We start from the raw sequence: 57,671 nt of genomic DNA, 5'->3' as shown, positions 1-57,671 counted from the left end.
TATCGTTATTTACCTGCAAGTATCGCGGTTTTTCAAATTCACCGATGTAGTCGGGAAGCTGGCTTATGACATCACTAAAATTGTCGGCGTCAGGTGCCAGGTGGAAATAACCGGCAGGTGCCAGTTCTGTGCTAAACAGTGAGTTTTCACCCAGGTTCAGAATTAAATCAAATGAGGCGCGCTTCTGAGTGAGTTTTGCCAACTCGATCGATTGCTCTTCGTGTTGAACGGTGACTTGAAACTGCCCTAAAAAGCCCTTGATAGCCTCTATTTTTGTCTGATAAACCGGAAGTTCAGCTGCCGCTTGCAGTGCTTGTTCAATATGAGCGCTGTCGGTATTACGAATAGCTTCGGTGCAAAGTAGGGTGATGCTGGCCATTTCTTTGAGCTGCCCGGCAGCCAGACGAATCATATCTTCAGAGCCGGTAATCAGCAGATGCCCCTGGGTGCTAAAGCTCACCGTGGCAGGTGCCAAATTGTGCGGCGGCGTGATCTTAGCTTGTGCCGCTTGTCGTGCCAGATTGTTCAGGGATTGCTCGTTTGTCATTTAATACCTCACCTGACCACTCACAACATGTGCAACCTTTAGTGATTACGGACAGTCTGTCTTTGGTATCGACAGCTGTTTATTATTCATGTTGTTAGCGGTACAACCTGTTCTCACCCGGACAGGTTGTTGTCACTGTTATATATAAAGCAAAAGCGAAACCAGAAAAATCTGAAAAAAGCGACTTGAAGTGGGTATAGATCAGGGCGCTTTGTTTCGAATTGCTTAAGAGCGGGACATATTGTCTGCCTGTCCCATGGCCTGTGTATCAATTCGGCGCGCTAGCCTTGTAAGTCAGCGTCACCCAGGTCGTCATCGATCTCAGTAAAGTCTTGGTTTTTGATCTCAGCGAGTCGGTTTGCTTTTTGATTATTGTCCGGTTTGCCGGCGTTTTCCTGGCTGGTATCTGTTTGTGTATCACTCTGTAGCTGTTCAGTTGCATCGGATGCGTCAGTTGAATCTATGGAGGGTTTTTGTGTTAGCTCTTCGTTTAGTTCTTCGTTTAGTTCTGATGTCAGTTGTTCTTGCTTTTCATGCAGCCAGCCACGCATTTTGGCGGCTACTTCTTGGGCCAACACAGGGATTTTGCTCAAATCATCGTCATAGTCATTGAGTCCATCCCTGACATTGAATTGCGGCATATTAAACAGTTTGCGCAAGGCTAAGTTGCGAAGTTCATCGCTGACGCCGGAAGATAAAAACTGACTGAAGTCTGATTTTTCGCCCAGACTCTCGATGGGAGGCATATCTTCATCGGTGAGTAGGGGGGCTAACTCTTGTTCGTGTGCTTGGTTGTGTTGGTGGCTCTGGTCGTTGTCCTTGATGTCCTCGTTGATGCTGTGAGGCTCACAAGGTTGCTCGTCGGACAGTACCTCCGGGAAAGCTGTCGAGGGCTCAGCGAGATTCGAAGAAAATGCCCCGGAAGCAGTTGTGTCAGAGGTAGATGGGTCATAGGCAGATAGGTTAGAAACAGACAGGTCAGAGGTAGATGGGTCATAGGCAGATAGGTTAGAAACAGACAGGTCAGAGGGAGATGGATCAGAAGTGATGTTGTCTGCTGTTGATACGCGGCTATCCGTTTTGCTGGTTGAATCTTCGGGTGTTTGTGCCTCAGCGGCCCGCTCAGATTTCAGACGAGACCAGCGAGAAATAAATGATTTATCGCTCACTGCTGCGCCCCTTACCTTTTTTCTTCTTTTTCTTACCTTCGTCTATCAGTTCTCCGTGAATTCCAAGGTAGCTATCTATCCAGCACTGCACAGCAGCAGGCATCGGTGTTTCCAGTATTGTGTGTTCTCCATCCATAAAAGAGGCGGCTTTGTCCTGGCTGGCAGTAATATGTATTGCTGTTAATGTGTTGTTGGTTTCGTCTTCGTTACACAGTACGAAAAGATGCGGGAAGGCCGAGTTTAAATTGAAGCGATAGGCGCTGCGTTCATCTTTGTGAAGCTCCAGTTCAACATTGACATACCCTTCGCGCTTGGCTTCGTCAGGCATTAATTCCTTAATGCTCCAGCGCTCGGTTTCCCAGCCGCGCGTCAGTATTGATTCATGCTGTAGCGCAACTTGCATGGGCCAACGATCAGTGCTTTTGACAGCTGTCATCATTCGATTCCCGTTCTCAGTGAAAATAAACCTATCTAAAGCCTTAGCAAAGGGCGGGCCATTACTGTCTTTAGAAAGCCATAGAACTGAATGGGTGTTGTTTTAAAAGGCATCAGGGAGATATTGGGGGGCGTCAGGGGAATGGTTTTGAAGCCGCGTCCTATTTAGCCTGGGTAATATTGGCAAAAAAGGGACAGTCAGAACAGCATGTGGGACATTTTGGCCTATTGTATTAGTGCGAAGTCATCCAATCCCGTCTGATTTGATCCGGATATTCTGGTACTTGTGGTAAATCTGCTGGCTTTTGTTAGGAAGGAACAGAAATTGCTTGGTCAGTATCAGTGAATAAAAAATTAGCGAGCATTCTCATGACAAGTTCCTCTATATTGAATATTAAGAGTCCCCATCAAGAGAAAAATACGGCGTTGGTACTGAGTAAAGCGGCGACTCATTTAACGGAATCAGTGCAAGCGTTTGATGAAAAGGGAGAGCTTCGTGATATTGAGGTAGCGTGTGAACGCCCGCTGACGATTTATCTTAATAAGCGTGAAATAGTCACCCTGATGACATTGGGCGGAGACCCTGAAGCATTAGTGCTCGGCTATTTACGTAATCAGGGGTTTATTCTTGCGCTGGAAGAAGTGCTCGCTGTCCAGGTGGACTGGGATGTTGAGGCGGCGGTGGTCGTCACAGAGGGGGAACCGCCGGGGCTGGAGGAGAAGTTACAGCAGCGTACGGTAACCAGCGGCTGTGGGCAGGGCACTATGTTTGGCAGTTTGATGGATAAATTGGCGGAAGTGTCTTTGCCCAAAGCAAACATTAAACAAAGCACTGTTTATGCGTTGCTAAATAACCTTAATTTGCACAATGAAACCTACAAAAATGCGGGTGCTGTGCATGGTTGTGCTATTTGTGAAGGTGACGAGGTGGTTGCCTTTGTCGAAGATGTTGGACGGCACAACGCTGTAGATACGTTGGCAGGAAGGATGTGGCTGGATGGCATCAGTGAAGAGAATAAAATTTTCTACACTACGGGGCGTTTAACATCTGAGATGGTGATTAAAGTAGCTCAGATGGGAATTCCGGTGTTGTTATCCCGTTCGGGTGTAACACAGATGGGATTAGCATTGGCCATAGAGCTGGGTATCACCATGTTAGCCCGTGCTAAAGGAAAGCACTTTTTATTATTTAGTGGTAAAGATTCGCTGATACTGGATGCGCTGCCGTCACGTAAAACTGACGTTGCGGATGTTGTCTCGTGAGTGAATTGCCTCCTGCCTTTTTAAACGTGCGTCAGCTGACAGAATATCTCCATCTGAATGAGAAAAAAATCTATGTGATGGCGGCAGAAGGTAAAATCCCTGCAACTAAACTGACCGGCAAATGGTTGTTTCCAAAAGTACTGGTGGATCGTTGGTTGTTGGATAGTTGCCACGGTGGTTTACTGACAGACCGTCTTATATTGGCCGGCAGTGATGACCCGCTACTGCAAGCGGTGGCTATTCGCCTTACTCAGCAGCTCAGGGCGCAGGCGTTATTTAGTTATACTGTATCAGGAACAACCATGGGGCTGGAGCTGTTAGCACAAGGTCATGCGGATGCATGTGTCATCCATTGGGGAAGAGCTGAAGAAAGTGAAGTGCGTCATCCTGCATTAATACAGCAATACAACCCGTCCAAAAACTGGATTCTTGTGCATCTTTTTTGCCGTAGTCAGGGTTTGATTGTGCGTGCGCAGGATCAGTCACGTTTTGAAGATCCTGACGTAGCGATGCATCAGAGTACTCGCTGGGTCATTCGTCAGCAGGGAGCCGGTTCGCAGCGTTTCCTTAAAGAATGGCTCATGTCGTATTCCTGTCCCTTTGAGCGTTTGACAGTAAGTCATACGGCTTACTCTGAACGAGAGATGGTCTCCATGATCGCGACAGGTGAGGCTGATATCGGTCCGGGTACGCTCAGTGCTGCAAAAGAGTTTGGTTTAGGGTTTATTCCGGTATGCGAGGAAAGCTTTGATCTGGTGGTACCCAGAGGCGTTTATTTTCGGCGTTTGTTGCAGCAGTTGTTTGAGTTTCTGCGGGGCCCTGAAGGAATGATGCTGGCAAATCGACTGCAAGGGTATAACCTCAATCGTAGCGGGCGATTATTGTGGAATGCAGATGGCGAATAACAAATGACTAGAGGTGATAGCGCCTGAGTGTTTAGCTGGGCTGAGCGGCATTGGCTTGTGAGTGGGGTATGCTGCGACGATTGATACGCTGAGCCGAGGTTAAGCCGTCGAGTATTGCTTCTAACTCACTGTCTTCAGATAGGTTAGCTTGTCGGAGCAGGTACACTGAAAACACAGTACCTTCGCCTGGGATGGAGGATACTCTGATGTCTCCACCATGGCGACGAATAATGCCGTAACTGACCGAGAGTCCGAGGCCGGTACCCCCCTTTTTGGTTGTAAAGAACGGATCAAAAATATGCTGTAAGTCTTCCTTTTTTATACCCTGTCCTTTGTCTTTTATCTGTATGACGATACCTTTTACATCACCTTTTAATCCGCCTTTTGATTCATCGTGTTTATTCTCTTTATCAATCCAGTCCGTTGTGTGTATCTGGATTTTTCCGGGCTCAGTCAGCGCATGAGAAGCGTTAATGATCAGGTTAACTAACACTTGTTGTACCTGCTGATAATTGACTTGTACCGGGCAGTTGGCAGTGTAATATTTCTCTATACTTACCTGCTGTTTGTCGAGTGCGTGAGAAACTAAAAGCAGAGTGTCATCTATAACCTGATTAATCGGGTAGCTTTCATAGTTGTCGACGTAATGATCAGGGCGGCTGTATTGTAATAAGTTATTGATCAGTGAACGGATGCGGTATACCTGCCGGATCACCATGTCGACTTCTTCTTGAGCGGGTTCAACCGCATCACCCAGTTCGGCCACCAGCAAATCGATATTGCCGAGTATGACAGCAACGGGGTTATTTATTTCATGTGCAATACCTGCTGTTAGTTCGCCTAAGACAGCCAGCTTTTCATTGGCTAAAAGCTTTTTACGGGTGGTTTTGAGTAAGCGAATATGTTGTTTTAGTGCTTCGGTTCTGTTGCGCAGTGAGCGGGTGCGTTTTTCTACAGTGACTTCCAACTGGTCGTGGGCTTGTAAAATTACTTGTTCACGGTTTTCCAGCAGATCCAGCATGGCATCAAATTGCTGCGCAAGATCAACCAGTTCATCAGAGGTATTTAACTTACCGATGCGCTGATGAATCGAGCCATCATCGCGTACCGCGGTGACGACCGAGTGAATGCGCGCTAAAGGCCGCAGTAATAAGCGCGTATGGCGTAGTATGATAAACCCAGAGACCAGCATAATCAGGCCAATCAGACTGCCTGATTCGAACAGCGTTTTATAATAAATGGTATTGAACGGCGCTTCATTAAAACCGGTATAGATCATACCAATACGTTGATTATTCAAGTCAAGCAGTGGTTTGTAAGCCGAGATATACCAGTCATTGACCACAAATGCCCGATCGATCCAAGTGAGTCCTTGCGTCATCACATGCTGATGGACTTCAGCAGATACACGGGTACCAATAGCGCGCTCCTGCAAAGAGATCTGCTTGTTATCGCTGATGCCCGGGTTCTGGGGGACGTTGGTACTGATGCGCACATCATCCAGAAATAAGGTGACCGTACCGATTCCGCCTTCGGGAAGCGTACCCGGCCCATAGACCAAATCCCGAATGGTATCGACTGCCTCAGTGGTGTTGTTAAGGATTCTGCCGGCATCCAGAATCCCGATCAGTTTACCTAACTCATCGTTAACCGGTAATAAGGTTCTGATCAGCATCGCGCTTTCTTCAATCAGGCGATTACTCGGGATGGCTTTGGGCGTTTTCGTGAGTGTTATTTGCGCCTGCTGTACGAGGTCTGCATTGATGAGGTCGAGCATTTTCTTATCGAGTACGGTCAGGCCTGTTAAAGACTCTCCCTGGTATAGGCGAGGCAGTAACGGGGCTAGTGCAGGATCTTTGATATCAGCAATCAGCATTGTAGGTAGAAAACGAAAAAAATCCAGTTGCCGCCCTTGGCGTGTTTGCATGAGCTGCACCTGAATGTCGCGTTGGTTACCAAGCTGTAGGTTGGTACGAAACTCAAAGCTACTTGCCAACTGGGTGAGTGTGTTGAGCTGCGCTTGTTGCATGATGTCCAGCGTCCCCTGAGCCACTGACAAATCAGCACGAACTTTCATATACAGCTGCCGGTCAGTGTAGCTACTGGTCCAATAGGCTGAGAGCATCGCAAAACCTATGGCAGTGAGGACCAGTGGACCTAAGGTCAACAACAAAAGCTTGTTGCGCAGTGAACTATTAATTTTATGCCACAAGGCAGTGATCATGTGACTGGCTCAGCTTCAACTTCAACTTCAACTTCAGCTTTAACTTCAACTTTAACTTCAACTTCGACTTCGACTTCAGCATGAGCAAGCGAGTGCTCTGCTGCTGCCCAACTGGTCAGCTTCCGATCCAGTGTTTTTCTTGAAACGCCAAGGGTCCGGGCAGCAGAAGACTTATTGCCGTCATGTTGCGCGAGTGTTTGCAGGATATGATGTTTTTCGACGGCTTCCATCGACCAGCCAGCAAAGTTACCTATAGATTTAGCGTCGTCTGCGTTTTGCTCGCGGAAATATTCAGCGGGTAGTTTTCCTAATAAAATGCAACGCTCAATCAGGTTTTTCAGCTCTCGGATATTGCCAGGCCAATGATAATGTTGCATCTCTCTGAGGTCGTCATGACTGAAAGGAATGGCTGCCAATCCGAGTTCTCGTGACAGCGTATTAGAAAAATGATGAATCAGCTCGGGAATATCTTCGCGACGATCTCTCAGCGGAGGTAAGGTGATACTTAGTACGTTGAGACGATAATAAAGGTCTTCACGGAAGCGTCCCGCTGCGACCTCTTCCTTTAAATGACGATTAGTTGCCGCAATAATACGCACATCAATACTGATCTCCTGCTCACTGCCAACGGGGCGCACCGCTTTTTGTTCTAAGGCACGTAGTAGTTTAGCCTGCATCAAAACCGGCATTTCACCCACTTCATCGAGAAACAGCGTGCCGCCGTTGGCAAAACTGAATAAGCCATCACGTGCTTTTACCGCTCCGGTGAACGAGCCCTTCGTGTGTCCGAACAGTTCTGCTTCTAATAAATCAGGTGAGATTGCGCCGCAGTTAATAGGAACAAAAGCGCCACTGCGATTACTGAACTGGTGCAGCATACGCGCAGCGAGTTCTTTGCCGGTACCCGATTCACCTTCGATCATGACGGCAGAAGGTGTCGGAGCGACACGATGAATGACTTCCTGTACCTGGCGGATTGATAGGCTGTTTCCCATCATATCGGTAATCGGAAATGCTTTTTCGATCTCTCGTTGTAAGACGAAGTTGGCTCTGGCCATCGCGCGGCGTTGAAGGCAGCGTTCAACCGCATTCATCATCTGCTCCAGCCGAAAAGGCTTGAGGATAAAGTCGCTGGCACCAGCCCGTAACGCTTTGATGACAATTTCAAGGTCAGCAAAGGCCGTCATGAAAATAATGTCGCTATTGTGTTGTGCTTGCTGCAGCGCTTCGTGCCATTCCATACCGGAGCGGCCGGGTAAATTGATATCGACAATAAGGAGGTCAAAATGGCAGCGTTTGCGTAACTCTTCTGCTTCTTCGACACTTCCGGCCGTCTCTACTAACGCAAATTTCTTCTTGAGTGCTTTATTCAGAAAACTGCACATCCCTGGCTCGTCATCAACGACTAAGACTGAAACGGCTTTAGGCTTTGCGCTGGATTTATCTGAATCCGGATTCATTTAAGTCTCTCTGCGTGACCCTTACGGGTAAGCGGTTGATCAAACGCCTATGCATAAGGGTCAAATTGACCCGATAGACCTTAAGGTTGGTCATTATGACCCATGTGTATTTGTTTTGTAGCTAGAACTATTGTCTTGGTCAGTGTTTACAGAGAGCAGGAGTCAAGATCTCTTTTTATTAAAAAATAATAAAATCAACAAGTTGAAGTGATTGTTTACACCGGATTTTAACTACTATGAGGTTGGCACTTTAATTGCTTTTGAGGCTATAGCGACACTAATATTATTTATGGGCACAAAACGATGAAAAAATGGATCTCATGTTTGTCTTCAATTACTTTGCTATTTTGTCTGTCACTAACGGTTAGTGCTGCAGAAAATATTATTCGACTGGCAACCACTACCAGCACTTATAACTCCGGTTTGCTTGATGAATTACTGCCAGTATTCGAGCAAAAATATGGCGCTAAAATTCATGTTCTCTCTGTCGGCACAGGCAAAGCGTTGCGTATGGGTCGCGATGGTGATGTGGATTTACTGATGACGCACGCTCCGGCAGCAGAAAGAACGTTTATTGAACAGGGGCACGGTATCGAGGCACAAAGCGTTATGTATAACGACTTTGTTGTGGTCGGCCCAAGCAATGACCCTGCTGGTATACAAGGCGGCTCTGATGCTGTCAGTGCATTGCGTGCCATTGCTGAAAGCCAGTCTGTGTTTATTTCCCGCGGTGATGATTCGGGTACTCACAAAAAAGAATTAGCGTTATGGGAGTCAGCGGGTGTTGCGGCGGGATTTGACGGTTATAAAGAGATTGGCCAGGGAATGGGTAAAGTGCTCCAGGTCGCTGATGAACTTCAGGGGTATACCTTGACTGACCGTGGTACCTGGTTGGCTTATCAGCATCGTCTGCAACTCAAAATGATGGTTGCGGGTGAGGAACGCTTATTTAATCCTTATCAGGTGATTCTGGTGAATCCTGCGCGCTATGAAGGTCTTAATACCGAAGGTGCCCGGGCATTGGCGCAGTGGCTGGTTTCAGCAGAAGGGCAAACATTGATCAATAATTTTCGTATCAATGGCGAAGTGCTGTTTCATGGATCGGCTCAACAAGTGGTAACGAATCAATAACCATGCAGAGTACATCAGTTGTAACTAGTCGTATGGACTACTGATGGACATGAGTCTGTTGAGTACCTGTAAAGAAGCTCTGGCGTTGTTATTCAACCTGGATGCTGAGTTATGGAGCATTATTGGTGTTTCTTTCAGGGTATCTATTATGGCCATTTTATTATCGGCGATACCGGCCATACTTGTTGGTTTTTTGTTAGCGATAATCGATTTTCCGGGGCGCTGGGTGCTGATCGCGGTGTTTAATGCGCTAATGTCAGTGCCGACCGTTGTTATAGGGCTAACGCTGTATTTGCTGTTATCACGTAACGGGCCTTTTGGTGAGTTGCACCTGTTATTCAGTCAGCCGGCGATGGTGATCGGGCAAATCCTTCTGTGCTTTCCTATCCTGGTTTGTATGAGCCATGCCGCCTTTCAGGGTATTGACCGGCGCGCATGGGAAACGGCACGCACACTTGGCGCGCATTGCGGCAGGGCCGCGATTACCTTGGCGTGTGAAGCGCGATTCGCTTTATTGGCCGCTATGCTGGCTGGCTTTAGCCGGATTATATCTGAAGTGGGTTGTTCAATGATGGTGGGCGGAAATATTCTCGGTTATAGCCGTAATATTCCGACAGCCATCGCACTGGAAACCAGTAAAGGGGAGTTCGCTCAGGGCATTGCATTAGGCTTGGTGTTGCTGCTTTTAGCGCTGGTATTGAACTTTGCGTTGGCCTCAGTGCGTGGTAAAGGGCAGCTGGTCTGAACAACTAGGTTTGAAGGTGTCGGTCTGAAGAGAGAAGTCATCAATTACTTTATGAGGGAACTCGCGTGGGCCTTGAATTAAACATAGATAATCTTGTGAAGCGCTTCGCAACTCGTGAGTTGTTCACTATTGAGAAGCTGCGGATCACGGAAGGTGAAAGCTTGCACTTAAAGGGTGAAAATGGTGCGGGTAAAACCACCTTGATGAAAATTATGGCGGGGCTGGAAAAGCCCTGCAGCGGTAAGGTAATGGTAACGCCAAAACAGCGTCGTTGGTGGTCAAACCGGATTCATCCAGATGTGATTTATTTACACCAGACCCCGTATGTTTTTATGAGCACAGTTATTGATAACCTTGCTTATGGCCTGAAGCTTCGCGGGGGGAGCCGGCAAGAGGTTAAAACCAAAGTGCAGCAGGCTTTGGTATGGGCTCGGTTAGGGCATCTTGCAGAGCATCCCGCTTGTTCGCTTTCCGGTGGTGAAAGACAACGGCTGGCGCTAGCGCGTGCATGGATCTTAGCGCCGCGTATACTCTTACTCGACGAGCCTACCGCTAATCTGGATCGTCATTCAGTCAGCACGGTAGCAGAACTGGTCAGGCAGCTGTTGGAGCAGGGAACCACCGTTATGGTTTCAAGTCATCAGAGTAATCGGGTGACAGAACTCTGTACGCGTCACCTCCTATTGGAAAGTGGTGCTCTTCACGAAAGCTCTTCTCTCGAAAGTGTGGTTCATGAAGTTGTTACCAATGAAGTTGATACCCAGATGGAGCTGCAACGCTATGTCCAGCACTGAGCAGATAACCGCGGTGGTGCTGGCCGGAGGTAAGGCCAGCCGAATGGGAGGTGTCGATAAAGGGTGGATGGATCTAAACGGAAAACCATTGATTCATCATGTATTGGATAGAATATTGCCACAGGTTTCTCGTTGCCTGATCAATGCAAATCGTAGCTTGGATGCATACGGCACATTGAGTTTGCCGGTCATAACAGACCTTGAAGCTGGTTTTGAAGGTCCTCTGATGGGGATTGCTACCGGTTTGCATCATGCGACTACTGATTGGGTATTATTTGTTCCTTGTGACGGGCCTTTCTTACCAGAAACGTTGGCCACACGAATGCTGGACAGAGCCATGCAGCAGGGTGCAGACATAGCCGTGGCTCATGATGGCAAGCGTCTTCAGCCGGTGGTGGCTTTAATAAAAAGAAACTTGCTGGAAAGCGTACAGGCTATATTGGCAGAAGGTGAGCGCAAGATAGATCGTTGGTATGCGCAGCAACGTATGGTTGATGTTGATTTTTCAGATTACCCGGATGCTTTTGTTAATGTAAACCGTAAAAGCGATATTGACGAATTACAGCAGATGCCCAAATTACTAGGACTGGCTGCCTGGAGTGGTACCGGTAAAACGACCTTGCTCAAACAGTTATTACCTGTGCTTAAAGCACAGGGGATCAGGGTGGGTGTAATAAAACATGCTCATCATCAGTTTGATGTAGATCACCCAGGTAAGGATAGTTACGAGCTTCGTCATGCCGGGGCTGATCAGATGCTGATCTGTTCTTCTAAACGCTGGGCGCTAATGGTTGAAGAACATCAGGAGGGTAGGCCATCGCTGTCAAAAATGCTGCACCAGTTAGATCATTCCAAATTGGATCTGGTGTTAGTCGAAGGTTTCAAAAAAGTCAGTTTTCCGAAGATTGAGCTTTATCGTCAAGAGGTTAATAAACCGCAACTTCATGTGAACGATGAAAATATTATCGCGGTTGCCTGCGATGAGGTTATTTCATTGGACAGTGATATTCCGTTATTAGATCTGAATAATATTCAGCAAATTGCCGCGTTTATTCAGCACTATTTAAAAGGAGAGAGATCATGAGCGACGCCATTAATTGCTTTGATCCGGTAGCGAATCCTGGCGGGATGTTAACGGTTGCAGAGAGTGTTGCACGTATTCTGTCTCAAATAGCCACGCCGGAACAGGTTGAAACGATACCCCTTTCGCAGGCCATCAATCGGGTTCTGGCTGAAGATCAGGTGTCTGTTTTTGATGTTCCACAACAGACTAATTCAGCGATGGATGGCTATGCTATTGGCGCGGCAGAACTTTCCTCTGAAAAAAACGCCTCTCAGAAGCAGCACAGGTTCACAGTTGTTGGTCAGGTATTAGCAGGCGGAGCCTACGCCGGCACTTTGGCTGCAGGTGAAGCCGTTGAGATCATGACCGGTGCTGCTTTGCCTGTCGGCGCAGACTCGATCGTTATTCGTGAAGCGGTGACACGAGAGAGCGGGCAAATATTCTTCTCCGGTAGCGTGGAAACAGGGCAGCATGTACGCCTCAAAGGTGAAGATATTAAATCGGGTTCGGTAGCCTTGTCTGCCGGGAGTTTAATTCGACCTCAAGAACAAGGTCTGCTGGCCTCGTTAGGCATGCAGAACGTCGCCGTATTTAAGCCTTTGCGTGTTGCCATTTTTTCGACAGGTGACGAAGTGGTCGCCCAAGGGCAAGCCTTACCGGAAAATTGCATTTATGATACTAACCGTTTTACGCTTACAGGCTTATTGCAGCGAATGGGATGTTCTGTTGTCGATTTGGGCATAATTGAAGACTCGCAAGTCACTATGCAACGCGTATTAAGTGAAGCATCTCAGCAAGCTGATATGGTAATCTCATCGGGTGGAGTGTCGATGGGCCAGGCAGATTATATCAAACAAGCACTGGAAGCTGTCGGTGATATAGGTTTTTGGCGGGTTGCAATGCGACCAGGTCGGCCATTGGCTTTTGGTAAGGTGGGCCAGGCCCCGTTTTTTGGTTTGCCAGGAAATCCTGTTGCCGTGATGGTAACTTTTTTGCAATTTGTGCAGCCAGCCCTTAGAAAAATGATGGGGCAGAAGGGATGGCAGCCCATTAAAATGATGGCTGTAGCAGAAGAAAAGATTAAATCACGTGCAGGGCGTATCGATTACAGTCGGGGCGTCTATCGTATTAATGATCAGGGTGAGTTGGTGGTGCAAACCACCGGTGCACAAGGGTCTGGAATTTTAACCTCGATGGTGCAGGCCAATTGTCTGATCGAGATCGGGGAGCAATATAGCCAGGTTGAAGCGGGTGATCGAGTCTTGATTCAGCCTTTCAGCGATCTGCTGTGAAGTGACCGGCTATAAAACGAAGGTGGAAAATGGCTAGCGAGCAACTGGTAGACCGGTTTGGAAGACAGATCACTTATTTACGGATTTCAGTAACTGATCGTTGCGATTTTCGTTGTGTGTACTGTATGAGTGAGAAGATGACTTTCCTTCCACGCGCACAAGTGCTATCGCTGGAGGAGATTCATGCGATAGCGCGGGCATTTACTGAGCTGGGCGTTAACAAAATTCGTTTTACCGGAGGTGAGCCGCTGGTACGCAGAGATGTTGTTAAGCTGTTTAAAGGGGTCGGTGCATTGCCAGGCTTAAAGGACTTCTGCTTAACCACCAATGGATCGCAATTGCCCCGTTATGCTCAACAGCTTAAAGATGCTGGGTTAACACGAATTAATATCAGTTTAGATAGCCTGCAGGAAGATCGTTTTAAAACGCTGACACGCACCGGTAATTTAGAGCAGGTCATTGCCGGAATTGATGCGGCCTGTGATGTTGGCTTTAAAGGCATCAAGTTGAACAGCGTCGTGTTGCATGGCCGCAATGATGATGAAGTTGTTGATCTGGTAAGATTCGCGCGCGAAAAAAAGATCGATCTTAGCTTTATTGAGGAGATGCCGTTAGGTGTGATTGCTGAGCATGATCGTGCAGAAACTTATTTTAGTAGTGATCAGGTAAAAGCCTTGATCACCGAGCAGTTTCCTCTGATGCCGACAACAGAGTCGAGTGGCGGCCCGGCAAAGTACTGGCGCATGCAAGACAGTCATAGCCGTATCGGTTTTATCTCCCCGCATAGCCATAATTTTTGTGGTGACTGTAATCGGGTTCGGGTCACGGCTGAAGGGATGCTGCTCTTATGTTTGGGTAACGAACACTCAGTCGATCTTAAAGCGATACTGCGCCGCTATCCGGGTGATCTTGAGCGTTTAAAAGAGGAGATACGTAAAGCCATGCAGCATAAGCCTGAAGAGCACCGTTTTACCGCGGATGGGGATGTTCAAATAGTTCGCTTTATGAATATGACAGGAGGCTAGTCGTAAAAATCGGCGGCGTTGTCTGATTAGCGTGAAAATACCGGCAGGATTTTTGCCATCTTCATGGGGACAATGCGCCGTGTCGTTGCGTAACCGACCTGAAAAAGCGCGTTCTTTTGTTCGGCATTGAGGCGAAACTCGGTAGGCGAGATACTACCGGCATGAATAACAACTGTGGAATGCCAGAAGTGTTCACTAATGTATTCTCTGGACATCGTCGTCATAAATGTCCGGATTAATAATGACAAATAGCCAATCAGCGGAAAATACCTGATTTTCTTTGTCTCCGCTCTTTCTTGAATACTACTTAGTCGAAACACCACCACCGGTGATCCGTCTCCGGCCCAGTCTTGTTGCAAAGACTCCTCTGATAGAATGCTACCATCCACCATCAGGTGTCCTTCAAATTCTTTGAAGCTGAAAATAATCGGAATTGACATCGAAAAACGCACGGCCAACGAAACTTTAAGATGGGGTGTTCTTTTTTTATCGAAAACGACGGGTAGTCCGGAACGAACATCGGTGGCTACCACATGAAAAGGATATTCAAGATCGGCGAAAGTAGCGCCGTTGAGTTTATTGTCCATCCATTCTTCGAAACGATTTCCTGTCGACAGCCCTCCTGTGCGTAATAACCGATAGAGTGACTGGCCTAGGAATTGGCTAAAATCGGTTTCTTCAGCGATAATTCTGATCTGATTAAGAGAATAGCCTGCTGCAAATAAGGCGCCAACAATACTCCCTCCTGAAACTCCGACCAGTGATGGAAACCGGAGCCCCATCTCCTTAAGCGCCGTTAATACACCAATATGCGCAGAAAGCCTGCTCCCCCCGCCCGCTAATACTGGCACGATGAAAGCGGGTGTCATTTCATTAGGCATGGTAAAACTTGTTTTTGATTCCGCTGTTATATCCATTATTTGAATCCTGCTGTTGCAAGATGAATGTTAAGCGCATGTTACTGTTAGCGAGATGACAACAAAGGTTCATCCATAGATTTAGTATAAATGAAGTATAGTCGAAGCATTTTCAAACGCGTGCAGATATGAATTCGCCTATTTGATGGGGCCATCTGCGATAGCAGACTCACTTTATTTTAATATTCATTAAACTTGTGTATGGTGTTGCTACCAAAGTATGAGGTGTTTGGTCTTAAGGGCTAGTAGTTGATCATTGCTATTAAACGCTAGTCTGGCCATCCCGGCAGAGGTTTGATGAGGTTAATATGGTTTCATGAGCTCTTAGAGGTCTCATTAGATAGATCAGGCGAATGTTCTACTTGAGAATATTCGCCTGATACTATTTTAAGGACATAACATGCAAACTATTGTAATTGTCGGAGGCGGTGCAGGCGGCCTTGAGCTAGCAAGCCGGTTAGGTCACCAACTGGGCAAAGCTAAAAATAAACAGGCTGAAATTATTCTGGTAGATAAAAACCGCTCGCATATCTGGAAGCCGTTATTACATGAAATCGCTACCGGCTCTTTAGATATCAATACGGATGGTGTGAATTATCGCGCCCATTCCAGTTTGCACCATTATCAGTTCCAACAAGGAACGATGATCGGTATAGATCATGCTAAAAAGGTGATCAATCTACAGGCGCTGAATGATGAAGAAGGCAAAGAGGTACTACCTGAACGAGAAATTGCCTATGACATATTAGTCATGGCAGTGGGTAGCGTGAGTAATGATTTTGGCACGCCGGGGGTGGCTGAGAATTGCTATTATCTGGACTCTCACCAGCAGGCTGAGCGTTTTCACCGGTCAATGCTAAATCACTTCCTCAGGATTAATCAGCAGTCTGATCAAAGTGTGCTTCAATTAGCGATTGTCGGAGGCGGGGCGACAGGCGTAGAACTGGCAGCCGAACTTTATCATGTGGCAGACTTGCTTAAAGTGTATGGAATGCCGCAGATGTCAGCCAAGCGCTTAAAAATCTCGCTGATTGAAGCGGGCCCGCGTTTGCTTCCTGCTTTACCTGAGCGGATCGCGACCTCGGTACGCCGTGAGTTACAAAAACTCGGTGTGCAGATTCTGGAAAACACCCGGGTCATTGGTGCTGATCAGGAAGGATTTGAAACCGAAGGTGGAAGCCGTGTAACAGCAGATTTAACCGTATGGGCGGCGGGCGTTAAAGCGCCGGATTTTGTTAAATCCTTGCCACTGTTTGAGACAAACCGGATTGGTCAGATACTCGTTAAACCGACCTTACAGAGTACTACTGATGATAGGGTCTTTGTGATTGGTGACTGTTGTGCATGTCAGCAACCGGATGGCAACTGGGTCCCGCCCAGAGCACAGTCAGCTCATCAGATGGCCGACCTGGTACGCAAGAACATCAAATTACAGATGCAAAATAAAGTACTGCAGCCTTATAACTATAAAGATCATGGATCTTTGGTGAACCTGAGTAAGTACAGCACGGTAGGCAGCCTGATGGGGAATTTGAATAAAGGCACAATGTTTGTCGAAGGACGTATCGCACGCTTTGTTTATATCTCTCTGTATCGCATGCATCAGATAGCGATTCATGGCTGGCTGAGAGCCTCCGGTGTGATGTTGGCGCAGAAAATTGGCAGTAGTGTAAAACCGAAAATGAAACTGCATTAGTGGTATTATTTGTCGCCTTGAAATCTTCTTAGTCGACAACATAATAAGGACACTCCATGTTTGCATTTTTTGAGCGATTGGTCGCACCGTTCCCACCCCAGGAACCGCAGCAACCGCCCAAAGGCGTGTATGAATTTTGCCGCCACTACACCAAAGGCAGTGAGATCTATCTGTTAATGATGGCTGTGCTCACTGCCTTAATTGCTATCGCTGAAGTTACTCTGTTTGGTTTTATGGGTGAGTTGGTTGACTGGTTGGTGACCAAAACCCCCGAAACGCTCTTTCAGGATGAGGGTGGGCGACTGCTGACCATGAGCCTGATGGTGTTGGTGGTTCTTCCCTTATTAGTCTTGCTGCATGGGCTGATTGTTCACCAGACTTTATTAGGCAACTATCCAATGGCGATACGCTGGATGGCGCATCGCTACCTGCTTAAACAAAGTATCTCTTTTTACAGTAACGACTTTGCCGGGCGTATTGCCACCAAGGTGATGCAAACTTCGTTGGCGATCCGTGAAACCGTCATGAAGCTGCTCGATGTCATGATGTTTGTATTGGTGTACTTCATCTCGATCGTTGTATTGGTAGCGCAAGCTGATATTCGCCTGATTATTCCTATGCTGCTGTGGATGGGTTGTTATATTGGCATTCAAGCTTACTTTGTACCTAAACTAAAGCGTGTCTCTACCGAGCAAGCCGATGCGCGCAGCATGATGACCGGGCGTATCGTCGACAGCTATACCAATATTCAAACCGTTAAACTCTTCTCTCATACTGACAGGGAATCGGCATATGCCGAGGAGGGGATGAGTGGCTTTCTGGACACTGTTTACCGGCAGATGCGCTTAGTCACCGGTCTTAATTTTTGTGTGCAGTTTATCAATTATTTTCTGGCATTTTGTGTGGCGGCATTTTCAATCTGGCTATGGAAAGATAACGCGATTACTGTCGGTGCCATTGCGGTAGCTGTCAGTCTGGCACTGCGTATTAATGGTATGGCCCAATGGATTATGTGGGAGATCAGCGCACTGTTTGAAAATATCGGTACAGTGGCCGATGGTATGAAAACTTTATCCAGCCCTCAGGAAGTACCGGATATCCCAAATGCGAAAGCGCTCGTGGTGACACAAGGCTCAGTGATGTTTGAGCGTGTTGGATTCCATTATGGAAAAACCACGGGTGTGATTGATCACTTAAATCTGGATATTAAACCCGGTGAAAAGATTGGTATCGTCGGACGATCCGGTGCAGGAAAATCCACGCTGGTCAACTTGCTGATGCGTTTTTATGATGTCGGAACAGGCCGTATTCTGATCGATGGGCAGGATATCAGCCAGGTTTCGCAGGAATCTCTTCGCCAGCATATCGGCATGGTGACCCAGGATACCTCGCTGCTACACCGCTCTGTGCGTGATAATATTCTCTATGGTCGACCAGATGCTTCTGAAGCAGAGCTGCAGGCTGCAACAGAAAAAGCAGAAGCCAGCGACTTTATCAAAAAACTCACGGATCCGGGTGGACGAGTTGGCTTAGATGCTCAGGTCGGTGAGCGCGGAGTGAAACTATCGGGTGGCCAGCGGCAGCGCATAGCTATTGCACGCGTTTTATTAAAAAATGCACCCATCCTGATTCTGGATGAAGCAACCTCTGCATTGGATTCAGAAGTAGAAGCCGCGATTCAGCATAGTTTAAATAAACTGATGGAAGGAAAAACGGTTATCGCCATTGCTCACCGGCTGTCTACGATTGCCGCGATGGACCGCTTAATTGTCATGGATCAGGGCAAGATAGTGGAGCAGGGGACGCATCAGGAGTTGGTTGCATTGGGTGGTATCTATGCGCAATTATGGGCGCATCAGACCGGCGGTTTTCTGGGGCTGGATACTGAAGATGAGGTGTTAGTAGAGCACTCATAAAAGTGCTCTTTTGATTATACTTAGCTTATCTGGCTTCTTGCTTATCTGGCTTGTTGATAGTGCTTAGCAATTAAGCACTGTCATTACCATATCAAAAAAAATCAAGACGTACTCATTTCAATTGACAAAAATTAAATATAAGTGTAATCATTTATATATAAGTAATATTTGTTTTACAGGGATATTGAATGAACAAATCTTCGATGAATAAGGGGTCATAGAGAGAGTATAGAGAGAGATCCCGAGCCGAAGCTAATGTGTTTAGGGGGATATGATGTTTAATGTTTTTCAATTGAAAATGTTTATTAAAAGATCCAGCGTGCCTCTTATTTTTATTATGTCATTTTTTTACAGTCATCTGGCAGTAGCGGTAGAGATAATCGGTACAGATGTGCCTCTCATGTTAAGGTATAAACCTGATATACCCCCCGCTTTTCATGTCAGAGAGCGTCCCTTTGAGAGCGCTTTTCAGATAATTGATCGACGAACGTTAACGTCCAGTGATGCGTCCGGTGAAGCGTCCGGTGAAGATAGTCGAGATATGCCCGTTTGGAAAAAAGGCTATAAGCAGGAGACAGAAGAAAAAAGCGATCCTGTCGTATCTGAAATAAGTGCCGAAAAGGTTAAGTTCGCCAGTGTTCTTGAATTAATATATTTTATTAGAATGATTCAGAAAGGTAATCAGTGAAGTCTGTCCATAATTAAATTCATTACATGAAAGCCTGCTGATTTAAGCCGGCGGCTAAAAAATCATGTCTTAACCTTATCGTTGATCGTGCAATTTAAGTAATAATTTATTCAGATCTAAACTGACAGGCATCGTTTGAAAACGGGTAACTGTCAGATCAAGTCTGAGCTACTACATCTAAGCTAAGTAAGTATCTATATCAAGTTTTTCAAAAGGGTTCACATAGAGACTGCTCAGAAAAATCGTCATCTATGTGAACTAATGCAACCACTATTTTAGTGTTAATCTAGTGTCTGTAGTTAATGTACTCATTGCGGTTATTACCAGACCCTTTCATTTCTCTTTTGTGGTCCCTGTCTCTTTTGTGGTCCCTGTCTCTTTTGTGATCACGGTCTCTCTTTGATCCATCGCTGTGGTCATGCCTGGTCTGTTTTGAGTATTGGCGTTCATTCTTCTGTTGATGCCTGGCATGATTATCTTTTCTTGGATGATCTATAAATACCGGATGGTGTTTATGAGGCTGCTGTATAACGACATAGTGTTTAGGCTCTTTTTTGTAATAGCTTTTATTTTGCTGGTAATGGTTATGCTGGTAATTGTGATGACCTTTTCTGTACTCAGGCGCGTAGCGACGCTTTTCATAGAGGTAGTCGGTGTTGACATAGTGTCGATGCCGCGGCTCTCCGATGGCGAGCGACACAGAGCCATGAGGAAGGAAAAAGTTCAGTGTCCCATGAGCTCGGATATCAGTATCAGCCCTGGCCGTTGCCGAAAGGGTCAGCAGTACCAGTAATGCTGAAGCCAGTCCATATTGTATTCTTATTAATGCACGCATGATGTGTACTCCTCAACGAGTCAGTTAAGTTTTATGCTATTCTGCTTAGCTTTGAATAAATAGATGAGAAAGTGCTAAGAAATGTAAAGTTATGTGAAGCTGGAATTATTGACATTCTGTCTTAAAGATAATTTTCATAGAGGTAGGACGTGTTTTATCTGTTTCGATTATAAAAAAATTACTCTTTATTGCTTGGCGGAACTAATGGATGCTCATGTAATCAGACTCATGAAGCAGACTATCTGATACCTATTTTGATTCCATGAGGATGTTTTATGGAGCAATCGCTGGCGATTGTTGTTGGTTTTGTTGCAGTATTATCACTGCTGTTATCCCCTAAAGCTCAAAGTGATGCAGCCTTTTTCAAAGGGCTTTCTCCTACAGGCGAGCAGCCTGGTTTACTGATACTCGTTTTCTCGCAAGTGACTACCTGGATATTTGCCCGTTCATTACTGAATGCGGCAATACTCGGCTTCTACTATGGACTGTGGGGCACACTGGCCTATGCTGCCTATTATCTGTCGTTCCTGACGGGCGCTAAAATTATTGATTCTGTGCGGTTCAGACATGGTTTTAGCAGCATTCAGGCTTTCCTTGATCACCGCTTTGGCGCTTGGGGTACGCGCTGCTATAACTTCGTCATTGGTATCAGATTAGTGAGTGAAATTTTTGCCAATATTCTGGTTATTGGCATTCTGTTTGGTGTGGCGGGCAGTAGCGCCTATACGTTCGCTGTTATAGCGTTTGCTGTGGTTACTTTGGTTTATTCTATGCTGGGCGGTTTGCATGCTTCTTTACGTACTGACTTGATGCAGATGGTCTTGTTTTTAGTAGTGCTGGTGATTCTGACGGTATGGGTGATCATTAGCGGCAATGCCACTGTCGGGCATCTGTTGTTTAAACCCTTTAATATTTCCGATCCTGGTCCCATTCTGCTTGTAGTCGCTTTGCTGCAGGTATGGAGTTATCCGATGCATGATCCTGTGATGATGGACCGCGGTTTTATTGCCGATAGAGAAACAACACGAAAAAGCTTTGTACATGCTGCCTGGATCAGCGTTTTATGCATCATTCTGTTTGGTTCCTTTGGTGTGATTGCCGGATCACAAGCGCTCTCTGGCGAAGCGATGAACGCGGTCTTACTGCGTATTCTGGGTGACGTTCCCATGTTGCTGTTTAATATTACTCTGGTGGTTTCAGCAATGTCGACACTGGATAGTACCTTGTCCAGCTCTGCTAAATTAGTTGTCGTGGATATGAAGTGGGCTAATCCCAGCGTTAACAATGGTCGTATCAGCATGGCGCTGTTTATGCTCATGGGCTTGCTGTGTGTCTTCTTAGGTAACAAAGATCTGTTTAGCGCGGTTGCCGTGAGTGGTACCGCGTCACTGTATCTTGCACCTGTTATTTTTTTCTCGCTATGGGGTGGAAAAACTAATATTCCTGTGTGGAGTTATCTGGCTACTTTTATGCTGGCTTTAGCCGGTGCGCTACTCTATTTTGTCGAATCAGCCGGGCACACACAGCTATTGGGCGAATACCACAAATATACAAAACTGTTGGCGATATCAGTAGTTATCCTCATGCTGGGTTGTTTGTTTTTTTGGATAGGTCTGATGAAGGATATGTCAAAAGAGCCTGAAAAAAATCTTATGGAGGCGACCTTGTCATGACATTGTTTAATCCAGTTCAGAGCCATCCTCTATTGGTTTTTGGTGGTCCCTATAGTAACGCTGAAGCCACCAAAGCTATGCTTGCTGAAGCAACTCGATTAGCCATTCCTGCCACTAATGTTCTGTGTAGCGGAGACTTGGTTGCCTACTGCGCTTCGCCGCAAGAAACGATTAATCTCATTCGTCAATGGGATATTGCCGTGGTGATGGGGAACTGTGAAGAGTCTTTCGGTAATGACGCAGATGATTGTGGCTGTGGTTTTGAAGAAGGTACCTCTTGCGATCTGTTATCAGCCGGTTGGTTTAATTTTTCTAAACCGCGAATCAGCCGGGACAATAAGCAGTGGATGAAACAGTTGCCACGCAGTATCAGTTTTCATTATGCGGGTTTTGAGTTTGAAGCGGTTCACGGCGGAACAGAACAGATAAATCAGTTTATCTACGCGTCAGATGTTGAACAGATCAGCGCACAATTGGCTGACACACACGCCCGAATTATCATTGGTGGGCATGGTGGCATTCCCTTTGGTAAGGAAGTCTTTGGCAAGAGCGTTTTTGCTAAAACAGCCGTAAACAAAGCGTGGCTTAATGCGGGCGTTATCGGCATGCCCGCTAACGATGGGACACAGGATGGTTGGTATATGCTGATATCAACTCTGGCCGATGCTATAGAAATCAGCTGGCATCGCTTAACATATGATGCTCAAAACACGGCGGATACGATGAGTCAATCAGGCTTGGATACAGCCTATAAAACGGCGTTATTAACTGGTATCTGGCCAAGTGCAGATGTCTTACCTGACACAGAAAAGGCACGCTCAGGTATCCCGCTGGCGCTGGCACCTTTGGTCATCCCTTTAACATCACTTTGATCTGGCACCGGGGTTGGCGATTTTTACTTTTCTCTTCTCATTAAGTAAAGCGGCTTACAGGGTCATAAAGCCGCTTAATTCTTCTATTGTCTCGATTGTTCCGCTCAGTTCGCTTCTATAGCCCGCCAGGGTTTGTACTTTCTGCTTGAATGCTTCGCTTTTTATTATATCGATAAATTGGTTGACGGCTGCTTTCTTAAGATTTTTCTGATGACATACAAAAACATAGTCTTCGCTGCAGATGGGTATAAACCCCAGGCCAAACTGATGAGCGGCTTGCTCTACGCCAAAGCCTGCGTCCGCCATGTCAGAAGCGACATAAGCGGCGACAGCCGAGTGTGTGAATTCCCGGTTACTGTATCCGTCGATGTTTGCAGCAGCAATCCCCTCGTTGCAAATGAGTTGATCGAAGAGGGCGCGGGTGCCTGAGTCTTCCTGTCGATTGATAAAGCGCACACCGCTGCGGGTTAAGTCGCTTAATGTTTCAATCTGCAGCGGGTTGTTTTTAGCAACCATCAGTCCTTGCTGGCGAGAGATAAAACGAATGACTTTGTGGGAGCGGGGTTTTAGCAGTTGTTGATAGCGCTCAAGAAGCTGAGGAATAACAATGCCGGTTGGCATATGGAATCCTGCGATGTCACATGCATCACGATTAAGCGCAGCGAGTGCTTCCAAGGGACTGCTGTATTGCAGATCCAGCTGCAGGTTAATGCATACCTGCGGCAGTAGCGCGACGGCATAACCATGACTTGCCTGGATACGTAACAGTGGCGTTAAATTAACCAGTGCTTTTTGAATTTCGACATTCAATTCAGATGCAAGGTTAGCCATCTGCGGTTGAAAACGGGCCATCACACGTTGTTCTGCCCAGAGCAGTTTTTCACCTAAGGGCGTCAATGTGGCACCACGTCCTTTCTCCAGTCTGACTAACTCAGTACCAAAAAAATCGGCCCATTTGTTGAGCAGGTTCCAGCCATGACGATAAGAGATTCCTGCTGCCTTGGCTGCGGAGGTTAATTTTTTGAACTGATGTATTTCTGCTAATAGCCGGAATAACTGAGGATCAAGTGTATTTCCCGCTTCATCGCGGAAGACCCAGGCAGGGTCAATCTGGATTCGTTTAGTGGTCATGATATTGATTTCTCTGTGCCCGGAAGCTATTCAAAAATCATAATTTAAATAGGCATGCAATTACATATATGTGCTTGTTATTGAAAAAATATAGCCTATTTTATCTATTTTTACTCTGTTTAATATAATAGGCATAAAAATGCATATTTGTACAATCGCCTGATAATGGTAACTTTAGGCATGAAGATAATAAAACTATCCTTGCTGATGCGAATTTATGCAAAGCGACTGCCGAGTAGTAGAGATTGACTCGTTAGTAGTTGATGATTTTTAGCCGGAAGACTTTTCAGTAAGCAGCCTCTACACAGAGCCAGTAAAAACAGGTGCAACAACAATGAATGATTTAGTGCAATGGGACCTTCAAGACGTGCAAGAGGTGATTACATCACTAAAGCACAAGCCCGGAGCTTTGTTTCCGATTTTGCATGGTATTCAGAATTTAGCCGGTTATATTCCCGCAGAATCGTTACCGCTGATTGCCGATGCGTTGCATCAGACCCGCGCAGAAATTCATGGCGTTGTTACCTTCTACCATCTTTTTCGAATGACGCCACCGGGCCGGCATTCATTGGAGGTGTGTCGGGCTGAAGCATGCCAGGCGCGTGGGTCTCGTGCATTAGAAGCACATGTTAAGGCAAAGCTGGGTATCGATTATCACCAAACAACGACGGACAGGGAGTTTAGTCTGGAAGATGTTTATTGTTTAGGTAACTGCGCCTGTGGTCCATCCATACGTATAGGTGACGATATTATTGGTCGTGTAACCCCCGAAAAATTCGATCAGCTTGTTGATGAGTTAACAACGGTAGCGCTGGAGATCAGATCATGAGCATCAAGATTTATGTTCCGCGTGATACCACCACGCTGGCCTTGGGCGGCGAGAAAGTCGTTAGTATGATTTTGGCCCAAGCTGAGGCTCGTGGGATTGATATTGAGTTAGTGCGAAATGGTTCACGTGGTTTGTTCTGGCTTGAGCCCATGATAGAAGTACAAACTGGTAATGGCCGTGTGGCTTATGGCCCAGTCGAAGCAAGGGATGTTGCCGCCCTGTTTGATGCGGGTTTGCCTGAAGGCAAGAGTACACATCGCCTGGCACTGGGTGATCCTGAAGAGATCCCCTATCTGAAAAAACAGCAGCGTCTGACGTTTGCCCGTGCGGGTATTACAGACCCTGTTTCTATAGCTGACTATAAACTACATGATGGCTTTAAAGGCCTGGAAAACAGTCTGGCGCTTAGCGGTCAGATGATTGTTGATGAAGTGAAAGCGTCGGGTTTACGTGGCCGTGGTGGCGCAGCGTTTCCAACAGGTATCAAATGGCAAACTGTGCATGACTGTGCTGCTGATCAAAAATATATTGTGTGTAATGCGGACGAGGGTGATTCGGGTACATTTGCCGACAGATTAGTTATGGAGGCAGATCCTTTGATGCTGGTCGAAGGAATGATCATTGCCGGTTTAGCGGTCGGGTCAACTCAGGGCTATATCTACCTGCGTTCAGAGTATCCGGTCGCTCATCAGATTATGAAAGAGGCAATTGCTAACGCTTACCAAGCGGGTTATCTCGGTAAAAACATCCAGGGCAGCGGTAAGAAATTCGACCTTGAGGTGCGCTTAGGTGCGGCGGCGTATATCTGTGGCGAAGAAACATCATTACTTGAAAGTCTGGAAGGTAAGCGAGGCGTGGTGCGTTTTAAACCGCCATTGCCTGCTATAAAAGGATTGTTTGGTCAGCCTACTGTCGTTAACAATGTACTATCGCTGGCTGCCGTGCCTTTCATTATGGCGCACGGTAGTAAGGCGTATGCTGATTGCGGTATGGGGCGCTCACGCGGAACTCTGCCATTCCAGTTAGCCGGTAACATCAAGCAGGGTGGCTTAGTCGAACTTGCATTTGGTCCGACTCTGCGCGAATTACTTGATGATTTTGCCGGTGGTACTGAAACAGGTTTGCCAATGCGGGCTATCCAGGTCGGTGGGCCATTAGGTGCTTACCTACCGCAAAGCCACTGGGATACACCACTGGACTATGAGGCCTTTGCTGCGATCGGTGCGGTTTTGGGGCATGGCGGCGTGGTTGTGTTTGACGAATCGGTTGATATGACAGAGCAGGCGCGCTTTTCTATGGAGTTCTGTGTCGAGGAGTCATGCGGAAAATGTACGCCATGTCGCATTGGCTCCACCCGGGGTGTTGAGGTGATCGATAAGATCAGAGCGGGTGACAAAGTTGAAGCTAACCTGGCGCTGCTGGATGATCTTTGCGAAACCATGATCGACGGGTCTTTATGTGCCATGGGTAGCATGACGCCGATTCCGGTAAAGAGTGCGTTCAAGTATTTCCCTGAAGATATTGCGCTGGCCCATTCCAGAATGTCTACCCAGACGGAGGCTAAATAAGATGTTGCAGCATTATGATCCAAAACAAAAAGGCGCTACGCAGCAGAATCCTGAGCACATGGATTTCAATAAAGATTATGGTACGCCGCAGCGCCTGTCAGAAAACCTGATTACGTTACAGGTAGATGGTGTTGAGATCACCGTTACAGAAGGGACCTCAGTACTGCGAGCGGCAGCACTGGCCGATATTAATATTCCAAAGCTATGCGCCAGCGATAATCTAGAAGCATTTGGCTCCTGTAGGCTTTGTGCCGTACAAATTGAAGGTCGTCGCGGCTTTCCGGCCTCCTGCACAACACCGGTCGAGGCCGGTATGAAAGTAACAACGCAGAATGAAAAAATTGGCAAACTGCGTCGCAACATTATGGAATTATACATCTCTGATCATCCGCTGGACTGCTTAACTTGCCCTTCAAATGGCGATTGCGAATTACAGGATGTGGCGGGTGCTGTCGGCTTGCGTGAAGTGCGCTATGGCTTTGATGGCCATAACCATCTGGATGCTGAAAAGGATAAATCCAACCCTTATTTTACCTTTGATCCGAGTAAATGCATTGTCTGTTCGCGTTGTGTGCGTGCCTGTGAAGAGGTGCAGGGTACATTTGCGCTAACCGTTGACGGGCGTGGCTTTGAATCAAAAATTGTAGCAGGGCAGGATGACTCCTTTCTCGATTCGGACTGTGTATCCTGTGGTGCTTGTGTGCAGGCATGTCCAACATCGACGTTAATGGAGAATAACGTCATTGAGATGGGGCAGCCAGAACACAGTATCGTAACAACATGTGCATACTGCGGCGTTGGCTGTTCGTTTAAAGCGGAGATGAAAGGTGACCAGGTCGTGCGCATGGTGCCTTATAAAGGCGGCGAAGCAAATCAGGGGCATTCATGTGTTAAAGGGCGTTTTGCTTTTGGCTATGCAACCCATAAAGATCGAATAAAAACCCCGATGATCCGCGACAATATCGATGAGCAATGGCGTGAAGTAAGCTGGGAAGATGCGATTGGTTTTGCTGCAAAACGTTTGAAAGAAGTACAGGCGAAGTATGGGCGGGAAAGTGTTGGTGGTATCACTTCTTCCCGTTGTACGAATGAAGAAACCTATCTCGTGCAGAAATTGATTCGTGCGGCTTTTGGTAATAACAACACGGACACCTGCGCCCGCGTTTGTCACAGCCCAACGGGGTATGGTTTGAAAACTACGCTGGGTGAGTCTGCCGGAACGCAGACATTTGACTCAATCAGACACACCGATACGATGCTGGTGATCGGCGCCAATCCGACCGATGCACATCCGGTGTTTGCTTCTATGATGCGTCGTCGTTTGCGAGAAGGTGCGCAGCTCATTGTGGCTGATCCACGCAAAATTGATCTACTCAAAACCCCTCATCTCAAAGATGCTATCCATCTACCGTTGCGTCCGGGTACTAACGTCGCCTTAGTGAACTCACTGGCACACACCATTATGAGCGAAGGTCTTGAAGATAAAGCGTTTATAGCCTCGCGCTGTGACGATAAAGCATTTCTCAAGTGGCAGGCATTTATCAGAGAAGAGCGTAACTCACCCGAAGCCATGCAAAGCATTACCGGTGTGGATGCCGGGGATGTACGAAGGGCGGCCCGGGTCTATGCCAATGCCGGTAACGGCGCGATCTTCTATGGACTGGGCGTGACTGAGCATAGTCAAGGTTCAACCATGGTTATGGGTATTGCCAACTTAGCATTGGCTACCGGCAATATTGGTCGCGAAGGTGTCGGAGTTAATCCACTACGCGGCCAGAATAACGTACAGGGTTCTTGTGATATGGGGTCTTTTCCTCATGAACTGCCTGGTTACCAGCATGTAGCAGACAATGAAGCGCGCGGCCGGTTTGAAGCAGCATGGGGCGTTAAACTTGATGATGAACCCGGTTTGCGTATTCCTAACATGTTTGATGCGGCACTGGCTGGAAGCTTTAAAGCCTTGTACGTGCAAGGTGAAGACATTGCGCAATCCGATCCGAATACTCAGCATGTAGAAGCTGCACTTAAAGCGCTGGAATGTGTGATTGTGCAGGATATCTTCCTAAATGAAACGGCAAAATTTGCCCATGTTTTGTTGCCTGGCTCCACATTCCTGGAGAAAAATGGCACGTTTACTAATGCGGAGCGACGCATTAACCGTGTTCGTAAGGTCATGCCGCCTTTGGCAGGAAAAGAAGATTGGGAAGTGACGGTAGCGCTTTCTAACGCGTTAGGTTATGAGATGAATTATAGCCACCCGTCGGAAATTATGGATGAAATTGCCAGTCTTACACCTAGCTTTAGCGGCGTAAGTTACGACCGCTTAGAAGAACTGGGAAGTATTCAGTGGCCATGCAACGAACAGCATCCTGACGGGATGCCCATTATGCACGTGGAAGACTTTCCTATTGGCAAAGGTAACTTGGCAATTACTGAGTATGTCGCAACAGATGAGCGTGCGACCCGACGCTTCCCGCTATTGTTAACAACGGGGCGTATTCTTTCGCAATACAATGTTGGCGCACAAACGCGTCGGACAGAAAACCAAACATGGCACGATGAAGATGTGCTGGAAATTCATCCGCATGATGCCGAAGAGCGCGGTGTTAATCAAGGCGATTGGTTGGGGATCAGTAGTCGTGCAGGGCAAACGGTACTGCGTGCTGTCATTAGTCAACGCATGCAGCCAGGTGTGGTGTATACAACATTCCACCATCCCGGCAGTGGCGCCAATGTAATTACGACGGATAGCTCAGATTGGGCGACAAACTGTCCGGAGTATAAGGTCACGGCAGTTCAGGTTGAGAAGGTAACGCAACCGTCTGAATGGCAGAAGAATTTTGAAGACTTCAATAAAAAGCAACAAGATTACCTTAAAAAGGGTCGTCGCCATCGTTCTGAAGAGGTCAGTCGGTAATGGCTGCGTGCCCGACAATGGTCATTCATAAGGACGTTGAACCTGGCGCAGAATCAGACTTGCAACAAGGCTTGCAAGAAGACTTGAAACTTGAGCTGCATGCGAGCGTTTCTGTTAATCGCTGGGAGCGGGGTGATCTGAGTCTTGCGCATGACAACGTCGCGGAAGAGGTGGCGGTCGCCTTAGTTTATAACGGCATTTCACATGTCGTGATGATGACCAGCCCAAATGACTTAAAGGATTTTGCATTAGGCTTCAGTATCACAGAAGGCATTCTCACCCGCGCAGATGAGCTTTATGGCATTGAACTGCAACAACACGATGCCGGAGTTGAGGTGCAGATGAATATTGCTTCGCAGCGTATGATGCAGCTGAAACAACAACGACGTAATCTAACGGGTCGCACCGGATGCGGCCTGTGCGGGGCTGAATCACTTGAGCAAGCCGTAAGGCCGATTAAAGTACTGACAAGCCCTGGCCATGTCAGTGATCAGGCAATTCAAAATGCAGTTCTGAAGCTAGATCAGAATCAGCCACAGCAAGCGCTTACAGGCGCTTGTCACGGCGCTGCCTGGTGCAATAAACAGGGTGATATATTAATGATTCGGGAAGATGTGGGGCGTCATAATGCGCTCGATAAGCTTATCGGAGCATTAGTGCGCGAAGGCATCGATATGCAGCAGGGGTTTGTGTTGATATCCAGCCGTGCAAGTTATGAAATGGTACAGAAGGTGACAGCCGTAGGTATTAATGCGCTTGTGGCTGTTTCTGCACCCACCGGTTTGGCTTTGCGCTTAGCCAGAGAAGCAGGGTTACAACTGATTGGCTTTGCACGCCCGCATCGGCATGTGAGTTACAGCCCTGAGCGAACATATGATTCTGAATAAGTGGCATCTAATAATTAACGACACAGCAGAATCACTTTATTTATTACATAAGTTTGGCAGTATTGGAGCAAACAGAATATGAGTCACTCGCAGTTAGATCAGCTAATTATCATGGCAAACCAAATTGCTGATAATAACCATCTGGATACCGATGCTGAGTCCGTTGAGTTTATCGCAACTCATATAAAAAAATTCTGGGCCCGCTCCATGAAAGAAGAGCTTATAGCCTATGCTCAAGAAGGTGGGGATAAGCTTAATGTATTGGCCACTCAAGCGGTTATGCTATTGTCTGAGCAATACTCGTCACCTGGCACTTAGTTCTTACAGTCATTCATACCTTATAAGAGTTATAAAAGTAATAAGAGTTATAAAAGCCGTAAGCGATATATGCACCGAGGTGAATAGCCACGGTGCATATTTCTAATGAAAGCTAAAGAATGCTGATGATCACTCTTCCGGCTCATACCCCAGATTTGGCGATAACCAGCGCTCAGCAACATGCATTTCCATGCCGGTGCGTGTTGCATAATTATTAACCTGATCTTCACCAATCTTGGCAACACCAAAATACTGGGATTGAGGATGACTGAAATACCAGCCGCTCACTGCAGCTGTAGGTAGCATAGCGTAAGACTCAGTAATGGTAATACCTGTGCGGGCCTCTACATCCAATAGCTCCCACAGCAAACCTTTTTCAGTATGATCCGGGCAGGCTGGATAGCCAGGGGCAGGACGTATACCCTGATACTTTTCCTTGATCAGATCTGAATTCTGCAGATTTTCATCTGCCACATACCCCCAGGCTTCTTTACGCACAACGGCGTGCAGGTATTCTGCAAAGGCCTCTGCTAAGCGGTCAGCCAGAGCTTTAACCATAATACTATGATAGTCATCATGGTCAGCTTCATACATCGCTGCCAATTCGTCTACGCCAAAGCCTGTTGTTACGGCAAAGGCTCCGTGATAGTCAGCTTTGCCGCTTGCTTTAGGTGCAATAAAGTCGGACAGGCACAAATGGGGTTTGCCGGCAATTTTCTCCGTTTGCTGGCGCAAGTGATGTAACGTCATCAATACTTCTGAGCGTGTCTCATCCGTATACAGTTCTATATCGTCATCATTGACGCTGTTAGCAGGAAACAGTCCGTAGACTGCGCGTGCCTGTAGTTTTTTGTTATTGATCAGGTCATCTAATACGCGCTGTGCATCGGCGAACAGCTTAGTCGCTTCTTCGCCCACCACTTCGTCGCTGAGAATGCGCGGATAACGTCCGGCCAGTTCCCATGAGTGGAAGAACGGGCTCCAGTCGATATAGTCACGCAGGATGTTCAGATCCAGATTATCGATAACCTGGATGCCAAGCTGGTTTGGTACCGGCGGTGTGTAGTTATCCCAGTCAATGTTGAACTTGTTACTCCGGGCTACATTGATAGGTACGCGGCGTTTATCCGTTTGGCGGGCTGCATGACGTTCACGTGTTGCTTGATAATCTTCTTGTATCTCTTTGATATAAGATGATTTTCTGTCTTTCGATAACAGCGCGGATGCGACACCGACAGCACGTGAAGCATTTGTGACATGCACTACCTGATCACGTTTAAACGAGGGTTCGATTTTCACTGCGGTATGTGCTTTTGACGTTGTGGCACCACCAATCATTAACGGAATACTAAAACCCTGGCGCTGCATCTCTTTAGCAACATGTACCATTTCGTCCAGCGATGGCGTGATCAGACCCGAGAGGCCGATCAGGTCGGCGTTAGATTCGCGGGCGGTCGTCAGGATTTTTTCAGCGGACACCATGACGCCCAGATCGATAATTTCAAAATTGTTACACTGCAGTACGACACCGACAATGTTTTTGCCGATATCATGCACATCGCCTTTTACCGTCGCCATCACGACCTTACCCGCTGAGCTGGATTCACTGTCAGCTTTACCGGCTTCAATAAAGGGCATCAAATACGCCACGGCTTTTTTCATCACGCGAGCAGATTTGACCACCTGCGGCAGAAACATTTTGCCGGAACCAAAAAGGTCACCGACAATACCCATGCCGTCCATTAACGGGCCTTCGATAACCTGAATAGGGCGCTCGTAGTTTTGACGGCACTCTTCTACATCGTCATCAATAAAGTCGGTAATTCCTTTAACCAAGGCATGTGATAAGCGTTGGTTAACTTCCCAGGACCGCCATTCCTGAGTTTCGGGCGCTTTTTCTTCTGATCCATCACCACGATATTTATCAGCAACGGCGAGCAGGCGCTCCGTAGAGTCTGAGCGGCGGTTCTGAATAACATCTTCGACCAGCTCTTTCAGCTCTTCGGGAAGGTCATCATAGATGGCCAGCTGTCCGGCGTTAACAATCCCCATGTCCATGCCTTGTTGAATGGCATGATAAAGAAATACGCAATGAATCGCTTCACGTACCGGATTGTTGCCGCGGAATGAGAAGGATACGTTAGAAACGCCCCCTGAAATTTTGGCGTAAGGCAGGTTCTGTTTGATCCAGCCCGTTGCTTCAATAAAATCAAGTGCATAGTTGTTGTGTTCGTCAATACCGGTGGCAACTGCAAAGATGTTAGGGTCAAAAATAATATCTTCTGGCGGGAAACCCACTTCATCCACCAGAATACGATAGGACTCAGCACAGATCTCGATTTTACGTTCGCGGGTGTCAGCCTGTCCTACTTCATCAAACGCCATGACGATAACAGCAGCACCGTAACGGCGAACTAATTTCGCCTGTTCTTTAAATTTTGCGACACCCTCTTTCATCGAAATAGAGTTAACGATCCCTTTACCCTGAATGCACTTCAGGCCGGTTTCGATCACCTCCCATTTGGAAGAGTCGATCATGATAGGGACGCGAGAGATATCAGGTTCGGAGGCAATCAGTTTTAAGAAGCGCTCCATCGCCGCTTCTGAATCCAGCATGCCTTCATCCATGTTAATATCGATAATCTGGGCACCGTTTTCAACTTGTTGGCGCGCGACCGCCAGAGCCGTCTCATAATCGCCTTCTTTAATCAGGCGTTTGAAGGCTGCTGATCCGGTAACGTTGGTTCGCTCTCCGACGTTGACGAATAAGGTGTCGGCACCCACATGCATGGGTTCTAACCCTGCTAAGCGCATTTCGATGGGCAGGTCGGGAATCTGGCGAGGAGAGTGCTTCTCTACTGATTCACGAATAACACGGATATGTTCTGGTGTTGTACCACAGCACCCCCCCACAATGTTTAAAAAGCCAGAAGCTGCCCACTCGCCAATCTCATCGGCCATCTCTTCCGGGGATTCATCATATTCGCCAAAGGCGTTGGGTAAACCGGCATTGGGATGAACAGAAACATGGCATTGAGCAATGCGCGAAAGCTCTTCAATATACTGGCGAAGTTCTTTTGGGCCGAGTGCGCAATTGAGCCCGATAGCAATAGGGTTAGCATGGCGAACTGAATTCCAGAAAGCTTCTGTTGTCTGTCCTGAAAGTGTACGGCCGGATGCATCGGTAATCGTACCAGAGATCATTACCGGTACACGTAAGTTGTGATCATCAAAGTATTGTTCAACGGCATAGATGGCGGCTTTGGCGTTGAGTGTATCAAACACGGTCTCAATCAGAATGATATCGGAACCACCTTCAAGCAAACCGTCAATCGATTCGGTGTAAGCTTCTACCAGCTCATCAAAGCTGACATTGCGGTAGCCAGGATCATTAACATCCGGCGAGATAGAGCAAGTACGGTTAGTCGGGCCAAGCACACCAGCTACATAACGTGGACGGTCTGGCGTTTCAGCGGTGGCTTCATCACAGGCGGCGCGAGCAAGCCGGGCGGCTTGCAGATTGATTTCATGGCTGAGTGATTCCATATTGTAATCAGCCATCGCAATCTGGGTTGCGTTAAAGGTATTGGTCTCGATGATATCTGCACCGGCGTCCAGATAGTCGCGGTGAATATCTTTGATGATCTTGGGTTGAGTCAGAACCAGCAGGTCATTGTTACCTTTGACATCAGAAGCCCAGTCGGCAAAACGTTCACCCCGGTAGTCAGCTTCCTCCAGTTGGTAGCCCTGAATCATGGTTCCCATGCCGCCATCAAGAATCATGATGCGTTGCTGGAGTGCTGCTTCGAGTTGTTGTGAAATCGTCTGAGCCATCGAATACTATCCAATACGAGAAATAAAGGTGCATATGATAAAGCAAATCACGAATGAATTTACTGAGTTCATTTCAATTAAACGTGAATGCTGCTCATATAAAAGCACTATTTTCTGGCATTTGATTAATGGATATCGAATAACGTCACAAAAATCTATTTTTAAACCCGCTATATTTTCAAAAAAGAGCGTCTAGCAAACCATTGTTTAGTATTCTGCATTATTGAGTTTCGCTACCCATGCTTTGTCCGCTTGTTGTTTATAGGTTTTCCAATCCCCGTTTAACCAGCGCTGACGGCCCTGTTCGGCATAAAACAGATGCAGTTTATCGCCAAAAAATTCCCAAACGGTTCCATCGGTTGTGATCAGCCCTTCGCCAAGGCTTAGAGCATTTGAGCAAAAACCATTATATTCAGGGCGATAGTGTTCGGGATCCGCAGCAAATTTATCAGCAGATGCCTGCGATGCGAAGTGCCAGGAAGCATTATTCCACTTAACGGCAAAGCGTTTATCTCCGGCGACCTCCTTATGCTGAGTTCTGACCACAGGTGAGTGGTACTCAACCGTGTCGTGTCCGCCAATGGCTTTTGACCCCCAATAACTTTTGCTGACGGGCTCATTCGCCAGGCTTAACGTGCTGGCTAAAAGCAATAAAAATGCGGGTATATACTTAATCATGCTGTCTCTCTCAGTCGCGATTGTTATCTTTAAGAATACTTAAATAGATTTATTTGTTCACTGGTTTCTTTGGTGTGCTTATTGCTATATGTTACGCAAAGGGTGTTGTATATATGGTTTTTGCCCTCTAAATGTAATTTATGAACTTCGCTGCGCTTTTTTAGTGCATTTAATAGTCCATAGGTTGCCACTGGTATTTGATATAGGACGCATCTAATATGAGCATTGATTGGAATCAGTACGATCCTAATAATTTTTTTGATGAACTGATTGGAGAGAATGGAGAAGCAAGAGTATCGGCTGAGAGGTTAGTAGAACACCTGGCTTCTTTGGACGAAGGTGAGCTTGAAGCGCGGCGGCAGATGGCTGAAGCGACCATCCATGAAATGGGTGTCAGTTTTACCGTGTATACCGAAGAGGGCAATATTGACCGAGCTTGGCCTTTTGATATTATTCCTCGCACTATTTCAAAGCAGCAGTGGGAAACAACAGCCGCCGGCCTTAAACAGCGCTTAAAAGCGTTGAATATGTTTATTGGTGATCTTTACGATAAACAGCAGATTATAAAAGATGGCATTATTCCCGAGCATATTATTCGTGATTCAAAAAACTTCAGGCCCGAATGCATCGGTATGAAACCCGCACATGGTGTATGGGCGCACATTTGTGGAACAGACCTGGTACGTGATTCTGATGGCGAATTTTATGTGCTTGAGGATAACCTGCGCGTGCCGTCGGGCGTTGCTTACATGCTGGAAAACAGGTCGATCACGAAAAGGGTATTACCCGAGCTATTCGAGAAAGAGGGTATTATGCCCATTGGCGATTACCCCTCCAGGTTATTTGACACGCTGGTGTCTATCTCTCCACGCCGTATTAAACGCCCCGAAATTGTCGTTATGACTCCTGGTATCTTTAACTCTGCTTATTTTGAGCATGCATATCTTGCTCAACAAATGGGTACTGAGTTGGTGGAAGGAAGTGATTTGGTTGTTGGTGATGATGATTGCGTGTATATGCGTACCATCGCCGGGCTGGAGCGTGTTGATGTCATTTATCGTCGTATCGATGATATGTTTCTTGACCCGGAAGTTTTTGAAAAAGAATCAGTGTTGGGTGTTCCTGGTTTGATGCGTGCATGGCGGGCTGGCAACGTAGCTTTGGCTAATGCGCCGGGTGCAGGGGTTGCTGATGATAAGGTGGTATATGCCTATGTGCCGGATATTATTCGTTATTATCTGAAAGAAGAGCCGTTGATACAAAACGTTAAAACCTATTTATGTGATGATCCTGAACATCGTCAATATGTGATTGATCATATCGCTGAACTGGTAGTCAAACCTGCCAATGAGTCTGGCGGATACGGTATGCTGATAGGCCCTCACTCTACTAAAAAAGAACAAGCCCACTTTATTAAATTAATTAAGGCTGATCCGCGTAACTATGTGGCGCAACCGACACTTGCTTTATCGACATCGCCTACACTGGTCGGTAAAGGTGTGGTTGAACCGCGGCACCTTGATTTGCGTCCATTTATACTGCAAGGCAAAAACAGCTATGTCACGACGGGTGGGTTAACTCGCGTGGCCATGAAAAAAGGATCATTGGTTGTGAATTCATCGCAAGGCGGCGGTAGTAAAGATACCTGGATTGTTAACGGAGGTACTGCTGATGCTATCTAAAGTTGCAGAGAGACTTTATTGGATCGCTCGTCATCTTGAGCGTGTAGAAAACACAGCACGACTGGTCAGCGTGTATGACAGTTTGTTGTTTGATCTTCCCGGTGAGTTCGATATCAGTTGGTATAACCTGGTGACTCTGAATAGCGCAGAAGCGTTATTTGAGAGCCGTTATAAAAATCATGATGAGCGCAATGTTGTTAAATTTTTATTAGCTGATGATACCAATCCTTCGTCAATGCTTTCTGCACTTAAAATGGTTCGTGAAAATGTGCGAACTACGCGAGATGTATTGCCGCAGGAAAGCTGGGAAATGGTTAATGAGCTGTCTATCTATGCCACCAAAAATATACAGCAGGGCATTAATCGTAGTGCCCGTCACGAGTTTCTGACTAATATTATTAAAGGCTGTCAGCAGATTAATGGCCTTTTGACGGGAACGATGTGTCGGGATGCTTCCTGGCAGTTTCTGCGCTTAGGGCGCAATCTTGAAAGAGCGGATATGACAACCCGTTTGTTGGATGCGGGTGCCGCTGCTCAGCTTGAAGGTGAAGTCGAAACGGATATGCACATCAGCCAGGTAGTGTGGGGCAATGTGTTGCGTTCGAGTTCTGCAGAATTAAGTTATCGACGGACGATGCGTAGTGCGGTTCATGAAAGAGATGTGGCTGAGTTTTTATTAGAAAATCCTGACTTTCCGCGTAGTTTTCGATTTTGCATAGACAGTATGATTAATGGCATTAAAAATCTCCCTAATAACGCGGCTGCTAAAAAAGCGCTACATACAATGCTCGAAGTTGAATTTGAGCTGGATTCAGATAAGCGGTTAGGGTTCGAGTTTCGTGAATACCTCAATCAACAGCAGGTTAATCTTGGTAATTTGCATCAGGTTTTTAATCAAAATTGGTTCGCCATGCTTAAAAGAGGCACAGAATGACTATACGCACAGCTATACATCATGTAACCGAATACAAATTTGATCGCTTGGTTTCGTTATCGCCTCATGTACTTCGATTGCGCCCTGCAGCGCATTCCCGGACGCCTATTCATGGCTACACGTTAAAAATCAGCCCTGAAGACCACTTTATTAACTGGCAGCAGGATCCGTTTGGTAACTTTCTGGCACGTATCGTGTTTCCGGAAAAGACCAGACACCTGAGTATTGAAGTCGAAGTTATTGCTGACATGACGGTCATTAATCCGTTTGATTTCTTTGTCGAAGAGTCAGCTGAAAAATTTCCATTTACCTATGACAAAACGTTAAAAGAGGAGCTGCACCCTTACCTTGAGATTACCGATGATGGTCCGCTCATCAAGGAATGGCTAAAGACGGTTCCACAAGAGCCGATGCCGATTAACGATTTTCTGGTGGCTATCAACCAGCGACTGCAGGGCGATATCGGTTATAACATCCGTATGGAGCCTGGTGTTCAGACGTGTGAAGAAACACTGACGATCATGAAAGGCTCGTGTCGCGATACTGGCTGGCTACTGGTGCAGATTTTCCGTCACTTAGGGCTGGCTGCGCGCTTTGTTTCCGGTTATCTGGTGCAGTTGACTTCAGACATTAAGTCGCTAGATGGACCGTCTGGTCCGGAGAAAGATTTCACCGATCTGCATGCATGGTGTGAGGTTTATATTCCCGGCGCTGGTTGGATTGGTATGGATCCTACCTCGGGTTTATTTGCCAGTGAAGGACATATTCCACTGGCCTGTACGCCTTCGCCGGGTTCTGCTGCACCCATTAGCGGTGGTATGGATAAATGTGAAGTAGCGTTTGATTACAGTAATGAGGTTGTTCGTATTCACGAGGACCCTCGTGTTACCAAGCCTTATAGCGATGAGCAATGGAAATGCATTGATGCCGTCGGTAAAGCGGTCGATAAACAGCTAAACGATTTAGATGTACGTCTGACACAAGGTGGCGAGCCTACCTTTGTTTCCATTGATGATATGGATTCTGATCAGTGGAATACGGGTGCATTGGGTGACGATAAACTGAGTCTCTCCAAAGATCTGCTTCTGCGTATGCGGGATAAGTTTGCTCCGGATGGCTTTCTTCATTATGGACAAGGTAAATGGTATCCCGGTGAGGAATTACCGCGCTGGGCGCTAGGGTGTTTCTGGCGGACTGACGGTCAGCCTTTATGGCGCAATAATGATCTGTTAGCGCGAATCGATAAAGACTATGGCGTGACTGTTAAAGAAGCAGAAACATTCGCACGTAGCCTGACAAAACGTGCCGGATTGCGCTCTAAATATTTAGTACCCGCCTACGAGGATACTCTCTACTATTTATGGCGGGAGCAGTCTTTGCCGACTAATGTTGATCCGCGTAAAGTGGATCTTAAAGATGATCTTGAGCGGCAGAAACTCGCTAAAGTATTAACTCAGGGTTTGGGCGATCCGATAGGATACTGCCTGCCTATTGGTTGGAATTATTCGACTAATCACTGGCTTTCCAGTCCGTGGCCATTACGCAGTGAAACGTTAGCGCTGATTCCTGGTGATTCGCCTATGGGCTTTCGCTTACCATTGGATTCTTTGCCACGTGTGGCGGCCGACGAGCGTGATGACCCGCAGCCACGTGATCCGTTCGAACCTGTCGATGCATTAGCCGATGCTGGTGAAAGCGTTAAACAGGCACGTCCGGATAAAAGTGAATCCAAGTCTACTGTTGATGTTGAGGTTGTTCGTACCACGTTATGTATTGAACCCCGGGATGGCCGGCTTTACTTGTTCATGCCGCCTACAGAATATCTGGAACACTATGTAGCGTTGATCGAGTTGATTGAAGATACCGCAGCAGAGATGAATCTGCCGGTGGTGATTGAAGGATATGAGCCGCCTAAAGACAGTCGTATGAACTGCTTTAAGGTTACACCCGATCCAGGTGTTATCGAAGTGAATATCCATCCGGCGGCAAACTGGAATGATTTGGTCGAAAATACTGAAATCATCTACGAAGAAGCCCGTCAGGCACGTTTGTGCGCTGAGAAATTCATGATCGATGGTCGCCATACCGGAACAGGCGGTGGTAATCATATTACGTTGGGTGCGGTGACTCCTACGGATAGCCCCTTCCTGCGTCGACCAGATTTGTTGCGTAGTTTCGTTACTTATTGGCAGCATCACCCCGGTCTTTCTTACCTATTCTCAGGCATGTTTATTGGCCCGACAAGCCAGTCGCCACGCGTAGATGAAGGCCGTGATGAGATGTTGTATGAATTGGAAGTGGCTTTTTCACAGATGCCAGAGGGCGAAGTGTGTGAGCCATGGCTGGTCGACCGGCTAATGCGAAATTTGTTGGTGGATATTACCGGTAATACGCATCGTTCAGAATTCTGTATCGATAAGCTGTTTGCGCCGGGCTCTGCATCGGGTCGTCAGGGTCTGCTAGAGTTCCGCGGTTTTGAAATGCCGCCGCATGCTCGCATGTCTTTGGTGCAGGCGTTGTTAATTCGCTGCTTAATTGTACGCTTCTGGAAAGATCCGTATCACAAACCACTGGTACGTTGGGGCACTGAGTTGCATGACCGTTTCATGCTGCCTCATTACGTATGGGAAGATCTGCGTGAAGTTGTGACTGACTTGCAAGAACACGGATTTCCTTTCCAGCTCGATTGGTTGGCGCCTTTCGAGGAGTTTCGCTTCCCGCATTATGGGCGTGCGCAGATTGATGATACGAGTATTGAATTACGTTGGGCAATTGAACCCTGGCATGTGCTTGGAGAAGAGGTGAGCAGCTTCGGTACGTCCCGTTATGTAGATTCATCTATGGAACGCTTGCAGGTTAAAGTGGGCGGGTTAACACCAGGGCGTTATGTGTTGGCGTGTAATGGTCGTCGTATACCATTGCGCTCTACCGGTCGGCATGGTGAGTATGTTGCCGGGGTTCGTTATCGTGCCTGGCATCCGCCAACTGCATTGCACCCTATGATTGGTGTACATTCGCCGTTAGTGTTTGATCTGTTTGATACCTGGAACGGTAAATCGATCGGTGGGTGTACCTATCATGTTGTTCATCCGGGTGGGCGTAGTTATGAAACACTTCCGGTGAATGCATTTGAAGCGGAATCGCGACGTATTAATCGATTCTGGGACTTTGGGCATACGCCAATCAGCCATGAACCACAGCCTGAATTCAATGATATCTGGGAGTTTTTTGTCAATGAGGAACCTCCTCGTGCGATGGAGCCGCCGATGGAAATACCTTCTGATGAATTCCCGCATACCTTGGATTTACGCAGGCATATTCAAAAATAATCTTAGAATAGCGTAAAAAGGAAGTAGGGCCCCATGTATAATGCAGCACTTAGTTTTAGCCTTGGGGCCCTTTGTTGATGGAAACACCCACTGTAAAAATGCTTGAAACCTTTGATTATCCGCACTCGGATGATAGATATGATGAGGTATATGGCAACCAGTCAATAATGAACGATCATTGGCAGCACTTGCTTAATGGTTTGAAAACGTTGGGTGTTCAGGGAATTCAAGAACGTCACCTTAAAGCCGAACGTATTTTAAGAGATGATGGTGCTACGTATAACAGTAGTTCTACTCAACTTTCGACTACTTGGCAGTTAGACCCCGTTCCTGTTTTATTGGGAAGTGAAGAGTGGAGTCTTATTGAAGACGGCCTGCTTGAACGTTCAGAGCTGTTTAATCTGATTTTAAAAGACCTCTATGGTGAGCGTGAACTCATTCGCCATGGCGTCATTCCGCCTGAGTTAGTGTTCAGCCATCCCGGATTTTTAAGAGCGTGTCATGGGGTTGTCCTGCCTGGTGAGCACCAGCTTATTCTGCATGCTGCGGATATGGTGCGCGATGCTGACGGGAATATGCAAGTCATCTCTGATCGCACGCAAGCACCTAGTGGCGCCGGTTACGCATTAGAAAATCGCACCGTTATGTCTCGTGTACTGCCCTCACTGTTTCGCGATAGTCATGTACACAGACTGTCACTTTTTTTTCAGACGTTGCGTCTTAAATTAAATAATCTGGCTCGACATATAACAACAGACCAGCCCCGGGTAGTGATCCTTACACCCGGTTCGTATAGCGAAACCTATTTTGAACATGCTTATCTTGCAAATTATCTGGGATATCCATTGGTACAAGGTAGTGATCTGCGGGTAAGCAATGGTTACCTTTGGATGAAATCTTTGGGTGAGATGGAGCGGGTTGATGTGGTGCTGCGCCGCATTGATGATGTCTTTGCAGATCCCGTTGAACTGAGAAGTGACTCAAGTCTGGGTGTCCCCGGGTTGCTGGAAGTGGTTCGTTCCGGGAAGGTGATTATTGCCAACCCATTGGGTTCCGGCATACTGGAAAACCCCGTACTACTGCGCTACTTGCCTGACATTGGTATGCACTTTCTGGGTCGAAAGCCACAATTAGCATCCGTTAAAACATACTGGTGCGGGGATCCCCAGGATTTGACTTACGTGCTTGATAACATAAAGAACTTGGTTATTAAGCCTCATTTTCATAAGTCGGGAACACAAAGTATTTTTGGTTCGCGGTTGGATGAAAAACAGCAATTGGCCCTTCAGCATCAATTAAAAACATCGCCGTTAAGCTTTGTCGCTCAGGAGTATATCCGACCATCAACTACACCTACATGGAGTGGTAATGAGTTGGTGCCACGGCCTACTGTGCTGCGGAGTTTCTCTGTCGCGAGTGAATCCGCGTATCGTATAATGCCCGGCGGATTGACGCGAGTCGGTAATAGCGCCAGCAGTGTCAGCCTGAGTAATCAACAAGGCGCTTTTAGTAAAGACACCTGGATTCTCGCTTCCGAAACAGAGAAACAGTCAAAACCTTTGCGTGTAGCTCAACCATGGACGCCTCCGGCAACCAAGCAACCGCGTGCAGTTTTTCCTTGTCGTGTAGTTGAGAATCTTTTCTGGATGGGGCGTTATGCTGAGCGTGCTGAGTCAGCTTTACGCCTGTTAAGAACGGTATTTGTACAGTTTAACAGTACCTATCATATGCCGGATCAAACCAGGCAGCTGTTGTTACGAACAGTGACTCAGGTAACAACCACCTATCCTGGTTTTACCGGTGTTGATCCAGAGCTATTCGCCGAGCCTGAATCAGAACTCCTGGCAGTCATTCTTGATACAGAGCGTAACGGTAGTGTCTGCAGTAATCTTAACGCCTTAATCACCTGTTCAGACCAGGCGAGAGATTTATTATCAGCTGATACTCAGCGTGTTATTAATGATCTGCGTGATGAGATGGCTGCTTTGACCGGTGAGTTGCAAGCTGGCCTGAATGCAGCGCCGGAAGAAGCTCTGGACCCGTTAGTAACGACCCTGTTGGCACTGGCAGGTTTGTGGCAAGAAAGCATGGTTCGTGGTTTGGGCTGGCGCTTTATGGATATGGGGCGTCGCGTAGAAAAGGCGATACAAGCGGTTCGTCTGTTGCGTTCGGCACTGGTACAAGTGTTGCCGGAAGATGAGCAATTAAGGGTTCTTGAAGCGGTCTTACTCAGCTCTGAAACCCTCATTACTTTCCGTCGTCGTGACAATTACGATAGCGATATGGAACGTGGCCTTGAACTCTTATTAAATGACAGTAGCAATCCTCGCTCCGTATTTTATCAGGTAGAACTGCTTCGTCAGCATTTGTCTGAATTACGCTCAACCGCTCACGGACCCGGACTTGAGAAGGAAGATCGTTATCTGCTCGAAGCGTCTTCCGTTATCCAGCTTAGCACCTTAGAGGAGCTTGTTATGCACGATGATAATCAGGCCATCCGGGGCGGGCTTGATCAATTGCTGGGGCGTCTTGAGCATCTGCTGCAGGAAACGTCCTCGCAGATAAGCAGTAAATACTTTGATCAGGTTAAGGTTCACCAACAGTTTGTGCGTGCCAATTGGGATGAAGAGTTATGATTTACACTGTTCGGCATGTCACCCATTATGAATATCAAAAGCCGGTATCGCTGTGTTATAACCTCGCACATCTGTTACTCAGAGATACAGATTATCAAAGCTGTCTCAATAGTACGGTGCAGGTTACTCCGTTCCAGACGACGGGGCATCGGCGTATTGACTACTTCGGTAATCAGGCTTATTACTTTTCACTTGAGCAACCGCATCGTGAATTGATCGTTGATGTCCAAACGGAGATCCGCATACATGAATCAAAATACGCGCATGAAATGGATTTAAATCTGGACCTTGGTACTACCTGTGGTGAAGCGTTGGTTTCGCTGCAGCAAAGCCGTGATATGGCTGTGCTGGAAGCCCGTGAATTTATTCTTGACTCACCGATGATACGTGCCTCAGCATCACTGCGTGAATATGCGCGAGCCTCCTTTAGCAGAGACAGACCTCTGTTATCTGCCGTACGAGAATTGACACACAGAATCTACGAAGAATTTACATACGACCCTGCGTCTACCAGTATTGCTACACCATTGGCTGAAGTCTTACGGCAAAAAAGAGGTGTTTGTCAGGATTTCGCGCATCTTGCCATTGGCTGTCTGCGTTCACTTGGGTTTCCTGCTCGCTACATCAGTGGATATCTGGAAACGTTACCGCCCCCTGGGGAAGTTAAACTAGTGGGTAGTGATGCATCACATGCATGGTTTGCTGTTTTTTCGCCCGGTGAAGGCTGGTTCGAATTTGATCCTACCAATGATAATATGCCTGCGGAGCATCATATCACAACGGCCTGGGGGAGGGACTATGGTGACGTGTCTCCTATTAAAGGGGTGTTTTTTGATGGAGGGAAAAGCCAGAAATTAAAAGTATCGGTTGATGTAAACCGAATAGAAACGAGTAAGTTTTCGAATCCGGTATCGAATACTCGTGGTTAATGCATACAGCTTGTCGCAGCGATGATTCGCTGTGATGCTGCTCTGGAAGGACAATAGATAGGAATGTCTATCTCCAGTTATTTTTGAAAACAATTTTATTTTAAGCAGGACGTTTATTAATGAGTACGATTCATTTTATTGGTGGCGAAAAAGGTGGTGTGGGTAAATCAGTTTTGTCCAGGCTTATGTCTCAGTATAGTCTGGAAAATGCGTTGGCATTTAACGGCTTCGATGCTGACCAGTCACATGCAACATTGTCGCGTTTCTATCCGGATTTTACCCAGCCTGTAGATTTAGATGTCTTTGAAAGTACAGATAAAATTATGGAACTGGCACTGGAGACGGATGGGCACGTAATCGTTGATCTTCCTGCCCAGAGTGAGCGTTTTCTCGATCGATGGATTGGAGAAAATGACGTGTTAGACATGTGTGAAGAGATGAAGGTTTCTATCGTTTACTGGTATGTTGTTGATGACGGATTAGATTCGGCTAACTTGCTGGATAATTTTTTACATAAATATAATAATTCACTTGATTTCGTTGTCGTAAAAAACCAAGGTCGAGGCGGTAATTTTTCTGCGATTGATTCGGTGCTTGAAAAACATACGGGCAGCACGAAAAAAATAAATCTCCAGCAAGCAGTGTTACCTGGTTTGCATCAGGAAACCATGAGAAAAATAGATAAGTTAAGCTTTAGTTTCTGGGGAGCCAGTAATATAAAAGGCAATGGTATTATGCACTTAAGTTTAATGGAAAGACAAAGAACCAAAGTCTGGCTGAAAAAATCCTACCATATGATGGATTGTATATTTAAAGCTATAAAAAAATAAATGATGAAAAAAAATGCAGTAAAAAAGTAAACGGGGTGCTTAATAAAGCCGTCACAATATTGATTATATAATATGGCGGCTTTATTGTTCTTTAGTATGCTATAATTCACCTTCATTGGACATTGTAGATATTAATATATCGCGCTTTACGCTCAGCTTCACCAACGCTAAACGTATTTCACCTGCCACGATAGGACAGTACTCCATAACTGAAACACATTTTATAGAGCTTACAAAGCTTAAAGAGAGAGTACCATGCAACAACTTACCCCCGCAGGCCAAAATCTTGTCAATGATGTCGCTTCCCGATATAACCTGAGCACTGATTCTGTTATTAATATGCTGATCGCCGTTAATAATGGTGGCGGTTCTATGGCTCAGTTTAATTGTCCGGAACTCGGTGGTTCAGGGCAATGGATGAGAGGCGGCATGACCATGGTTGGCGATATGTTTAACAATGGTTTGAAAAACACCGTCGACAATTTATGTAATGAGCTTGCGAATGCATTGGCTAATATGGAAGTCTTTCCTAAGGCTCCTGCTGGCACAAGAGGCAGCAACCAATGGTGGCCTTCAGATTTAGGCGTTCCCTTTAGCAGCGGCGCTCAGAATAATCTTCGATACGCTATTTTTCCTAACAGGCTTGCGGTTGACATTAATGGCCAGGTTACCGTTTATGACACACTCGATAATAATATCAGTGGTGTAAGTCAGCAGCAGGGCGGCAATACATCGCTTACGTTTAGTAGCCAGTACGGTACTATTTCAGTATCCAGTCTTCCTATTGTTTCAGGTCCGGGTGTTTCACCAGCACCGCAGACAAACTTCCTTGAGCCTCTGCCTCCGGTAAATACGCCTGAGCCAGTTAAACAAAATCTGAATACGCCATCAGCGCCAACAAACTCGGGGAGCATGAATCTGAATTCATCATCGAGTAATGAAATTTTACAGCTCATCGAAAAGCTGTCTCAGTTGCGTGATGCCGGGGCGTTAACAGATGACGAATATAATACAAAGAAAACTGATTTATTAAACAGGCTTTAATAATTTTTATATAACTTGTTAATAAAATCAATATATTACCCCTCTTGTTTAAATGCTGCTAAATACGTGCTTTTAAATATGAGGGGTATTTTCCTCTGATAAGAATGCCTCGTAGTGCTTTATCTGTTCAAGATTATAATTGTATTAGTGATGCGTTTTCAGAAAATCTTCATTAGTGGAAACAAAATCAATCTGTGTTGCGATTGAGTGACAACCGCTACAAAAACATTACTTTCCTCGGGTTTCTCATTATATCCAGCAACCCAGCCCCAGCCCAATGATTGTCTGTATTTCCTGAAAGTCCCTAGCTTACGCGGTCGTGCTATTTTGTGCTGATTCCTGCTCTCTCAGGTAGGTAGCCGTTGCCGGCGCGACACCATATTCATTAATGCCCCGCCAACCCAATACTTTTGCTAATGTCACCATGAGTGCTAAGTGGTGGATAGTGTGATTTGAGGCAAAAAACAGTTCGCGCCCGAATGACGTTTGAAATATCGCACTGTGCTGTTCAGAGATGGCAACCTCTGTACTAATACTCACGGAGCGGTTCATATCGTCTGGTGTTAACTGCGTTAGCCATTGGCGGATAGTGTTGAGTGTGATGATGGCGTCACGTCTATCGGTTTCAAGCGGAATACCGCGTAAACGAATATCATAATCAATAATGGTGTCCTGTTTGTTTCTAATAAGAGCCTGGTAAATATCCAGAATATGGCGCAAATGCTGACCAATATTGCTGTCAAATAAAGGGCGTGAATGTGTTTGATAGATATCATCATCGATACTGTCAATGAAACTGGTGAGCTGATCGAATACCTCAAGACTACTGTCTATTACTTTTTGCATATTTTTTGTACCGTTCAGCTTAGTTTGAAAAATTATTAAAACTTATGTTATGGATGTTTTTAGTCGACTCGCCGTTGCGTTGTTTGATACCAGTGCCGTAACGGGAGCAGGTTCTGTGGGGTTCGTATAGGCAAGGTAGATCAAAGCGACAGGGGTGAGTAGCAGATAAAGCGTGGATAATGACGCTTGCATATCTGAAAAATAAGATGCCAGTAGTGCAACACCGCTATAAAAAATGACGATCCCTATTTGTGATAAATAGCTTTTAATCAGCAAGTATTGCAGCGGATTGTGCTCTTTAGCATGATCAAAAAAACGCTTATTGAAACTTAAGCGGAAGAAAGTCGTTAAAAAAGCGATCAATAAGATAGCCGGGTAGATCAGGGCGTCGGGTAATTCCGGGTTGAGTACACTTCTCAATACCCATGACGCCGCATACAATATCACGGCACTGATATAGACCGTATTGCTATCAAGACTATCAATCCTGTTTTTTAACAGGTAAAAAATGAGCGATAAAAAGACGGTCAATAATACAATAATAATTCCTAACTCTTTGATGCTTTGCCGGGCAATCAGAAACAGTGAAATTACCCAAAAATAGCTTTCCAGGAAAAGGAATACACCGTCCAGATAAAACACCACCACAGAGTTTTTCTTATCTTTGAAGCGAAATAGAGGGGTGTTGGAGGCCGGGCTACTGTTAGCCCCCGTCAGCATGATGCTATTAGAAACGGCGAATGAACGCGTTTTTACTGGCCGACAAAACCACATAATGGCGCTAAAAGTGATCAGTGTACTGGCCATCAATAATAGCCCAAGTGCCTCTTTTTCAAGCAGGAAGGCGCCGATAATAATTCCAAGTTTTAGTAGTACCACGACTAAGATCTGGAAATTACCAAATTGCCTTCCCGTCTGAGTGGCTGTTAAATCAGGAGTTTTTTCTGGCGTTTGCGTTGTCGTTGCAAGTGTAAGTGCAGATGCAGGCGCCGTCATTGTGCTGAAGAGCACCCGCTGAGTGGCCCAGTAAAAACAGTTATAGGCACCATTCAAAAGTGCAGATAGAATCAGCAACCAGTAATTGTCTGAAAATACTAAAGCGATTACCAGCAACAACTCAGCAATAAAAGAAGTGCCGATGATTAGGCGCCAGTTTTGCTGCTTGTAAAGTTTTTCCCATATTTTTAGCGAAAAAAGAAACCCTAATCCCGTTATTCCAATAAACAGGGCTATGCCTTGCATGGACTCACCACGCTGCAATAAAAGCACCGGTATGAAAAAGGGTAGCATCCCAATAAGAAAAGAATGGACACCTGCGAACTGAAAGAAAGAGGCTGAAACAGTTTTCATTAAAAGGTATCTGCGTTGCTGATATCGAGTTGGTTCAGCTTGTCAAAATAGGGCGAAAGATCTTCTTTCTCACCGTAGCGAGGATAATCATGCATTTTCAGGTAAGGGCGGGAGTTCACTTCAAGGAAGATACATTTTTGGTCTTCGTAAGAGTGCTCGATACCTTTTTCGAAAATCACGTCAATGCCTAATATGTTGGCATCGAACATACCCAGGACATCCAGAAATAACTGTTTGTTGATCTCTGGAATCGTCTTTTTATCTATTGTCCTGACCGTTCCGCCAGGTGTCAGGGAGATGCGATAAAAGAGTATGACGTCTTCATCTTTAGCGGGAATTGTGTCCAGCGTGTAGTTACGTTTTTTCAGGAAATTGATCGTCTGTTCGTTTTTTTGTATCGGGTAGATACATGGATGCAGGTGCATCTTTTTGCGGATCTGGTTTTCTTCATCAATCAGTTCGCTGATACTCTGGGTTCCATCGCCTGTTACTGTGGGAGGGTATCTCTCAATCACCGACATCAGCTCACCTTTAATAGCGACTACGCGGTAGTTAGCGCCTTTTAGATATTGTTCTACTACCGTCGTTGGCCACCATATTTTGGCTAACAATATGGCTTTCCATAACTCAAAAAAATTATTGATCGGAAAATAGCTTCCTCTGGAATATCCGCTGACATTGGGTTTTATGACCAAAGGAAAACCGTGCTGCTTTGCAAATCGATGTGCACTAAGTGGATTTAAGAAAATAAGCCCTTTTGCATGCGGAACATTACCTTGGTTAAAAACCGCCCGGGCTTGTTCTTTAGAACGGCAGCTTTTTCTCACTTCAAGATTATTGTAGCTGCTGCAACCATTCATATAACGCTGGCTGATCCAGCTGTAAATAATTTTTTTGATATCTTTCATTGATAGTGCCTAGTCTATGCGCTTGGTGCGTTGAATAAAGCCAAGTTTTTTTAAGAATATAAGCGGCTCATTCTGTTGGTTGGGTATAGTTTTCGTTATTCTGGCAAGTAACCAAGTGCATTGGATGGCTAAATTCAACTTGCGGGTAGTTGCTGTGTTATAGCTCAATAGCACTAAAGGCATGGGGACAAATAAGTTGATTTCAATCACCTTGAATTCACCGGCCAGCAGAGACTCTATCGAGTCTGCACGCACGCCAAAACGGGAAATCCTGAAACCACCTATGGTTTTAATATACCCCCATAAGGCATCCATGTTTTCGTTGGTAAGCTGAGGGGTAATATCCAGGTATTCAGTTTGCTGGTTGTAAATGCCGTTGATAGGGAAGGGGTCAGCACTGTGATTAATCACCTGTGTCACTGATAGCATCGCATACTGATCGGGTGATGAGGCAGATGGAATGACGAATATTTCAAACTCAATCTTACCTTTCGCCGCGTCCTGAATAAGGTAGTGGACAGGAGCGCGACTGCGCTGTGCACGGATACCTTCAAGCTCTGCAAAATTATCGGCTCGCTGAATGCCTTTCGAGTTCTGCCCCCATTCTGGTTTTACAAATACAGGGTAGCTATCAGGCTGAAAATCATGACTATCAATTTGTTGATTTAAGCGCCATTTATCAGGGATAAGATCATTGATATCCTGCTTCGAATAGATGCCTTTACTTTTATTGAAATAGCCTGCGTTCAACTGAAAGTAACGCCACGGCATGACTCCCAGTCTGATACACGACACTATATATGAGCTTACCAGCAGTATTCGAATCATCATAAATATCAGGTCGTCAAAAATTACAAGGTGGTATTTACATTGGCGTGCTTTGAACGCAAATGTGTGAAGTTTACCAAAGCCATGATTATACCCAGTACTGCTATTGATAGAGCGGCATAAAATAATGATCCTTGATCACTTTGGCCGTTGTGCAGCACTACGATACCCAAGGGTGTTGCCAGGTGAAAAAAAGCAGCGCCTGTCATAATGCCAGCGGCTAGTATGCCACCAATGCTATGAATCAGCGCACGTTCTGGTGCATTGCCGATAATATTTAGTTTTTTAAGGAGGAAGAAGACAATAGGCAGCAGTAAAAAAATAGAAACCAGCAGTTCGGCACTGCCGACAGCATAGGCAGCGTATTCAGCAAACCAGATACCTAGCCCATTGGAAAGGGTACTGCTCATCCAGGCGCCAATCGTTGAAAATATATGCTGGGTATCCGGGTGTCCGGAAAACTTATAAGGGAGTGAGCTCAAAAAAACTTTACATGTCCAGGCAACCACGACCCAGCTAAATATTGATATAATTCGGGGCTTCATGCTCGATCCTTAAAATTATTATTAATTTTATGAGATAAATTAAGGGTTAACTTAAAAGTTAAATTATTGGATAACACCCGGCCAGTTTTTGTCAGCAGAATTGATAAAGCCTTCTTTATCTTTTAACCATTTTGCTTGTATGTCTGTATCGTAGTTAAGATAAAGTTTGCCATCGTGAACGGTCCACTGATGCGGGTCGCCTTTCGCCGTATCATTCATCGCGACCGCCCATGCACAGTAACCGCCGTATTGCGGCGCGTATTTTTCAGGGTCAGCTTTAAACATTGCTAAATTCTCAGCACTCTTGAAACGCCATTCAGCCCCTTTGTATTCTGTGACAAAGCGTTTATTGCCTTTTACTGGCTTGTGTTCGGTAAAATAAGCCACTGTATCGTAACCAGCCACGGCCAGATCACTAAAAAAAGTCGTGTAAATGGGTGGCTTTGCGCTGGCATGTAGAGAAACAATCATCAACATGGCTGCAATAACCGAACCCCATGCTTTTTTATAGTGAAGTAAATTATTCATTGGTCTGCCCTCTATATCTATGCGTTCGTCTTGATCGTTTGATTGCAGTGAATTGAATCGTTTAACAGCAAAAGTAGGCTAATCATATATTTTGAAAATGAAATCAAACTGAAATAATTATCCGGTCACAGAGAGAAGGCTATATTAATTGAAGAGATACCCCATTCACCACCAATGATTGTTCTTAAGGTGGTTATTTATAAGATATGTATTCCAGGCTGAAATAAAAATTACTGATAATTCATAATCATCAGATTAAAGCGCTACCAGCCCTTAAATTGTCTGTTAAATCAATATCAGAGATGCATTCGAAATCAGTCAAAGAAAGGGTAAATGTTGATCCAGTGTATTGGAAATAGCTTTATAGGTGCTTTTTCATCCGCTAAGAACACAAATTAACGAATAAAACCCCAGGATTGTCGACAATCTGGTTTTTATTGCTTTATATTATTCGAGTAAAAACAGACATATATCGCCTTATTTGGACATATTCGCCTTATGTCTTAGTTAAATTAAGGTTTATTTTCGTTAAAGTACGTAGATCTTGTAGGCCGACTGTCAACAATAATTAAAACGGCTCACATTGACGTAGTCCTGAATATTAACTTAAAAGCCACAAGGGCCCGCGCTATGTCCTACCAAGCAGAATATAATAAATCGATCGAAACTCCAGAGCTTTTCTGGGGTGAAAAAGCAGAAGACATTCACTGGTATAAAAAGCCACAAAAGATTCTGAGTGAAGATGAGAACGGTATCAGTCGTTGGTTCGCTGATGGAGAACTTAATACCGCTTACCTGGCTTTGGATTTTCACGTTGAAAATGGACGTGCTGATCAAGATGCCCTGATCTTTGATTCTCCCGTTACGGATACAAAGATTCGTTATACCTATAAAGAACTGCGTAATGAAGTTGCAAAATTTGCAGGCATTCTGAAAGCACAAGGCGTTGCAAAAGGTGACCGTGTTGTCATCTATATGCCGATGATTCCTGAAGCAGTTATCGCGATGTTGGCTGTTGCCCGTTTGGGTGCGATCCACTCTGTTGTATTTGGTGGTTTTGCTCCACACGAATTAGCAGTACGTATTGATGATGCAGAGCCTAAAGTGGTGGTTACTGCTTCTTGTGGTATCGAGATCGCCAAAGTATTGCCATATAAGCCAATGCTTGATGAAGCCATCGAGAAATCAGCACATAAACCCGGCAGCTGTATCGTATTTCAACGTCCACAAGTGACAGCTGAACTCATTGCTGGCCGTGATATTGACTGGGCTGCAGCGATGAAAACGGCAGAACCCGCTGACTGTGTTCCTGTTAAAGGAACTGACCCACTTTATATCCTTTATACATCAGGTACTACCGGTAAGCCAAAAGGTGTTGTTCGTGATAATGGTGGTCATGCTGTTGCGCTCAAATACAGCATGAAAGCTATTTATAATATGGAAGCCGGTGATGTTTTTTGGGCAGCGTCAGATGTCGGCTGGGTTGTTGGTCACTCCTATATTGTTTACGCACCGCTATTGGCTGGTTGTACTACGGTTGTTTTCGAAGGCAAGCCAATTAAAACGCCAGACGCCGGTGCATTTTGGCGTGTATGCGAAGAATACAAAGTAAAATCACTGTTTGCTGCGCCTACCGCGTTCCGCGCTATCCGTAAAGAAGATCCGGATTCAGAGCTGCTGAAGCCATACGATCTGTCACACCTGAAAGCTATTTTCATGGCCGGTGAGCGTCTTGATCCACCTACGTATACCTGGACGACAGAAACTCTCGGTAAACCAGTTATTGATCACTGGTGGCAAACAGAAACCGGTTGGGCTATCTGTGGAAACCTGACCGGCATCGAAATGAAAGAACCCAAAGCCGGTTCTTCAACACTGCCTATGCCAGGTTTCAACGTACAAATCGTTGATGCCGAAGGTAATGAGCTGCCGGCAGGTGAGCAAGGCAACATTGCTATGAAGTTGCCACTTCCGCCAAGCTGCCTGCCAACGGTATGGGGTGATCATGAGCGCTTCCGTACCGGATATCTGACAGAGTTCCCGGGTTACTATTCAACAGGCGACGGCGGTTATAAAGACGAAGAAGGCTATGTGTTTATCATGGGTCGTACCGATGATGTTATCAACGTAGCCGGGCATCGCCTGTCAACAGGTGAGATGGAGGAGATTGTCGCCAGCCACCCTGCAGTAGCAGAGTGTTGTGTTATCGGTGTAAATGATCCACTCAAAGGTCAGCAGCCGATCGGGTTAGTGCTTCTTAAGAATGGTGTTGAGTTGGACGAGAAAGAACTGGAAGCCGAATTGGTTGCCATGGTTCGTAAAGAGATAGGTGCAGTTGCCTGCTTCAGAAAAGCAATGGTCGTTCAGCGTCTGCCAAAAACCCGTTCCGGCAAAATTCTGCGTAAGTTATTGCGCCAGATTGCTGATGGTGCCGGTTATTCAGTTCCATCAACAATTGATGACCCAGCGAGCTTACCGGAAATCGAGGAGATTTTAACTAGCCACGGTCTCGTGACAGGTCAATAGGCCTCGTTTAAGACGCTTAGTAGTTTTCAGGCAGCCATTTGGCTGCCTTTTTTCAATCCCGCTAAAGAAGTTCTGTCTAAAAAGTGAATTATAAGATAGATGAAAGTTTATTAATCCCCGTTATTGATCCGTTCCAGACCATCTCATAATGTGCGGCTTGCTGTATCGATATTACATGTTGCGGAGTCATTAACCCCCAACATATCGCGCCTTGTTTTCGGACCGAGTGGTAGCGAATACCAGTATCTTTGCGTTTTTTTAAAACATGGCCAAGCGCGCGGGCTGCCGTGTAATCTTCAGGTGCGTAGATAGCATCGTCAGATCTGATCGCTAATCCATCTATTATTCCGGCTTCATCAAACACACAGACCAGACCTCGAAAAACAAAACGCTCATAACAAAGTTCAGGTACATTACTCCAATATAGCTGTTGGTGATGTTTTACTTCTGCAAGGGCGGTTTCCATATAATCAGCCAGATATAATACGCCAAATGACCCATCGCTGAATCGGGAACCGTCAGGGTTTACATGAGTGAACGGTGCGGTTGCATAGGAACAACCGCAAATACCAAACGGAATCTCTGATTGGGGAATCAATTGCAAATCACCGACCTCATTTTTCAGGCGCGGATTGGTCAAAGCCTGTAAAGCATAAAGGCTTTCAAATTCGTCAGCATTAGCCACATCATCAAACAAGCTGATAGGAGGGAATTTAGAATTGACCAGCCGGTAGCTTTTTATCTCGTTGCCGGGTAAAACCGGTAACTGATCGATATTTACCATTGGCTACCGCGCATCGCATCTATACGCCGGAAAGTCTCATAGACGGCGACAAAATCACCGCTGCCCATAATCTCCAGTGGTGTACGGCCTTCAAAGAAGGGGTTGTGATTAGCCATCTTCATAAAGCCGTAGAGGTTCTCAGGGTTATCGAAGACGATACGTAAGGCTGCATGGATATTCAGAATGAAGCTGATACGGGTGAGTTGGTCCCGATCCAGGTTGATCTCCACTAAGGCATCTTTCTTTTTAGCGCGGGCATAGGTGCTGTGAGAGACACGCAGAATAGCTTCACCTTGCTCGCCGCTGGCACCCCATTTATCCAGAATAGTGACAGCCGCTTTAAGGCCTGTTGCTGCCGCGGCTTTGTCCGGTGAAAAAGAGTGTGGGCTCAGCATAGTCTGTTCCTCTATTGGCTGCCTGAGTCTGTAAATAGGTTACAGTATATTGTATCTGGAGATACTTTGTATCATATTTTGTATCTAGAGAAATTTATTTAAACCGCGATTGAGATTGAGGGCCTCTTTTTTAACGACCAGCTTAGTGGCAATGACTGAATGACTAACAAGTGATGTTGAGCTGAGGAAGTTGAGGTCGCCTGAGTGATGAATTAAGCATGTCTTTGTTACTCTATACCTGAGCCTCCTTGCAAGGCTCAGGTATAAAGCATCAACCACTTACGCTGAACAGCCTTTCTCCGGCATCGCTATTGAGTTGCCGGCACCCTTTGGCCATTCATATCGTGCATGACGCGTTTGCAGGGTTTGTATAGCAAGACGGATCTCTTCAGGCCATGCAGCGCTATGGCGGGTTTTCATATCAACACCGACCAGCAGGCATTCAATGGCGGCCAGCGTTTCAGTACCTTCTACGTTACGTAGTTCGTGCCAGATACGTAAGCGCTTCTTATCACTGGACAGTAGGTGGGAATGCGCAACGACTTTCTGGCCCTGGCGCACCTCTTTAAAGTAGCGCAGGTTATTCTGTACGGTAAAAGCGCTGAACTGATACTTATCTCTTTCTTCGGCGTTTAGCCCGGCTGCATCCAGAACGGTATCCGTGGCCAAAGAGAGCATGACAAGATAATAGCCTTCATTAAGATGCCCGTTATAGTCGCAATAGCTTTCTGGAACGGGTGGATACTGGGTGGTCAACATGACGGAATCCTTCTTTATTTTTGTCGATGTGATTCATCAAGACTGCTGGATTAACGCTTGATACAGGCGCATATCAAGTTTCGGATGCGTATAATGCTACGAACACGTGTCTGATTCTACTACATGTTAGTAGAACATTAATGAAATCGAGTTTATGTCTAAATCACTTAACCCAGATACACCACCTATTTTATATTCTTTTCGTCGCTGCCCGTATGCGATGCGGGCTCGTTTAGCCATCTACAACTGCAAGATTGATATAGCGTTACGAGAAGTTGTTTTAAAAGATAAGCCTCCCTCATTACTGGCAATTTCTCCTAAAGGCACAGTTCCTGTTTTACAGCTAAGCGATGGATCTATCATTGAGGAAAGCCTGGATATTATGAAATGGGCATTGCAGCAGCGAGACCCCGACCAGTGGTTATCAGCAGCGCTGATTGAGCCGACTCAGGAATTAATTCAACAAAATGATAATGAATTCAAATACTGGCTGGATCGCTATAAATATGCAGACCGATATCCGCAGCATCCGCTTGAATTTTATCGATCCCGTTGTGAGCACTGGTTTGCTATATTAGAGAGCAATTTGATGGTGCATGATGGTTTTTTGCTGGCAGATCGCTATACCCTTGCGGATATGGCACTGTTTCCGTTCGTTCGTCAGTGCGCGCATGTAGACCGTGAGTGGTTTATGCAAACGCCCTATGTGCATTTACAAGCGTGGCTTGAAAAACTGATCAACTCAAACCTCTTTGCAGCAGTCATGAAAAAGCACCCACAATGGATCGCTTCCTCATAATCTACTGACTGAGCCGCCATGTCATAACAATGTCATAACACTGCGGGAATTACGGGGACAGTTTACTTAACTCAGAATTACGGGGACAGCAGAATTACGGGGACAGTTTACTTAATTCAGTCTACTTTTGGGAATTACGGGGACAATTTACTTAATTCAGTCTACTTTTCGGCCCAGGCCTTCCTTTACGTAAAATACACTTTACTTGTCGCACAAGCTTGTTCAAAAAAAATCATCTGCACTGTCAGGCCTTCCCGCACGGGTATAATTGCGTATAAATTGTTGTATATCGATAATCTATCCAGCTTCGGGTTGACGTAAAAATAAGCGTATCACCTTCACTCATCAAGTGAGCTTGTGTATATAGCTAAGTCCAAAATTCAGGATCTGACACAATTGAGCCTTAACAGAGGTTAGTACAACATATATAGCAGTAGACATCAGACAGAAGCCCATACATCTGAGCCTGCCGTGCTGTTTAGCATTACTCAACAGAGGAATGTAAGCTTGGTAATCATCACTTATGAAAAAGGTTTCCTATCGGCAGTTGCCGCGTTGGGCCATATGGTGAGGGTAGTTTGGAGTAACTACTAGAGCCATCCTGGCCATTGTCTTGCTTTGTATTTGACACATTCTTGTCGAATATAGTTTAGCGCCTCAGAACTGAGGAATTAAGTAAACTGTCCCCGTAATTACTGGCCATTGTCTTGCTTTGTATTTGACACATTCTTGTCGAATATAGCTTATCGCCTCAGAACTGAGGAATTAAGTAAACTGACCCGTAATTCTGCAGTAGACATCAGAACTGAGGAATTAAGTAAACTGTCCCCGTAATTACATCAGAACTGAGGAATTAAGTAAACTGTCCCCGTAATTACTAATTCTGTCTGGGTTATAGCTCTTGGTTATAGCTCTTGGCTCTGCTTTTAAGCATCTCTTTTAATTCCGCTATCTGGTTCGACAAATCCTGAATGGTAGGTTCGCCGTCAGCCAGCGCCTGCTCTTTAGCTTCCTGAGCATGTTCCTCTTCCATGACATTGACGACAATGCCAATGACCATGTTCAAAAAGGCAAAAGTAGTCAGAAAAATAAAGGTCAGATAATAGATCCAGCTAAACGGATAGACGGCCATGGTTTCGTACATGACATCTGTCCAGTCCTCAAATGTCATGACACGGAAGAGTGTCAGCATTGCGATGGAAATATC

At 46.1% G+C, this 57,671-nt stretch carries 47 protein-coding genes (1 of these 47 running past the window's edge); 27 read left to right on the top strand and 20 right to left on the bottom strand.

The window, feature by feature from the left end; translation table 11 throughout:
* The 3 genes from ABY436_RS00660 to ABY436_RS00650 all read right to left on the bottom strand — a co-directional run.
* On the bottom strand, positions 1-547 hold the 5' end (the start) of the coding sequence (locus ABY436_RS00660) for a 4Fe-4S binding protein (protein WP_372737099.1). It extends 1,133 nt beyond the left edge of the window; only the first 547 of its 1,680 coding nucleotides appear in the window; it begins with the start codon at positions 545-547; its stop codon lies beyond the left edge, outside the window.
* A gap of 281 nt (positions 548-828) precedes the next feature.
* Positions 829-1,716: a DUF3306 domain-containing protein gene (locus ABY436_RS00655; protein WP_372737098.1), complete on the bottom strand. Its 888-nt coding sequence runs from the start codon at positions 1,714-1,716 to the stop codon at positions 829-831.
* The gene (locus ABY436_RS00650) at positions 1,706-2,155 is read right to left on the bottom strand and encodes a DUF3305 domain-containing protein (RefSeq protein ID WP_372737097.1); all 450 of its coding nucleotides are present in this window, start codon (positions 2,153-2,155) and stop codon (positions 1,706-1,708) included. The genes ABY436_RS00655 and ABY436_RS00650 overlap by 11 nt, the downstream gene beginning before the upstream one ends.
* A 383-nt stretch (positions 2,156-2,538) precedes the next feature.
* Between ABY436_RS00650 and ABY436_RS00645 the strand changes: the two genes are divergently transcribed.
* Complete coding sequence (locus ABY436_RS00645; RefSeq protein ID WP_372737096.1) at positions 2,539-3,414, top strand: formate dehydrogenase accessory sulfurtransferase FdhD; 876 nt, start codon at positions 2,539-2,541, stop codon at positions 3,412-3,414.
* On the top strand, positions 3,411-4,319 hold the full coding sequence (locus ABY436_RS00640) for a substrate-binding domain-containing protein (protein WP_372737095.1): 909 nt from the start codon (positions 3,411-3,413) through the stop codon (positions 4,317-4,319). Before ABY436_RS00645 ends, ABY436_RS00640 begins: the two co-directional genes overlap by 4 nt.
* Positions 4,320-4,350: 31 nt before the next feature.
* Here ABY436_RS00640 and ABY436_RS00635 read toward each other — a convergent pair whose 3' ends face one another.
* Positions 4,351-6,543: a cache domain-containing protein gene (locus tag ABY436_RS00635; protein WP_372737094.1), complete on the bottom strand. Its 2,193-nt coding sequence runs from the start codon at positions 6,541-6,543 to the stop codon at positions 4,351-4,353.
* On the bottom strand, positions 6,540-8,003 hold the full coding sequence (locus ABY436_RS00630) for a sigma-54-dependent transcriptional regulator (RefSeq protein ID WP_372737093.1): 1,464 nt from the start codon (positions 8,001-8,003) through the stop codon (positions 6,540-6,542). The genes ABY436_RS00635 and ABY436_RS00630 overlap by 4 nt, the downstream gene beginning before the upstream one ends.
* A 303-nt stretch (positions 8,004-8,306) precedes the next feature.
* Between ABY436_RS00630 and ABY436_RS00625 the strand changes: the two genes are divergently transcribed.
* The 6 genes from ABY436_RS00625 to moaA all read left to right on the top strand — a co-directional run bounded on the left by ABY436_RS00625 (position 8,307) and on the right by moaA (position 14,053).
* A complete protein-coding gene (locus ABY436_RS00625) occupies positions 8,307-9,134 on the top strand; it encodes a substrate-binding domain-containing protein (protein ID WP_372737092.1) in 828 nt (275 codons plus the stop codon).
* 43 nt (positions 9,135-9,177) lie between these two features.
* Positions 9,178-9,879: an ABC transporter permease gene (locus ABY436_RS00620; protein WP_198064199.1), complete on the top strand. Its 702-nt coding sequence runs from the start codon at positions 9,178-9,180 to the stop codon at positions 9,877-9,879.
* A 65-nt stretch (positions 9,880-9,944) separates the two neighbouring features.
* Positions 9,945-10,673, top strand: a complete 729-nt coding sequence (locus ABY436_RS00615) for an energy-coupling factor ABC transporter ATP-binding protein (protein ID WP_372737091.1) — start codon at positions 9,945-9,947, stop codon at positions 10,671-10,673.
* Positions 10,660-11,757, top strand: coding sequence for a molybdenum cofactor guanylyltransferase MobA (gene mobA, locus ABY436_RS00610; protein ID WP_372737090.1), 1,098 nt, complete (start codon positions 10,660-10,662; stop codon positions 11,755-11,757). Before ABY436_RS00615 ends, mobA begins: the two co-directional genes overlap by 14 nt.
* Entirely contained in the window at positions 11,754-13,028 is a 1,275-nt protein-coding gene (locus tag ABY436_RS00605) for a bifunctional molybdopterin-guanine dinucleotide biosynthesis adaptor protein MobB/molybdopterin molybdotransferase MoeA (RefSeq protein ID WP_372737089.1), read from the top strand. Before mobA ends, ABY436_RS00605 begins: the two co-directional genes overlap by 4 nt.
* Positions 13,029-13,057: 29 nt before the next feature.
* Positions 13,058-14,053 (top strand): GTP 3',8-cyclase MoaA, encoded by a 996-nt coding sequence (gene moaA / locus ABY436_RS00600; RefSeq protein ID WP_372737088.1) that lies wholly within the window; start codon positions 13,058-13,060, stop codon positions 14,051-14,053.
* Positions 14,054-14,079: 26 nt separating this feature from the next.
* Here the strand turns inward: moaA and ABY436_RS00595 are convergent, their stop codons facing one another.
* The gene (locus tag ABY436_RS00595) at positions 14,080-14,970 is read right to left on the bottom strand and encodes a patatin-like phospholipase family protein (RefSeq protein ID WP_372737087.1); all 891 of its coding nucleotides are present in this window, start codon (positions 14,968-14,970) and stop codon (positions 14,080-14,082) included.
* Between the two features lie 400 nt (positions 14,971-15,370).
* On the opposite strand from ABY436_RS00595, the gene ABY436_RS00590 reads away from it, so the two are divergent.
* The 3 genes from ABY436_RS00590 (at position 15,371) to ABY436_RS00580 (ending at position 19,270) form a co-directional block, all read left to right on the top strand.
* Positions 15,371-16,666 (top strand): NAD(P)/FAD-dependent oxidoreductase, encoded by a 1,296-nt coding sequence (locus ABY436_RS00590; RefSeq protein WP_372737086.1) that lies wholly within the window; start codon positions 15,371-15,373, stop codon positions 16,664-16,666.
* Between the two features lie 56 nt (positions 16,667-16,722).
* A complete protein-coding gene (locus ABY436_RS00585; RefSeq protein WP_372737085.1) occupies positions 16,723-18,582 on the top strand; it encodes an ABC transporter ATP-binding protein in 1,860 nt (619 codons plus the stop codon).
* Between the two features lie 400 nt (positions 18,583-18,982).
* Positions 18,983-19,270, top strand: a complete 288-nt coding sequence (locus ABY436_RS00580; RefSeq protein WP_372737084.1) for a hypothetical protein — start codon at positions 18,983-18,985, stop codon at positions 19,268-19,270.
* A 286-nt stretch (positions 19,271-19,556) separates the two neighbouring features.
* On the opposite strand, the gene ABY436_RS00575 is transcribed toward ABY436_RS00580, so the two are convergent.
* The gene (locus tag ABY436_RS00575) at positions 19,557-20,105 is read right to left on the bottom strand and encodes a hypothetical protein (protein WP_372737083.1); all 549 of its coding nucleotides are present in this window, start codon (positions 20,103-20,105) and stop codon (positions 19,557-19,559) included.
* 275 nt (positions 20,106-20,380) lie between these two features.
* Here ABY436_RS00575 and ABY436_RS00570 point away from each other — a divergent pair, with 275 nt between their 5' ends.
* Together ABY436_RS00570 and ABY436_RS00565 are read left to right on the top strand one after the other, a co-directional pair.
* The gene (locus ABY436_RS00570) at positions 20,381-21,778 is read left to right on the top strand and encodes a sodium:proline symporter (RefSeq protein WP_372737082.1); all 1,398 of its coding nucleotides are present in this window, start codon (positions 20,381-20,383) and stop codon (positions 21,776-21,778) included.
* Positions 21,775-22,650 carry a metallophosphoesterase gene (locus ABY436_RS00565; RefSeq protein WP_372737081.1) on the top strand — a complete coding sequence of 292 codons (876 nt, stop codon included), beginning with the start codon at positions 21,775-21,777 and terminating at the stop codon, positions 22,648-22,650. The genes ABY436_RS00570 and ABY436_RS00565 overlap by 4 nt, the downstream gene beginning before the upstream one ends.
* Before the next feature lie 54 nt (positions 22,651-22,704).
* Here the strand turns inward: ABY436_RS00565 and ABY436_RS00560 are convergent, their stop codons facing one another.
* A complete protein-coding gene (locus ABY436_RS00560; RefSeq protein WP_372737080.1) occupies positions 22,705-23,781 on the bottom strand; it encodes a substrate-binding domain-containing protein in 1,077 nt (358 codons plus the stop codon).
* A gap of 334 nt (positions 23,782-24,115) precedes the next feature.
* On the opposite strand from ABY436_RS00560, the gene ABY436_RS00555 reads away from it, so the two are divergent.
* The 5 genes from ABY436_RS00555 (at position 24,116) to ABY436_RS00535 (ending at position 30,300) form a co-directional block, all read left to right on the top strand.
* Positions 24,116-24,610 carry a formate dehydrogenase subunit gamma gene (locus ABY436_RS00555; RefSeq protein WP_372737079.1) on the top strand — a complete coding sequence of 165 codons (495 nt, stop codon included), beginning with the start codon at positions 24,116-24,118 and terminating at the stop codon, positions 24,608-24,610.
* Positions 24,607-26,178 carry a formate dehydrogenase beta subunit gene (locus ABY436_RS00550; RefSeq protein ID WP_372737078.1) on the top strand — a complete coding sequence of 524 codons (1,572 nt, stop codon included), beginning with the start codon at positions 24,607-24,609 and terminating at the stop codon, positions 26,176-26,178. Before ABY436_RS00555 ends, ABY436_RS00550 begins: the two co-directional genes overlap by 4 nt.
* Before the next feature lies 1 nt (position 26,179).
* Positions 26,180-29,095: a formate dehydrogenase subunit alpha gene (gene fdhF, locus ABY436_RS00545; protein ID WP_372737077.1), complete on the top strand. Its 2,916-nt coding sequence runs from the start codon at positions 26,180-26,182 to the stop codon at positions 29,093-29,095.
* Positions 29,095-29,982: a formate dehydrogenase accessory sulfurtransferase FdhD gene (gene fdhD, locus ABY436_RS00540; protein ID WP_372737076.1), complete on the top strand. Its 888-nt coding sequence runs from the start codon at positions 29,095-29,097 to the stop codon at positions 29,980-29,982. The genes fdhF and fdhD overlap by 1 nt, the downstream gene beginning before the upstream one ends.
* Positions 29,983-30,060: 78 nt before the next feature.
* Positions 30,061-30,300, top strand: a complete 240-nt coding sequence (locus ABY436_RS00535) for a formate dehydrogenase subunit delta (RefSeq protein ID WP_372737075.1) — start codon at positions 30,061-30,063, stop codon at positions 30,298-30,300.
* A 129-nt stretch (positions 30,301-30,429) separates the two neighbouring features.
* On the opposite strand, the gene metH is transcribed toward ABY436_RS00535, so the two are convergent.
* Positions 30,430-34,134, bottom strand: a complete 3,705-nt coding sequence (metH, locus tag ABY436_RS00530; RefSeq protein WP_372737074.1) for a methionine synthase — start codon at positions 34,132-34,134, stop codon at positions 30,430-30,432.
* A 207-nt stretch (positions 34,135-34,341) separates the two neighbouring features.
* On the bottom strand, positions 34,342-34,812 hold the full coding sequence (locus ABY436_RS00525; RefSeq protein ID WP_372737073.1) for a YHS domain-containing (seleno)protein: 471 nt from the start codon (positions 34,810-34,812) through the stop codon (positions 34,342-34,344).
* Positions 34,813-35,030: 218 nt separating this feature from the next.
* On the opposite strand from ABY436_RS00525, the gene ABY436_RS00520 reads away from it, so the two are divergent.
* From ABY436_RS00520 to ABY436_RS00490, 7 genes are all read left to right on the top strand, one after another.
* Positions 35,031-36,494 (top strand): circularly permuted type 2 ATP-grasp protein, encoded by a 1,464-nt coding sequence (locus tag ABY436_RS00520; RefSeq protein ID WP_372737072.1) that lies wholly within the window; start codon positions 35,031-35,033, stop codon positions 36,492-36,494.
* Positions 36,484-37,428, top strand: a complete 945-nt coding sequence (locus ABY436_RS00515) for an alpha-E domain-containing protein (RefSeq protein ID WP_372737071.1) — start codon at positions 36,484-36,486, stop codon at positions 37,426-37,428. The genes ABY436_RS00520 and ABY436_RS00515 overlap by 11 nt, the downstream gene beginning before the upstream one ends.
* On the top strand, positions 37,425-40,757 hold the full coding sequence (locus ABY436_RS00510) for a DUF2126 domain-containing protein (RefSeq protein WP_372737070.1): 3,333 nt from the start codon (positions 37,425-37,427) through the stop codon (positions 40,755-40,757). The genes ABY436_RS00515 and ABY436_RS00510 overlap by 4 nt, the downstream gene beginning before the upstream one ends.
* A gap of 77 nt (positions 40,758-40,834) precedes the next feature.
* The gene (locus ABY436_RS00505) at positions 40,835-43,393 is read left to right on the top strand and encodes a circularly permuted type 2 ATP-grasp protein (RefSeq protein ID WP_372737069.1); all 2,559 of its coding nucleotides are present in this window, start codon (positions 40,835-40,837) and stop codon (positions 43,391-43,393) included.
* A complete protein-coding gene (locus tag ABY436_RS00500) occupies positions 43,390-44,322 on the top strand; it encodes a transglutaminase domain-containing protein (protein ID WP_372737068.1) in 933 nt (310 codons plus the stop codon). Before ABY436_RS00505 ends, ABY436_RS00500 begins: the two co-directional genes overlap by 4 nt.
* A 119-nt stretch (positions 44,323-44,441) precedes the next feature.
* Positions 44,442-45,152 (top strand): mobilization protein MobD, encoded by a 711-nt coding sequence (locus ABY436_RS00495; RefSeq protein WP_372737067.1) that lies wholly within the window; start codon positions 44,442-44,444, stop codon positions 45,150-45,152.
* 255 nt (positions 45,153-45,407) lie between these two features.
* Complete coding sequence (locus ABY436_RS00490) at positions 45,408-46,196, top strand: SHOCT domain-containing protein (RefSeq protein WP_372737066.1); 789 nt, start codon at positions 45,408-45,410, stop codon at positions 46,194-46,196.
* A 309-nt stretch (positions 46,197-46,505) separates the two neighbouring features.
* Here the strand turns inward: ABY436_RS00490 and ABY436_RS00485 are convergent, their stop codons facing one another.
* From ABY436_RS00485 to ABY436_RS00460, 6 genes are all read right to left on the bottom strand, one after another.
* Complete coding sequence (locus ABY436_RS00485) at positions 46,506-47,042, bottom strand: DinB family protein (RefSeq protein ID WP_372737065.1); 537 nt, start codon at positions 47,040-47,042, stop codon at positions 46,506-46,508.
* A 42-nt stretch (positions 47,043-47,084) separates the two neighbouring features.
* A complete protein-coding gene (locus ABY436_RS00480; protein WP_372737064.1) occupies positions 47,085-48,392 on the bottom strand; it encodes a hypothetical protein in 1,308 nt (435 codons plus the stop codon).
* Complete coding sequence (locus ABY436_RS00475; protein ID WP_372737063.1) at positions 48,392-49,300, bottom strand: cyanophycin synthetase; 909 nt, start codon at positions 49,298-49,300, stop codon at positions 48,392-48,394. Before ABY436_RS00475 ends, ABY436_RS00480 begins: the two co-directional genes overlap by 1 nt.
* Before the next feature lie 9 nt (positions 49,301-49,309).
* Entirely contained in the window at positions 49,310-50,095 is a 786-nt protein-coding gene (locus tag ABY436_RS00470; protein ID WP_372737062.1) for a hypothetical protein, read from the bottom strand.
* 56 nt (positions 50,096-50,151) lie between these two features.
* Entirely contained in the window at positions 50,152-50,673 is a 522-nt protein-coding gene (locus tag ABY436_RS00465) for a hypothetical protein (RefSeq protein ID WP_372737061.1), read from the bottom strand.
* Positions 50,674-50,736: 63 nt separating this feature from the next.
* The gene (locus ABY436_RS00460; protein WP_372737060.1) at positions 50,737-51,201 is read right to left on the bottom strand and encodes a YHS domain-containing (seleno)protein; all 465 of its coding nucleotides are present in this window, start codon (positions 51,199-51,201) and stop codon (positions 50,737-50,739) included.
* Between the two features lie 600 nt (positions 51,202-51,801).
* Here ABY436_RS00460 and ABY436_RS00455 point away from each other — a divergent pair.
* A complete protein-coding gene (locus tag ABY436_RS00455) occupies positions 51,802-53,727 on the top strand; it encodes a propionyl-CoA synthetase (RefSeq protein ID WP_372737114.1) in 1,926 nt (641 codons plus the stop codon).
* 88 nt (positions 53,728-53,815) lie between these two features.
* Here the strand turns inward: ABY436_RS00455 and ABY436_RS00450 are convergent, their stop codons facing one another.
* The 3 genes from ABY436_RS00450 to ABY436_RS00440 form a co-directional block, all read right to left on the bottom strand.
* Positions 53,816-54,511, bottom strand: a complete 696-nt coding sequence (locus tag ABY436_RS00450) for an RES family NAD+ phosphorylase (protein WP_372737059.1) — start codon at positions 54,509-54,511, stop codon at positions 53,816-53,818.
* Positions 54,505-54,906 (bottom strand): MbcA/ParS/Xre antitoxin family protein, encoded by a 402-nt coding sequence (locus tag ABY436_RS00445; RefSeq protein WP_090727618.1) that lies wholly within the window; start codon positions 54,904-54,906, stop codon positions 54,505-54,507. The genes ABY436_RS00450 and ABY436_RS00445 overlap by 7 nt, the downstream gene beginning before the upstream one ends.
* Positions 54,907-55,185: 279 nt before the next feature.
* Positions 55,186-55,665, bottom strand: a complete 480-nt coding sequence (locus tag ABY436_RS00440) for a thioesterase family protein (protein WP_090727615.1) — start codon at positions 55,663-55,665, stop codon at positions 55,186-55,188.
* 154 nt (positions 55,666-55,819) lie between these two features.
* Between ABY436_RS00440 and ABY436_RS00435 the strand changes: the two genes are divergently transcribed.
* A complete protein-coding gene (locus ABY436_RS00435) occupies positions 55,820-56,464 on the top strand; it encodes a glutathione S-transferase (protein ID WP_372737058.1) in 645 nt (214 codons plus the stop codon).
* Positions 56,465-57,356: 892 nt separating this feature from the next.
* Here ABY436_RS00435 and ABY436_RS00430 read toward each other — a convergent pair.
* Positions 57,357-57,671: ion transporter (locus ABY436_RS00430; RefSeq protein WP_372737057.1), on the bottom strand; the 315-nt coding region annotated here is incomplete at its 5' end.

Origin of the sequence: Neptunomonas sp. (assembly GCF_041601355.1) — a bacterium.
GTDB lineage: Bacteria > Pseudomonadota > Gammaproteobacteria > Pseudomonadales > Balneatricaceae > Neptunomonas.
The sequence above is the reverse complement of the archived record's forward strand: the minus strand, read 5'-3'. Positions and strand labels throughout refer to the sequence as shown.

Excerpts from the sequence above, each read along its gene's own strand:
- ABY436_RS00480 (WP_372737064.1), bottom strand. The coding sequence starts at position 48,392 with ATGAAAACTGTTTCAGCCTCTTTCTTTCAGTTCGCAGGTGTCCATTCT.
- moaA (WP_372737088.1), top strand. The coding sequence starts at position 13,058 with ATGGCTAGCGAGCAACTGGTAGACCGGTTTGGAAGACAGATCACTTAT.
- ABY436_RS00465 (WP_372737061.1), bottom strand. The coding sequence starts at position 50,673 with ATGAAGCCCCGAATTATATCAATATTTAGCTGGGTCGTGGTTGCCTGG.
- ABY436_RS00565 (WP_372737081.1), top strand. The coding sequence starts at position 21,775 with ATGACATTGTTTAATCCAGTTCAGAGCCATCCTCTATTGGTTTTTGGT.
- ABY436_RS00550 (WP_372737078.1), top strand. The coding sequence starts at position 24,607 with ATGAGCATCAAGATTTATGTTCCGCGTGATACCACCACGCTGGCCTTG.
- ABY436_RS00605 (WP_372737089.1), top strand. The coding sequence starts at position 11,754 with ATGAGCGACGCCATTAATTGCTTTGATCCGGTAGCGAATCCTGGCGGG.
- ABY436_RS00650 (WP_372737097.1), bottom strand. The coding sequence starts at position 2,155 with ATGATGACAGCTGTCAAAAGCACTGATCGTTGGCCCATGCAAGTTGCG.
- ABY436_RS00445 (WP_090727618.1), bottom strand. The coding sequence starts at position 54,906 with ATGCTGAGCCCACACTCTTTTTCACCGGACAAAGCCGCGGCAGCAACA.
- ABY436_RS00630 (WP_372737093.1), bottom strand. The coding sequence starts at position 8,003 with ATGAATCCGGATTCAGATAAATCCAGCGCAAAGCCTAAAGCCGTTTCA.
- ABY436_RS00625 (WP_372737092.1), top strand. The coding sequence starts at position 8,307 with ATGAAAAAATGGATCTCATGTTTGTCTTCAATTACTTTGCTATTTTGT.
- ABY436_RS00490 (WP_372737066.1), top strand. The coding sequence starts at position 45,408 with ATGCAACAACTTACCCCCGCAGGCCAAAATCTTGTCAATGATGTCGCT.
- ABY436_RS00620 (WP_198064199.1), top strand. The coding sequence starts at position 9,178 with ATGGACATGAGTCTGTTGAGTACCTGTAAAGAAGCTCTGGCGTTGTTA.
- ABY436_RS00520 (WP_372737072.1), top strand. The coding sequence starts at position 35,031 with ATGAGCATTGATTGGAATCAGTACGATCCTAATAATTTTTTTGATGAA.
- ABY436_RS00575 (WP_372737083.1), bottom strand. The coding sequence starts at position 20,105 with ATGCGTGCATTAATAAGAATACAATATGGACTGGCTTCAGCATTACTG.
- ABY436_RS00595 (WP_372737087.1), bottom strand. The coding sequence starts at position 14,970 with ATGGATATAACAGCGGAATCAAAAACAAGTTTTACCATGCCTAATGAA.
- ABY436_RS00635 (WP_372737094.1), bottom strand. The coding sequence starts at position 6,543 with ATGATCACTGCCTTGTGGCATAAAATTAATAGTTCACTGCGCAACAAG.
- ABY436_RS00475 (WP_372737063.1), bottom strand. The coding sequence starts at position 49,300 with ATGAAAGATATCAAAAAAATTATTTACAGCTGGATCAGCCAGCGTTAT.
- fdhF (WP_372737077.1), top strand. The coding sequence starts at position 26,180 with ATGTTGCAGCATTATGATCCAAAACAAAAAGGCGCTACGCAGCAGAAT.
- ABY436_RS00505 (WP_372737069.1), top strand. The coding sequence starts at position 40,835 with ATGGAAACACCCACTGTAAAAATGCTTGAAACCTTTGATTATCCGCAC.
- ABY436_RS00500 (WP_372737068.1), top strand. The coding sequence starts at position 43,390 with ATGATTTACACTGTTCGGCATGTCACCCATTATGAATATCAAAAGCCG.
- ABY436_RS00585 (WP_372737085.1), top strand. The coding sequence starts at position 16,723 with ATGTTTGCATTTTTTGAGCGATTGGTCGCACCGTTCCCACCCCAGGAA.
- ABY436_RS00450 (WP_372737059.1), bottom strand. The coding sequence starts at position 54,511 with ATGGTAAATATCGATCAGTTACCGGTTTTACCCGGCAACGAGATAAAA.
- ABY436_RS00485 (WP_372737065.1), bottom strand. The coding sequence starts at position 47,042 with ATGCAAAAAGTAATAGACAGTAGTCTTGAGGTATTCGATCAGCTCACC.
- ABY436_RS00440 (WP_090727615.1), bottom strand. The coding sequence starts at position 55,665 with ATGTTGACCACCCAGTATCCACCCGTTCCAGAAAGCTATTGCGACTAT.
- ABY436_RS00580 (WP_372737084.1), top strand. The coding sequence starts at position 18,983 with ATGTTAAGGTATAAACCTGATATACCCCCCGCTTTTCATGTCAGAGAG.
- ABY436_RS00435 (WP_372737058.1), top strand. The coding sequence starts at position 55,820 with ATGTCTAAATCACTTAACCCAGATACACCACCTATTTTATATTCTTTT.
- ABY436_RS00460 (WP_372737060.1), bottom strand. The coding sequence starts at position 51,201 with ATGAATAATTTACTTCACTATAAAAAAGCATGGGGTTCGGTTATTGCA.
- mobA (WP_372737090.1), top strand. The coding sequence starts at position 10,660 with ATGTCCAGCACTGAGCAGATAACCGCGGTGGTGCTGGCCGGAGGTAAG.
- ABY436_RS00560 (WP_372737080.1), bottom strand. The coding sequence starts at position 23,781 with ATGACCACTAAACGAATCCAGATTGACCCTGCCTGGGTCTTCCGCGAT.
- ABY436_RS00510 (WP_372737070.1), top strand. The coding sequence starts at position 37,425 with ATGACTATACGCACAGCTATACATCATGTAACCGAATACAAATTTGAT.
- ABY436_RS00515 (WP_372737071.1), top strand. The coding sequence starts at position 36,484 with ATGCTATCTAAAGTTGCAGAGAGACTTTATTGGATCGCTCGTCATCTT.
- ABY436_RS00555 (WP_372737079.1), top strand. The coding sequence starts at position 24,116 with ATGAATGATTTAGTGCAATGGGACCTTCAAGACGTGCAAGAGGTGATT.
- ABY436_RS00590 (WP_372737086.1), top strand. The coding sequence starts at position 15,371 with ATGCAAACTATTGTAATTGTCGGAGGCGGTGCAGGCGGCCTTGAGCTA.
- fdhD (WP_372737076.1), top strand. The coding sequence starts at position 29,095 with ATGGCTGCGTGCCCGACAATGGTCATTCATAAGGACGTTGAACCTGGC.
- ABY436_RS00570 (WP_372737082.1), top strand. The coding sequence starts at position 20,381 with ATGGAGCAATCGCTGGCGATTGTTGTTGGTTTTGTTGCAGTATTATCA.
- ABY436_RS00495 (WP_372737067.1), top strand. The coding sequence starts at position 44,442 with ATGAGTACGATTCATTTTATTGGTGGCGAAAAAGGTGGTGTGGGTAAA.
- ABY436_RS00535 (WP_372737075.1), top strand. The coding sequence starts at position 30,061 with ATGAGTCACTCGCAGTTAGATCAGCTAATTATCATGGCAAACCAAATT.
- metH (WP_372737074.1), bottom strand. The coding sequence starts at position 34,134 with ATGGCTCAGACGATTTCACAACAACTCGAAGCAGCACTCCAGCAACGC.
- ABY436_RS00525 (WP_372737073.1), bottom strand. The coding sequence starts at position 34,812 with ATGATTAAGTATATACCCGCATTTTTATTGCTTTTAGCCAGCACGTTA.